Source organism: Roseivivax halotolerans, assembly GCF_900115815.1.
GTDB classification, from domain to species: Bacteria; Pseudomonadota; Alphaproteobacteria; order Rhodobacterales; family Rhodobacteraceae; genus Roseivivax; species Roseivivax halotolerans.
The window spans coordinates 55,219-109,415 of record NZ_FOXV01000003.1; the positions used below are offsets into that span (position 1 = coordinate 55,219).

59 protein-coding genes and 1 tRNA gene are annotated in these 54,197 nt (G+C 64.6%); 31 read left to right on the top strand and 29 right to left on the bottom strand.

What is annotated here, in order from left to right; all coding sequences use genetic code 11:
* Positions 1–151: 151 nt before the first annotated feature.
* Genes BM171_RS05250 through BM171_RS05260 form a run of 3 tightly spaced genes read right to left on the bottom strand, consistent with a single transcriptional unit; the run spans position 152 to position 2,075 of the window.
* Entirely contained in the window at positions 152–817 is a 666-nt protein-coding gene (locus BM171_RS05250) for an alpha/beta hydrolase (RefSeq protein WP_093009789.1), read from the bottom strand.
* Complete coding sequence (locus tag BM171_RS05255) at positions 814–1,449, bottom strand: DNA-3-methyladenine glycosylase family protein (RefSeq protein WP_093009790.1); 636 nt, start codon at positions 1,447–1,449, stop codon at positions 814–816. Before BM171_RS05255 ends, BM171_RS05250 begins: the two co-directional genes overlap by 4 nt.
* A complete protein-coding gene (locus BM171_RS05260) occupies positions 1,425–2,075 on the bottom strand; it encodes a precorrin-6A/cobalt-precorrin-6A reductase (protein ID WP_093009791.1) in 651 nt (216 codons plus the stop codon). The genes BM171_RS05255 and BM171_RS05260 overlap by 25 nt, the downstream gene beginning before the upstream one ends.
* A 75-nt stretch (positions 2,076–2,150) precedes the next feature.
* Here BM171_RS05260 and BM171_RS05265 point away from each other — a divergent pair, with 75 nt between their 5' ends.
* The gene (locus tag BM171_RS05265; protein WP_093009792.1) at positions 2,151–3,356 is read left to right on the top strand and encodes an MFS transporter; all 1,206 of its coding nucleotides are present in this window, start codon (positions 2,151–2,153) and stop codon (positions 3,354–3,356) included.
* A 1-nt stretch (position 3,357) separates the two neighbouring features.
* On the opposite strand, the gene BM171_RS05270 is transcribed toward BM171_RS05265, so the two are convergent.
* The 3 genes from BM171_RS05270 to cysS are packed head-to-tail and all read right to left on the bottom strand — an operon-like array spanning position 3,358 to position 7,218.
* The gene (locus BM171_RS05270; protein ID WP_093009793.1) at positions 3,358–4,128 is read right to left on the bottom strand and encodes a squalene/phytoene synthase family protein; all 771 of its coding nucleotides are present in this window, start codon (positions 4,126–4,128) and stop codon (positions 3,358–3,360) included.
* Between the two features lie 10 nt (positions 4,129–4,138).
* Positions 4,139–5,779: a citramalate synthase gene (gene cimA, locus BM171_RS05275; protein WP_093009794.1), complete on the bottom strand. Its 1,641-nt coding sequence runs from the start codon at positions 5,777–5,779 to the stop codon at positions 4,139–4,141.
* The gene (gene cysS, locus BM171_RS05280) at positions 5,776–7,218 is read right to left on the bottom strand and encodes a cysteine--tRNA ligase (RefSeq protein ID WP_093009795.1); all 1,443 of its coding nucleotides are present in this window, start codon (positions 7,216–7,218) and stop codon (positions 5,776–5,778) included. Before cysS ends, cimA begins: the two co-directional genes overlap by 4 nt.
* A 231-nt stretch (positions 7,219–7,449) precedes the next feature.
* Here cysS and BM171_RS05285 point away from each other — a divergent pair, with 231 nt between their 5' ends.
* From BM171_RS05285 to BM171_RS05295, 3 genes are all read left to right on the top strand, one after another.
* The gene (locus tag BM171_RS05285; RefSeq protein ID WP_093009796.1) at positions 7,450–7,794 is read left to right on the top strand and encodes a TfoX/Sxy family protein; all 345 of its coding nucleotides are present in this window, start codon (positions 7,450–7,452) and stop codon (positions 7,792–7,794) included.
* Positions 7,795–7,857: 63 nt separating this feature from the next.
* The gene (locus BM171_RS05290; RefSeq protein WP_093009797.1) at positions 7,858–8,031 is read left to right on the top strand and encodes a YqaE/Pmp3 family membrane protein; all 174 of its coding nucleotides are present in this window, start codon (positions 7,858–7,860) and stop codon (positions 8,029–8,031) included.
* Positions 8,028–8,405, top strand: coding sequence for a DUF4112 domain-containing protein (locus tag BM171_RS05295; RefSeq protein ID WP_093009798.1), 378 nt, complete (start codon positions 8,028–8,030; stop codon positions 8,403–8,405). The genes BM171_RS05290 and BM171_RS05295 overlap by 4 nt, the downstream gene beginning before the upstream one ends.
* Positions 8,406–8,482: 77 nt before the next feature.
* Here the strand turns inward: BM171_RS05295 and ndk are convergent, their stop codons facing one another.
* Complete coding sequence (ndk, locus tag BM171_RS05300) at positions 8,483–8,905, bottom strand: nucleoside-diphosphate kinase (protein WP_093009799.1); 423 nt, start codon at positions 8,903–8,905, stop codon at positions 8,483–8,485.
* A 148-nt stretch (positions 8,906–9,053) separates the two neighbouring features.
* Here ndk and BM171_RS05305 point away from each other — a divergent pair, with 148 nt between their 5' ends.
* Genes BM171_RS05305 through BM171_RS05315 form a run of 3 tightly spaced genes read left to right on the top strand, consistent with a single transcriptional unit; the run spans position 9,054 to position 12,207 of the window.
* Entirely contained in the window at positions 9,054–10,910 is a 1,857-nt protein-coding gene (locus BM171_RS05305; protein ID WP_093009800.1) for an ABC-F family ATP-binding cassette domain-containing protein, read from the top strand.
* Between the two features lie 45 nt (positions 10,911–10,955).
* Positions 10,956–11,588 (top strand): MarC family protein, encoded by a 633-nt coding sequence (locus BM171_RS05310; RefSeq protein ID WP_093009801.1) that lies wholly within the window; start codon positions 10,956–10,958, stop codon positions 11,586–11,588.
* A gap of 37 nt (positions 11,589–11,625) precedes the next feature.
* Positions 11,626–12,207 carry a retropepsin-like aspartic protease family protein gene (locus BM171_RS05315; protein ID WP_093009802.1) on the top strand — a complete coding sequence of 194 codons (582 nt, stop codon included), beginning with the start codon at positions 11,626–11,628 and terminating at the stop codon, positions 12,205–12,207.
* Positions 12,208–12,272: 65 nt separating this feature from the next.
* Here BM171_RS05315 and BM171_RS05320 read toward each other — a convergent pair whose 3' ends face one another.
* A complete protein-coding gene (locus BM171_RS05320) occupies positions 12,273–12,731 on the bottom strand; it encodes a DNA polymerase III subunit chi (RefSeq protein WP_093009803.1) in 459 nt (152 codons plus the stop codon).
* Positions 12,732–12,736: 5 nt separating this feature from the next.
* Positions 12,737–14,203: a leucyl aminopeptidase gene (locus BM171_RS05325; protein WP_093009804.1), complete on the bottom strand. Its 1,467-nt coding sequence runs from the start codon at positions 14,201–14,203 to the stop codon at positions 12,737–12,739.
* Between the two features lie 129 nt (positions 14,204–14,332).
* Here BM171_RS05325 and lptF point away from each other — a divergent pair, with 129 nt between their 5' ends.
* From lptF to rsmA, 6 genes are read left to right on the top strand one after another with little or no spacing between them, the layout of a single operon-like run.
* Positions 14,333–15,463, top strand: a complete 1,131-nt coding sequence (lptF, locus tag BM171_RS05330; RefSeq protein WP_093009805.1) for an LPS export ABC transporter permease LptF — start codon at positions 14,333–14,335, stop codon at positions 15,461–15,463.
* Positions 15,460–16,557, top strand: coding sequence for an LPS export ABC transporter permease LptG (lptG, locus tag BM171_RS05335; RefSeq protein ID WP_093009806.1), 1,098 nt, complete (start codon positions 15,460–15,462; stop codon positions 16,555–16,557). Before lptF ends, lptG begins: the two co-directional genes overlap by 4 nt.
* Positions 16,557–18,698 carry an LPS-assembly protein LptD gene (locus BM171_RS05340; protein WP_175497494.1) on the top strand — a complete coding sequence of 714 codons (2,142 nt, stop codon included), beginning with the start codon at positions 16,557–16,559 and terminating at the stop codon, positions 18,696–18,698. The genes lptG and BM171_RS05340 overlap by 1 nt, the downstream gene beginning before the upstream one ends.
* Positions 18,683–19,915 carry a peptidylprolyl isomerase gene (locus BM171_RS05345; RefSeq protein WP_093009808.1) on the top strand — a complete coding sequence of 411 codons (1,233 nt, stop codon included), beginning with the start codon at positions 18,683–18,685 and terminating at the stop codon, positions 19,913–19,915. Before BM171_RS05340 ends, BM171_RS05345 begins: the two co-directional genes overlap by 16 nt.
* Positions 19,912–20,883, top strand: coding sequence for a 4-hydroxythreonine-4-phosphate dehydrogenase PdxA (gene pdxA, locus BM171_RS05350; RefSeq protein ID WP_093009809.1), 972 nt, complete (start codon positions 19,912–19,914; stop codon positions 20,881–20,883). Before BM171_RS05345 ends, pdxA begins: the two co-directional genes overlap by 4 nt.
* On the top strand, positions 20,880–21,728 hold the full coding sequence (gene rsmA / locus BM171_RS05355; RefSeq protein ID WP_093009810.1) for a 16S rRNA (adenine(1518)-N(6)/adenine(1519)-N(6))-dimethyltransferase RsmA: 849 nt from the start codon (positions 20,880–20,882) through the stop codon (positions 21,726–21,728). Before pdxA ends, rsmA begins: the two co-directional genes overlap by 4 nt.
* 51 nt (positions 21,729–21,779) lie before the next feature.
* Here the strand turns inward: rsmA and BM171_RS05360 are convergent, their stop codons facing one another.
* From BM171_RS05360 to prfA, 3 genes are all read right to left on the bottom strand, one after another.
* Entirely contained in the window at positions 21,780–22,496 is a 717-nt protein-coding gene (locus tag BM171_RS05360; protein ID WP_093009811.1) for a DUF4167 domain-containing protein, read from the bottom strand.
* A gap of 255 nt (positions 22,497–22,751) precedes the next feature.
* Entirely contained in the window at positions 22,752–23,585 is an 834-nt protein-coding gene (prmC, locus tag BM171_RS05365) for a peptide chain release factor N(5)-glutamine methyltransferase (protein ID WP_093009812.1), read from the bottom strand.
* On the bottom strand, positions 23,582–24,631 hold the full coding sequence (gene prfA / locus BM171_RS05370) for a peptide chain release factor 1 (RefSeq protein WP_093010100.1): 1,050 nt from the start codon (positions 24,629–24,631) through the stop codon (positions 23,582–23,584). Before prfA ends, prmC begins: the two co-directional genes overlap by 4 nt.
* A 96-nt stretch (positions 24,632–24,727) precedes the next feature.
* Here prfA and BM171_RS05375 point away from each other — a divergent pair, with 96 nt between their 5' ends.
* Positions 24,728–25,054, top strand: coding sequence for a hypothetical protein (locus BM171_RS05375; protein WP_425438939.1), 327 nt, complete (start codon positions 24,728–24,730; stop codon positions 25,052–25,054).
* On the opposite strand, the gene BM171_RS05380 is transcribed toward BM171_RS05375, so the two are convergent.
* Genes BM171_RS05380 through BM171_RS05390 form a run of 3 tightly spaced genes read right to left on the bottom strand, consistent with a single transcriptional unit; the run spans position 24,989 to position 27,607 of the window.
* On the bottom strand, positions 24,989–25,399 hold the full coding sequence (locus BM171_RS05380; protein ID WP_172975059.1) for a DUF1499 domain-containing protein: 411 nt from the start codon (positions 25,397–25,399) through the stop codon (positions 24,989–24,991). The two genes, BM171_RS05375 and BM171_RS05380, sit on opposite strands and share 66 nt — an antisense overlap.
* Before the next feature lie 40 nt (positions 25,400–25,439).
* Positions 25,440–26,408 (bottom strand): agmatinase, encoded by a 969-nt coding sequence (gene speB / locus BM171_RS05385; RefSeq protein WP_093009814.1) that lies wholly within the window; start codon positions 26,406–26,408, stop codon positions 25,440–25,442.
* A 32-nt stretch (positions 26,409–26,440) separates the two neighbouring features.
* Positions 26,441–27,607 (bottom strand): M20 aminoacylase family protein, encoded by a 1,167-nt coding sequence (locus tag BM171_RS05390; protein WP_093009815.1) that lies wholly within the window; start codon positions 27,605–27,607, stop codon positions 26,441–26,443.
* A 64-nt stretch (positions 27,608–27,671) separates the two neighbouring features.
* Between BM171_RS05390 and mazG the strand changes: the two genes are divergently transcribed.
* From mazG to BM171_RS05405, 3 genes are all read left to right on the top strand, one after another.
* Positions 27,672–28,496 carry a nucleoside triphosphate pyrophosphohydrolase gene (gene mazG, locus BM171_RS05395; protein ID WP_093009816.1) on the top strand — a complete coding sequence of 275 codons (825 nt, stop codon included), beginning with the start codon at positions 27,672–27,674 and terminating at the stop codon, positions 28,494–28,496.
* A 201-nt stretch (positions 28,497–28,697) separates the two neighbouring features.
* The gene (locus tag BM171_RS05400; protein ID WP_093009817.1) at positions 28,698–29,669 is read left to right on the top strand and encodes a YihY/virulence factor BrkB family protein; all 972 of its coding nucleotides are present in this window, start codon (positions 28,698–28,700) and stop codon (positions 29,667–29,669) included.
* A 4-nt stretch (positions 29,670–29,673) separates the two neighbouring features.
* Positions 29,674–30,117, top strand: a complete 444-nt coding sequence (locus tag BM171_RS05405; RefSeq protein WP_175497495.1) for a GNAT family N-acetyltransferase — start codon at positions 29,674–29,676, stop codon at positions 30,115–30,117.
* Positions 30,118–30,183: 66 nt separating this feature from the next.
* On the opposite strand, the gene BM171_RS05410 is transcribed toward BM171_RS05405, so the two are convergent.
* The 3 genes from BM171_RS05410 to fabD form a co-directional block, all read right to left on the bottom strand.
* A complete protein-coding gene (locus BM171_RS05410; RefSeq protein WP_093009818.1) occupies positions 30,184–30,417 on the bottom strand; it encodes an acyl carrier protein in 234 nt (77 codons plus the stop codon).
* Between the two features lie 195 nt (positions 30,418–30,612).
* Positions 30,613–31,350, bottom strand: coding sequence for a 3-oxoacyl-ACP reductase FabG (gene fabG, locus BM171_RS05415; RefSeq protein WP_093009819.1), 738 nt, complete (start codon positions 31,348–31,350; stop codon positions 30,613–30,615).
* A 29-nt stretch (positions 31,351–31,379) separates the two neighbouring features.
* The gene (fabD, locus tag BM171_RS05420; protein WP_093009820.1) at positions 31,380–32,309 is read right to left on the bottom strand and encodes an ACP S-malonyltransferase; all 930 of its coding nucleotides are present in this window, start codon (positions 32,307–32,309) and stop codon (positions 31,380–31,382) included.
* Between the two features lie 182 nt (positions 32,310–32,491).
* Between fabD and BM171_RS05425 the strand changes: the two genes are divergently transcribed.
* Positions 32,492–33,697, top strand: coding sequence for a cytochrome b/b6 domain-containing protein (locus tag BM171_RS05425; protein ID WP_093009821.1), 1,206 nt, complete (start codon positions 32,492–32,494; stop codon positions 33,695–33,697).
* A 4-nt stretch (positions 33,698–33,701) separates the two neighbouring features.
* Here the strand turns inward: BM171_RS05425 and BM171_RS05430 are convergent, their stop codons facing one another.
* The 3 genes from BM171_RS05430 to BM171_RS05440 all read right to left on the bottom strand — a co-directional run bounded on the left by BM171_RS05430 (position 33,702) and on the right by BM171_RS05440 (position 35,125).
* Positions 33,702–34,064: a VOC family protein gene (locus BM171_RS05430; protein ID WP_093009822.1), complete on the bottom strand. Its 363-nt coding sequence runs from the start codon at positions 34,062–34,064 to the stop codon at positions 33,702–33,704.
* Positions 34,065–34,178: 114 nt separating this feature from the next.
* On the bottom strand, positions 34,179–34,772 hold the full coding sequence (locus BM171_RS05435; protein ID WP_093009823.1) for a YceI family protein: 594 nt from the start codon (positions 34,770–34,772) through the stop codon (positions 34,179–34,181).
* Between the two features lie 98 nt (positions 34,773–34,870).
* Positions 34,871–35,125, bottom strand: coding sequence for a hypothetical protein (locus BM171_RS05440; protein ID WP_093009824.1), 255 nt, complete (start codon positions 35,123–35,125; stop codon positions 34,871–34,873).
* Between the two features lie 245 nt (positions 35,126–35,370).
* Here BM171_RS05440 and rpsF point away from each other — a divergent pair, with 245 nt between their 5' ends.
* Genes rpsF through rplI form a run of 3 tightly spaced genes read left to right on the top strand, consistent with a single transcriptional unit; the run spans position 35,371 to position 36,652 of the window.
* On the top strand, positions 35,371–35,730 hold the full coding sequence (gene rpsF / locus BM171_RS05445) for a 30S ribosomal protein S6 (protein WP_093009825.1): 360 nt from the start codon (positions 35,371–35,373) through the stop codon (positions 35,728–35,730).
* A 25-nt stretch (positions 35,731–35,755) separates the two neighbouring features.
* The gene (gene rpsR, locus BM171_RS05450; RefSeq protein WP_093009826.1) at positions 35,756–35,983 is read left to right on the top strand and encodes a 30S ribosomal protein S18; all 228 of its coding nucleotides are present in this window, start codon (positions 35,756–35,758) and stop codon (positions 35,981–35,983) included.
* 12 nt (positions 35,984–35,995) lie between these two features.
* Positions 35,996–36,652 carry a 50S ribosomal protein L9 gene (gene rplI, locus BM171_RS05455; protein ID WP_093009827.1) on the top strand — a complete coding sequence of 219 codons (657 nt, stop codon included), beginning with the start codon at positions 35,996–35,998 and terminating at the stop codon, positions 36,650–36,652.
* Between the two features lie 67 nt (positions 36,653–36,719).
* Here the strand turns inward: rplI and BM171_RS05460 are convergent, their stop codons facing one another.
* The 3 genes from BM171_RS05460 to BM171_RS05470 form a co-directional block, all read right to left on the bottom strand.
* A complete protein-coding gene (locus BM171_RS05460; RefSeq protein WP_093009828.1) occupies positions 36,720–38,693 on the bottom strand; it encodes a bifunctional 2',3'-cyclic-nucleotide 2'-phosphodiesterase/3'-nucleotidase in 1,974 nt (657 codons plus the stop codon).
* 173 nt (positions 38,694–38,866) lie between these two features.
* Positions 38,867–40,198, bottom strand: a complete 1,332-nt coding sequence (gene tig, locus BM171_RS05465; RefSeq protein WP_093009829.1) for a trigger factor — start codon at positions 40,196–40,198, stop codon at positions 38,867–38,869.
* A gap of 24 nt (positions 40,199–40,222) precedes the next feature.
* Positions 40,223–40,307: transfer RNA gene (locus BM171_RS05470), tRNA-Leu, on the bottom strand.
* A 169-nt stretch (positions 40,308–40,476) separates the two neighbouring features.
* On the opposite strand from BM171_RS05470, the gene BM171_RS05475 reads away from it, so the two are divergent.
* Positions 40,477–40,983 carry a Hint domain-containing protein gene (locus BM171_RS05475; protein ID WP_093009830.1) on the top strand — a complete coding sequence of 169 codons (507 nt, stop codon included), beginning with the start codon at positions 40,477–40,479 and terminating at the stop codon, positions 40,981–40,983.
* Here BM171_RS05475 and BM171_RS05480 read toward each other — a convergent pair.
* Positions 40,980–42,584, bottom strand: coding sequence for an NAD(P)H-hydrate dehydratase (locus tag BM171_RS05480; RefSeq protein WP_342741986.1), 1,605 nt, complete (start codon positions 42,582–42,584; stop codon positions 40,980–40,982). The two genes, BM171_RS05475 and BM171_RS05480, sit on opposite strands and share 4 nt — an antisense overlap.
* A gap of 120 nt (positions 42,585–42,704) precedes the next feature.
* Here BM171_RS05480 and BM171_RS05485 point away from each other — a divergent pair, with 120 nt between their 5' ends.
* The 5 genes from BM171_RS05485 to BM171_RS05505 all read left to right on the top strand — a co-directional run bounded on the left by BM171_RS05485 (position 42,705) and on the right by BM171_RS05505 (position 47,465).
* On the top strand, positions 42,705–43,043 hold the full coding sequence (locus BM171_RS05485) for a P-II family nitrogen regulator (protein ID WP_093009831.1): 339 nt from the start codon (positions 42,705–42,707) through the stop codon (positions 43,041–43,043).
* 47 nt (positions 43,044–43,090) lie between these two features.
* Positions 43,091–44,497, top strand: coding sequence for a type I glutamate--ammonia ligase (gene glnA / locus BM171_RS05490; RefSeq protein WP_093009832.1), 1,407 nt, complete (start codon positions 43,091–43,093; stop codon positions 44,495–44,497).
* 310 nt (positions 44,498–44,807) lie between these two features.
* Positions 44,808–45,587 carry a hypothetical protein gene (locus tag BM171_RS05495; protein ID WP_093009833.1) on the top strand — a complete coding sequence of 260 codons (780 nt, stop codon included), beginning with the start codon at positions 44,808–44,810 and terminating at the stop codon, positions 45,585–45,587.
* Between the two features lie 85 nt (positions 45,588–45,672).
* A complete protein-coding gene (locus BM171_RS05500) occupies positions 45,673–46,494 on the top strand; it encodes a lytic murein transglycosylase (RefSeq protein WP_093009834.1) in 822 nt (273 codons plus the stop codon).
* A 137-nt stretch (positions 46,495–46,631) separates the two neighbouring features.
* Complete coding sequence (locus BM171_RS05505; protein ID WP_093009835.1) at positions 46,632–47,465, top strand: hypothetical protein; 834 nt, start codon at positions 46,632–46,634, stop codon at positions 47,463–47,465.
* Here the strand turns inward: BM171_RS05505 and BM171_RS05510 are convergent.
* The 3 genes from BM171_RS05510 to BM171_RS05520 form a co-directional block, all read right to left on the bottom strand.
* Positions 47,462–48,256 carry a heme-dependent oxidative N-demethylase family protein gene (locus tag BM171_RS05510; RefSeq protein ID WP_245760190.1) on the bottom strand — a complete coding sequence of 265 codons (795 nt, stop codon included), beginning with the start codon at positions 48,254–48,256 and terminating at the stop codon, positions 47,462–47,464. The two genes, BM171_RS05505 and BM171_RS05510, sit on opposite strands and share 4 nt — an antisense overlap.
* Before the next feature lie 11 nt (positions 48,257–48,267).
* Positions 48,268–48,873 carry a biotin transporter BioY gene (locus BM171_RS05515; protein ID WP_093009836.1) on the bottom strand — a complete coding sequence of 202 codons (606 nt, stop codon included), beginning with the start codon at positions 48,871–48,873 and terminating at the stop codon, positions 48,268–48,270.
* A 74-nt stretch (positions 48,874–48,947) separates the two neighbouring features.
* A complete protein-coding gene (locus BM171_RS05520) occupies positions 48,948–49,412 on the bottom strand; it encodes a DUF6314 family protein (protein WP_245760191.1) in 465 nt (154 codons plus the stop codon).
* 85 nt (positions 49,413–49,497) lie between these two features.
* Here BM171_RS05520 and purB point away from each other — a divergent pair, with 85 nt between their 5' ends.
* The 4 genes from purB to BM171_RS05540 all read left to right on the top strand — a co-directional run bounded on the left by purB (position 49,498) and on the right by BM171_RS05540 (position 53,270).
* Positions 49,498–50,805 carry an adenylosuccinate lyase gene (gene purB / locus BM171_RS05525; protein ID WP_093009837.1) on the top strand — a complete coding sequence of 436 codons (1,308 nt, stop codon included), beginning with the start codon at positions 49,498–49,500 and terminating at the stop codon, positions 50,803–50,805.
* Between the two features lie 72 nt (positions 50,806–50,877).
* Positions 50,878–51,030 carry an adenylosuccinate lyase gene (locus BM171_RS05530; protein ID WP_093009838.1) on the top strand — a complete coding sequence of 51 codons (153 nt, stop codon included), beginning with the start codon at positions 50,878–50,880 and terminating at the stop codon, positions 51,028–51,030.
* A gap of 144 nt (positions 51,031–51,174) precedes the next feature.
* Complete coding sequence (locus BM171_RS05535; RefSeq protein WP_342741987.1) at positions 51,175–52,245, top strand: flagellar motor switch protein FliG; 1,071 nt, start codon at positions 51,175–51,177, stop codon at positions 52,243–52,245.
* 59 nt (positions 52,246–52,304) lie between these two features.
* Positions 52,305–53,270, top strand: coding sequence for a lysophospholipid acyltransferase family protein (locus tag BM171_RS05540; RefSeq protein WP_093009839.1), 966 nt, complete (start codon positions 52,305–52,307; stop codon positions 53,268–53,270).
* Positions 53,271–53,289: 19 nt separating this feature from the next.
* On the opposite strand, the gene BM171_RS05545 is transcribed toward BM171_RS05540, so the two are convergent.
* Positions 53,290–53,910, bottom strand: a complete 621-nt coding sequence (locus BM171_RS05545; protein ID WP_245760192.1) for a DUF1223 domain-containing protein — start codon at positions 53,908–53,910, stop codon at positions 53,290–53,292.
* Positions 53,911–54,197: the final 287 nt, after the last annotated feature.

Genomic DNA, 54,197 nt, shown 5'->3' on the forward strand with positions numbered 1-54,197 from the left:
TCAAGCACCAGAGCGGGGAGCCCCGCCCCAGCCACATCATCACTATATATCGCGGGTCGCCTCTGGCAAGCCTCGCTAGATACAGTGTTACTGCGGAGAACTAAGGCGATTCCGTAACGCCTCTGTAACAGGCAAGGACCGCGCGCGCTGTTCAGAAGTTGCACTTGTCCCGCAGGAAGGCCAGCGCGACGCCGAGGCCTTCGGGGTCGATGCCATGCGCGGTGCCCTTCATGACGTGACCGTAGACCTCGCTCCAGCCTGCGCTTTGCAGCGCCTCGGCGGCTTCGGGCATGGATTGCGGCGGCACGACATCGTCCTGATCGCCGTGGACGAGCAGGACCGGCGGGCGTGAGACGGCCTCGTCGGCCAGAAGATCGGGCTCGAGCAGACGGCCCGAGAAGCCGACGATCCCGGCGACCGCGTCTTCTCGGCGCGGCGCGACCTGAAGCGCCATCATCGTGCCCTGGCTGAAGCCGAAGAGCGCGACCTGTTCGGGCATCACGTCCTCGTCGACCATCAGGGAATCGAGAAACGCATCGAGGTCTGCAGCCGCGGCGCGCATCCCGGCCTCGCTGTCTTCCTGGCTCGACCCGTCGATCCACGGGATCGGAAACCACTGGAAGCCGAACGGCGCACCGGCGCAGGCTTCGGGCGCGTCTGGCGCAAGGAACAGCGTGTCCGGCAGATGCTCGGCCAGGGGATCGGCCAAACCCAGCAGGTCCGCGCCATTTGCGCCATAGCCATGCAGGAACACGACGACCGACCGTGTTTCCCCAGAGGCTGGCTCTTTCCGTCCGGCTTGCAGAACCCGTGTCATGCGATGCCCTCTCTATCCTTTGCAACATGGTAGTAGGCCCAGAGCGCGCGGGCCGCAACCGATCGCCAGGGCGACCAGGCCTCGGCCATCTGCCGCAAGTCCTTCTCGCGCGGACGGGTCTCGAGCCCGAATAGAACGCGCGCGGCTTCCTGAAGCGCAAGATCGCCTGGCGCAAAGACATCCGCGCGCCCGAGCGAGAACATCGCGTAGATCTCGGCGGTCCAGACGCCGATCCCTTTCACTTCGGTCAGCGTCGCGACCACCTCGTCGGTGGGCGCCGTTCGGAGGGAGGCGTAGTCGATCCGCGCATCGGCCAGCGCCTTGGCATAGCGCGCCTTTTGCCGCGACAGTCCAATCGCGCGCAGGTCGTCCTCGCTTGCAGCGCGGATCCGGGCCTCATCGACGAAGCCCGCCTCCTCGACGCGGCCCCGGATCGCGCGCGCGGAGGCGACAGAGACCTGCTGACTGATGATCGCGTTCAAGAGCTGGTCGAACCCGTCCGGGTTGCGGCGAAGCGGCAATGGACCCGTGGCCTCGAGCGCCTCGGCGAAGCGCGGCTCGTTCGCGGCAAGCCAGTCCGCGCCTTCCGCGACGCAGGCGTCGGTTTCTATGATCCGGCCGATACGAGCCATGAGGCGGCCTCCTGCACTGTACGCACGCGCCTTCCCGGCGGTGCCGGAGCGCGCGCAATCAGGATGACGGGAATGTTGAGGCGGCGCGCGGCTGCGAGCTTGGGATACGACCCTTCACCACCAGCGTCGCGGGTGATGAGCAGATCGATTCCGAGCCGCCGCATCAGCGCCATCTCGGAGCCGATGGTGAACGGCCCTTCACCGGGCAGCATCACCGCGCCTTGCACCGGAGGGCGGGCGCGTCCGCTGCGCCGACGAATGAAGAGCCGCGCATGGGCGAAGCGGCTGAGCGCGGCGTAATCCTCGCCACCGGTCGTCGCCAAGACGCGCGCGCCGCGCGGAACCAATGCCGACGCCGCACGCAGATGGCGCAGGCGGATCCACCGATCTCCGGGCCGTGGCGCGTAGCCGGGCCGTTCGAGACGCAGATAGGGCAGCCCGCGCGCGTTCGCCGCCCGCCAGCTCCGCCAGTGCCCGGCACGGTCCATCGGGTGGCGTGCATCGACAAGCGCGCGGATACCATGCGGCACAGCATCCTCGGGATAAAGCCTTACCGCGTCCGGGCAGAGGCGCAGCAGCGCCGTTCCCTCGGCACTTCCGACAATGATCGCGGCAGGATCGTTCATGCCGAAGATCTATCGCGGCACGGATCGGAACGCCATGACTTGCCGCCGCTCGCACGGAGGTCTAGCAACAGGGCCATGAGTGAGACCCGCGCCAAGAGAAACGTCGCCGTCCTCGTCGCTGCACAGGCGATCCTCGGGGCGCAGATGCCGATGATCTTCATCGTCGGCGGCCTGGCGGGCCAGTCGCTCGCCTCGAATGTCTGTTTCGCGACGCTGCCGATTTCTCTCATCATCGTGGGCTCGATGGTCTCGGCCTCGCCCCTGGCAAGCTTCATGCAGGTCTTCGGCCGCCGCGCGGGCTTTTTCGTCGGCGCCGCAGGCGGCGCGCTTGGCGGGGCGATCGGAGCGCTCGGCCTCTGGCTTGCCTCCTTTCCGATCTTCCTCGCGGGCTCCTTCCTGACGGGCGTCTATTTCGCGGCGCATAACTTCTATCGTTTCGCCGCCGCCGACACGGCTTCCGAGGCGTTCCGGCCCAAGGCAATCTCCTACGTGCTCGCAGGCGGTCTGATCTCGGCTCTGATCGGCCCTCAGATCGTGAAACTGACCTCCGAAGCCTATGTCATCCCGTTCCTCGGCACCTATGCGGCGGTGATCGCGGTGAACGTGCTGGGCTCGGGATTGTTCTTCTTTCTCGATATCCCGAAACCCGCGAAACCCGCCGAGGATGCACCGGTCGGTCGGACGCGGCGCGAGCTGGTGCAAAGCCCTCGCATCGCGGTTGCGATGATCTGCGCGATGGTTTCTTACGCGCTGATGAACCTCGTGATGACGTCGACCCCGCTTGCGGTCGTGGGGTGCGGCTTCGCGCAGGCGGATGCCGCGAACATCGTCTCGGCACACGTGCTGGCCATGTACGTGCCGTCCTTCTTCACCGGCCATGTCATCGCGCGGCTCGGTGTCGAGAAGGTCATGGGCCTCGGCCTTGCAATCCTCGCGGCGGCGGGCGTCGTGGCACTCTCGGGCGTCGAGCTTGCGAATTTCTACGTGGCGCTGATCCTGCTTGGGATCGGCTGGAATTTCGGCTTCATCGGCGCAACGACGATGCTCTCGGGCGCACATCGCCCCGAAGAGCGCGGCCGCGTGCAGGGCCTCAACGACGTCGTGGTCTTCGGCGGCGTAACGGTGGCGTCGCTCGCCTCGGGCGGCTTGATGAATTGTTCGGGCGGCACGGCAGAGGCCGGATGGGCAGCGGTAAATATCGCGATGCTGCCGCTTCTGACGCTGGCCGGTGCGGCGCTCATCTGGCTCGCGCTCCGTCCGCGCCGCCAGCCCGCCGAATAGGCTAGAACCGGCCCGTTGCCTTCATCAGCGCGAGCCGCGCCGCGCTTTTCGCAGGGCCAGGCGCGAGCGTGCCGTCCTTGACGCGCTCCGGCGCGCGGGCCGCGGCTTTCAAGACGGGCTCTGCCTCCCATGTCGCGAGAAAGGCAGGCCGCGCCTCTTTCGAGATGCGGCCATGCCGTGCCTGGCGCAACCGCTCCAGCCCGCCTCTGGCCAGGGCCGCGACGGCTTCGGGGCGGCCGTCCACCATCGGCTGGCGCCCCTTCGATTCGAGTTCGGGGATCGCGCGGAAGAAGGCCGCGAGGCCCGCCGCATAACCCGCATCAAGGGCAGCGGCCTCGTCCACCGGCCCCAGACTCGATGCGGCAGCCAGCAGGAGGAGCCCACCCGTCTCCTCGATATAGCGATGGAAATGAGCGTCGTCCTCGAACGGCTCCGGGTAGAGATCCCAGCGCCGGGCACCGACGAGGCGATCGAGACGCGCCGCCATACCCGGGGCGAGCGACAGTGCCAGCGGCGTGACGACGTCGTGCCGCCGGACCATGCCGCCCTCGGCAATCTCGGCCAGCGCATCGCGCCACCATTGCAGGCGCATTTCGCCGATCATCGCCTCGGAGGTGACCCAGGGCGCGCGCGCGACCTCGAGGTTGAAGGCATAGATCGGGAACAGCACGGCACGCGCCGCCACCGGCGCGGCCATGACCGCGCGGAAACGGCCGGGATCGCCACGCTCCACCGCGGCGGCGCAGGATGTCAGATCGTCATCGAAGTCCATGAGGGCTCAGCTAGGCCCGCACGGCGCTCTGGGAAGGTGCGTCAACGACATCGCGGCAGAGCTTCCAGTTCACCGCGTCGATCAGCGCCGAAAACGAGGCATCGACGATATTGGCCGAGACGCCCACGGTCGACCAGCGCCGCCCCGCCCCGTCCTCGCTATCGATGATGACGCGGGTCACGGCCTCGGTGCCGCCTTGAGTGATCCGCACCTTGAAGTCGACGAGGCGCATATCCTCGATCATCTCCTGATACGGGCCCAGATCCTTAGCCAGCGCCTTGGCGAGCGCGTTCACCGGCCCGCGATCACCGCCGGTCTCATCCATCGACTCGCTGACCGAAAGCTTCTTCTCGCCGTCGATCTTCACGACGACCACGGCCTCCGAAAGCGAGACCATCTTGTTGTATTTGTTTTTCCGCCGCTCGACCGAGACACGGTAACGCTTGACCTCGAAGAAGTCCGGCACGAGGCCGAGCTCTTCGCGCGCCAGCATCTCGAAGGAGGCTTGCGCGGTGTCATAGGCGTATCCCTCGTCCTCCCGCGCCTTCACCGTGTCGAGGATGCGGCCAAGCGCCGGATCGTCCTCGGCGACTGCAATTCCCGCCTCGGCCAGCCGCCGCTTGAGGTTCGAGCGCCCCGCCTGGTTCGACATCGGCACGACGCGGGCATTGCCGACGCTCTCGGGCGGGACGTGTTCGTAAAGGTCGGGTGCCTTCACAACGGCGGATGCATGCAGCCCCGCCTTGTGCGCGAAGGCAGAGGCCCCGACGTAAGGAAGTTGTTTCATCGGCACGCGGTTCAGCACGTCGTCGAGCATCCGGCTCACCCGCGTCAGCCCCGCGAGCGCCTCGCGGGTGACACCGGTCTCGAAACGGCTGGCATAAGGTTCTTTCAACAGCAGCGTTGGCAGAAGCGAGACGAGATTAGCATTGCCGCAGCGCTCCCCGAGCCCGTTGAGCGTTCCTTGGATCTGCCGCGCGCCTGCATCGATGGCGGCGAGCGATCCTGCGACCGCCATCTCGGTGTCGTTGTGGGTGTGGATGCCGAGACGATCCCCCGGAAGACCGGTCGCGACGAGATCGGAGACGACCTCCCCGATCCGCACCGGCAGCGTGCCGCCATTGGTGTCGCACAGAACCGCCCAACGCGCTCCGCCTTCGAGCGCCGCCTCTAGGCAGGCCCGCGCATAACCGGGATCGGCGGCATATCCGTCGAAGAAATGCTCCGCGTCGAACAGCGCCTCGCGCCCCTCGGCCACGCAATGGGCGATGGAGGCGCGAATATTCTCGAGATTTTCCTCGCGGCTTATCCCGAGCGCGGCCTCGACATGGTAGGGATGCGACTTGCCGACAAGGCACACGGCGGGCGTGCGCGCGTTGAGGACGGCGGCGAGCACGTCGTCATTCGCCGCCGACCGCCCTGCCCGCTTGGTCATCCCGAAAGCGGTCATGGTGGCACGCTCGGTGCGCGCCGTCTCGAAGAAGGCGCTGTCCGTGGGGTTCGCACCGGGCCAGCCGCCCTCGATATAGTCGAGCCCCAGCCCGTCGAGCGCGGCGGCGATCTTGAGCTTTTCGGGGGTGGAGAATTGCACCCCTTGCGTCTGCTGCCCGTCGCGGAGCGTGGTGTCGAAAAGGGAGAGGCGTTCGGTCATTGGAGAGCCTCCAGCTTGGCCGGGTCGAAGTCGGGGCCGGGCACGAGTTCAACGCCTTCTTTCGACATGCGGACCTCGACGCCGGCGTCGATGAGCATCGCTTTCAGGCGGTCGACCTCGGAGAAATCTTTGGTTTCCTTGGCTTCGATGCGTTCTTGGACCAAACGCAATTCCCAATGATCTAAATTACTTACCACGGGTTGTGCCGCCTTCGCATTTGCCATTTTGACCAAATCAAAACCCAATGCTTGAGCGCTCGCCACGAACACTTGGCGTTCTTTAAATTGCTTCTCATAGGAAAGGCTAAGAAATTCTGGGCTATTATCCACAAAACGCGCTATTCGCTTCAAATTAGTTAATGCGAATGAGGTGTTGAGATCATCGGACAATGCTTCAAGGATTTGTTCGTCACATTTCGACTGATCTGTTTCGGAGTTCATTAACTCAGGATCAGACAATACGATATTAATCCACGCACTAGTTTCACGGTCCGCCTCGCGCCGCTTCTCCGCCGTCCAATCCATCGGCTTGCGATAATGCGTCGAGAGGAACACGAAGCGGATCACCTCGCCCGGCACGCCCTGATCGAGCAGATCCCGCACCGTGAAGAAATTGCCCAAGGACTTGGACATCTTCTTGCCCTCGACCTGCAGCATCTCGTTGTGCACCCAGAAATTCGCAAAATGGCCCTCGGGATGCGCGCAGGAGCTTTGCGCGATCTCGTTCTCGTGGTGGGGAAACATCAGATCGTTGCCGCCGCCGTGAATGTCGAAGCTTTTTCCAAGGAGCGCATCGGCCATCGCGGAGCACTCGATATGCCAGCCTGGCCGGCCCCGGCCCCAAGGGCTCTCCCATCCGGGCGTGCCCTCTTCGGCGGGCTTCCAAAGGACGAAATCCATCGGGTTCTCTTTGTAGGGCGCCACCTCGACCCGCGCGCCCGCGATCATGTCGTCGATGCTGCGGCCCGAGAGCTTTCCGTAAGCCTTGTAGCTTTCCACCTTGAACAGCACGTGCCCCTCGGCGGCGTAGGCATGACCCTTCGCGATCAGATCCTCGATCATCGCGATCATCTCGCCGATATAGCCTGTCGCGCGCGGCGCATGGGTCGGCTGGAGCGCGCCGAGTGCGCCCATATCCTCAAGGAACCAGCCGATCGTCTCTTCGGTGATCTCGCCGATCTCGCGGCCGGTCGCGGCGGCCCGCGCGTTGATCTTGTCGTCGACATCGGTGAAATTTCGCACATAGGTCACGTGCTCTTCACCGTAGACATGCCGCAAAAGCCGGTAGAGCACGTCGAACACCACGACGGGGCGCGCATTGCCCAAATGAGCACGGTCGTAAACCGTCGGCCCGCAGACATACATACGCACGTTCTCGGGGTCGATCGGCTCGAACCGCTCTTTCCGGCGCGTCTTGGTGTTGTGAAATGTCAGGTCCATGCGAGCCTCAAACCTCGGGCGTCCTCTCGGAGGCGGGCTCTAGCAGCTTCGTTTTGGAAGTCGAACGAAAGACGGCCCGCCGGTGGATCAGCGGATAATGCAACAGATGATGGTGATGCGCGCCGTGTTCATGGGGCGGGCTTAGCGCTCGCGAAGGAGTGAGGCAAGGGAATTGTCGCGGGCACTGCGCCGGGGCAAGATCATTGGACGACACGCGAGGGCAGCTGCGCCATGACCGCCATTTCCTCCATCCGCAATCTCGGCCCCGCCGTCGAGCGGGACTGCGCCCGCGCGGGCATCCATGATGCGGAAACCTTGCGGGCAATCGGGGCGCATGAAGCTTACGGCCGGATGATCGAGGCCGGGATCCGCCCGCATTTCATCGGCTACTACGTGCTTGTCATGGCGCTGCAGGGACGGCCCTGGAATGATTGCAAAGGGGCGGAGAAAGAGGCACTTCGGATAGAGTTCGACAGGCTCAAGGCCGAGCGGCGGGGCAGCGGCTCGGGACTGCCCGACGCGCTGGCAGAGGCGCTCGACCGGATCGGGGTACGGCCCGCCCGAACGCAGCGGTAGCGCGGAACTGGCACTGTGCAAGCGACGTTAATTCCCAAACGCAGCCATTATCCGGAGTTCGACATGGACCTTGTCCGCATCATTCTCGCAATCATCCTCCCGCCGCTCGGCGTCTTCCTGCAGGTGGGCCTCGGCAAGCATTTCTGGATCAATATTCTTCTGACGCTTCTGGGCTACATCCCAGGCATCGTGCACGCCGTCTGGATCATCGCACGGACGGGCCCCCGCTCCGTATGAGCCGAGAGAGTGACTTCCGCGCGCTGGAGAAGGTGGAACGTTGGGCCAACCGAATGGACCGAGCCTTCCGCATTCCCGGCACGCGCATCAGGTTCGGCTGGGATTCGATCGTCGGTCTGATCCCGGGTCTCGGCGACACAGCAGCGGTCGCGCCTGCCGCGTACATTATCTCGACTGCACACCGTGTCGGTGCGCCATCGCACCTACTCGTGCGCATGGGCGCGAATGTCGGTGTCGACTGGCTCGTCGGGCTTGTGCCGCTGGCAGGTGACATCCTCGACGTCGGCTACAAGTCCAACACCCGCAATGCGCGGCTTTTGCGCGCCCATCTTGAAGAGCGGCACGGACCTGCAGGCATGAAAACGGTCAACTGACCGGCGCAGCCACGACAAAGAGAAAGGGGCGCCCCGCAAGGCGCCCCTTTCCCATTTCCTGTCCCTCGGAAGCTTGTTCAGCCGACGATCTCGAGACCCGAGAAGAAGAAGCTGATTTCTTCTTTCGCCGTATCGGGCGCGTCCGAGCCGTGGACGGAGTTTTCACCGACGCTCTCTGCGAATTCTGCGCGGATCGTGCCGGCATCAGCGTCGGCCGGGTTGGTCGCACCCATCACTTCGCGGTTCTTCGCGATGGCATTATCGCCTTCGAGCACCTGCACCACGACCGGCGCGGAGGCCATGAATTCGCACAGCTCGTCGTAGAAGGGGCGCTCCTTGTGGACGGCATAGAAGGCACCGGCCTGCGCCTTGGAAAGCTGGATACGCTTCTGCGCGACGATGCGCAGGCCCGCTTCCTCGAACTTGGCATTGATCTTGCCGGTAAGGTTCCGCTTGGTCGCGTCGGGTTTGATGATCGACAGGGTGCGTTCGGTTGCCATCTTGGCCTCTCTTGGTTCTGTCCGGAGGGCCGCATGCCTTCCGGGATTCTGTGGTCGCGCTGCGCATACCATGCAGGGAAGTGGTTGCAAACCTCACTCGCGCGAAGCCGTCTTTCGGTGCCGCGCCCCCTCTGCTAGAGCGCAGCTCATGTTGACGATCTCGAACCTCTCCTTCTCGATGGAAGGCCGCCCGCTATTCGAAGGCGCGACCGCGACGATCCCCGCCGGGCACAAGGTGGGCCTGGTCGGTGCGAACGGCACCGGCAAGACGACCCTGTTCCGGCTGATCCGCGGCGAACTCGCGCTCGATGGCGGCGACATCGAACTGCCGCGCGGTGCCCGGATCGGCGGCGTCGCGCAGGAAGCGCCTGCGAGCGAGGCCTCGCTCATCGAGACCGTGCTTGCCGCCGATGCCGAACGCGCCTCGCTGATGGCAGAGGCCGAGACGGCAACCGACGGGACGCGCATCGCCGAGGTGCAGACGCGCCTTGCCGATATCGACGCCTGGTCCGCCGAGGCGCGGGCCGCGACGATCCTCAAGGGGCTCGGCTTCGACGAAGAGGCGCAGGCGATGCCGTGCCGGGCTTTCTCGGGCGGCTGGAGGATGCGCGTGGCGCTCGCGGGAGTTCTGTTTTCCGCGCCCGATCTTCTGCTTCTCGACGAGCCGACAAACTATCTCGACCTCGAGGGCGCGCTCTGGCTCGAGAGCTACCTTGCGCGCTATCCGCACACGGTCATCATCATCAGCCACGACCGAGGGCTGTTGAACCGCGCGGTCGGTAGCATCCTGCATCTGTCAGAGAAGACGCTCACCTTCTACCAGGGGTCCTATGACCAGTTCGCGCGCCAGCGCGCCGAGAAACGCGCGCATCTTGCCGCTGCCGCGAAAAAGCAGGAGGCGCGGCGCGCGCATCTGAAATCCTATGTGGACCGTTTCCGCTACAAGGCCGACAAGGCGCGGCAGGCGCAGTCGCGCATCAAGATGATCGAGAAAATGGAATCGATCAGCCTTCCCGAGGATGCCGAGCGGCGCGTCTTTTCCTTCCCCGAGCCCGAGGAGCTTTCCCCGCCGATCATCAACATGGAAGGCGGCTCGACCGGCTATGGCGAGACGACGATCCTGTCCCGGCTCGATCTCAGGATCGACCAGGACGACCGGATCGCGCTTCTGGGGCGGAACGGCGAGGGCAAATCGACCCTGTCGAAACTTCTGTCGGATCGCCTGCCACTTTTCAGCGGCAAGATGACCCGCGCCTCGAAGCTGCGGGTCGGCTATTTCGCGCAGCATCAGGTCGACGAGCTGCACCTCGATGAGACGCCGCTGGCGCATCTGGCGCGCGAGAGACCCGCCGAGGCCCCGGCCAAGCTGCGCGCGCGGCTTGCGGGCTTCGGTCTGCAGGCGGCGCAGGCCGACACCGAGGTCGGACGGCTGTCAGGCGGGCAGAAAGCACGGCTTTCACTCTTGCTGGCGACGCTCGATGCACCGCACATGCTGATCCTCGACGAACCGACGAACCACCTCGACATCGAGAGCCGGGAAGCGCTGATCGAGGCGCTCAACGCCTATACCGGCGCAGTGATCCTCGTGAGCCACGACATGCACCTTCTGGGTCTGGTCGCGGATCGGCTCTGGCTCGTCGGAGGCGGCACCGTGAAACCTTATGACGGCGATCTCGAGAGCTATCGCAAGATGCTTCTTGGGCAGGACAAGCCGGCCGAGAAGACGGCGGCCAAGGCAAAGCCCGTGGCTGCCAAACCTTCGCGCGACGAGATCCTGGCGCTCCGCTCCGAAGTGCGGAAATGCGAGGCGCGCGTCGAGAAGATCGAGGAGATGCGCGAGAAACTCGCCGCGAAGCTCGCCGATCCCGATCTCTACGAGAGTGCCCGCGCGGGCGAACTCGCGACGTGGAATCGCAAATACGCCGAGGTGATGGATGGCTTGAGCCGCGCCGAAGCGCTGTGGGTCGCGGCACAGGAAAAGCTCGACAGCGCGCAAAACGTCTGACGGCGCGGCCTTGCCTGACAGGCGTTGCAGGCTTATGCGGCGGGCATGGATCTCGCGCTCGCCCTCTCTGCCTTCACGACGCTGTTCGTCGTCATCGACCCGATCGGAACGACCCCCGTCTTCATCGCCGTCACGCGCGGTATGAGCCGGAAGACTCGCCGCGCGGTCGCCATTCGATCCTGCCTGATCGCCGCGTCGATCCTGTGTCTCTTCGCCTTCGCGGGCGAGGCTGTTCTGAGCTTTGTCGGCATCACCATGCCCGCCTTCCGCATCGCGGGCGGGCTGCTGCTGTTCTTGACCGCCCTCGACATGCTGTTCGAACGCCGCACCAAACGCCGCGACGCCACCGCCGAGGAAGCCGAGGACGATGTGCCCGATCCCTCGGTCTTCCCGATGGCGATCCCGCTTCTGGCCGGTCCCGGCGCGATCACTTCGGTCATCCTGCTGGTCAGCCGGGCGGGCGATACGACCGAGCTCGTCACGGTGCTTGGCGTGATGTTCGGGGTTCTCGCCATCGCGCTCGTACTGCTGTTGTTGTCGGGCGTGATCGAGCGGGCGCTCGGCAAGATCGGCATCACCGTGGTGACGCGGCTTCTCGGCCTGCTCCTTGCCGCGCTCTCCGTGCAATTCGTTGCGGACGGGCTGCTGGCCTTCGGGTTCGGAACACCGCCGGTCTGATCTTTTCGCAAGCCGGGCGAACGCCTATCTCAGCCTCATGGACTCGATGGATTACGGACAATTCGCCTATCTGGCGCTTCTCGGCGCGGTGCTCGTCTTCTGGTTTTTCGTGCAGGACCGCGCGAATCTCGGCCAGAAAGTGAAGGCGCTCGCGGCCTGGGTTTTCATTTTCCTGGGCGTCATCGCCGTGGTGGGCCTCTGGGACGACATTCGCGGCACGGTCGCGCCTCAACAGCAGGTCATGTCCGAGAGCGGGCGGATCGTCCTGCCACGGCAGGCGGACGGCCATTACCACGCTCGGCTCGACGTGAATGGCGTGCCGGTGTCCTTTCTCGTGGATACCGGAGCGACCGGCACGGTTCTGAGCCAGCGCGATGCGGAACGCGTGGGCCTGGAGGCGGCCGATCTGCAATTCACGCAGAGTGCGGAGACCGCGAACGGCACGGTACGTACGGCGCCGGTGACGCTGGACCGCGTGGCATTGGGTCCATTCGAGGATCGCGGCGTTCGGGCTTATGTGAACGAGGGGGCGCTTAACCAGTCGTTATTGGGCATGAGCTACCTTCAGCGCTTCGGCCGGATCGAGATTGCCGATGATGAGCTGGTTCTCGAAAGGTAGGTCTAGGTCCACATTCTTAATTAAGAATGTGGATTCCAAGAATATTAGTTAAAATTCGCAGCATTCTACCGCTCGGCCTTCTTTTCCCAGCGTCCCGATTCCTCGGACCAGTACTGCGCCGCACAGCCCTCGTCAGTGAGCGCTTTCCACTGCACCCGTGCCGTCTGCACCGCCGCGGGATCGTTACCGTCGAAAAGCACACATGTCCGCTCCAGCGCGGCAACTTCCTCCGCCGACACTTCAGCACCGTCGATCGTCATCACGCAGGCCGGATCGTTCGCCGCCTGCGGCCCGGTCGTGAGAAGAACCGGCTGGCGCGCATCATGTGCGCCCCCTGCCCGCCCATGCGGCAGAAACCCATCCTCGGGGCCCAGCCACAATTTCTGATCGAGCCAGTCCATGCGTGCGCTGTCCCGGCCGCGCACGGCCACGCGCCAGCCCGCCTGACGCGCCTTGCCGATCAGCATCGGCAAGGTCTCCTCCAGCGGTCGCCGGGTCAGGTGATAGAAATAGGCCGCGCCCAACGCTCTCAGCTCTCGTAGCGGTCCGCGACAAGCCGGTTGAGCGCCATCACGCCCCAACCGGTGGCACCCTTCGGTGCCAGCGTCGTCTCCGAGGACACGCGCGCGACGCCCGCGATATCGATATGGATCCAAGGCATCTCGTCCTTGACGAACACCTTGAGGAACTCCGCCGCGGTGATCGTGCCCGCGGGCCGCCCGCCGGTGTTCTTGATATCCGCAAGGGGCGTCTCGATCTGCTTGGCATACCCTGCGCCGAAGGGCAGCGGCCAGACACCCTCTCCTTCCGTCTTCGCCGCCTTCGCGAAATCCGCGCCGAACGCATCGTCGGTCGAGAAATATGCCGCGTTCTCATGGCCGAGCGCGATGATGCAGGCCCCGGTCAGCGTGGCGAGATCCACCATCGCCGCGGGGTTTTCGTGCTCCTGCGCGTACCAGAGCACATCCGCCAGCACGAGCCGGCCTTCCCCATCGGTATTGATGATCTCTATCGTGTCGCCCTTCATCGATTTCACGATGTCACCGGGGCGCGACGCGCGACCGTCGGGCATGTTCTCAACAATTCCGACGAGCCCTGTGACATTCGCCTTGGCCTTCCGTAGCGCGAGCGCCTTCATCACGCCCGCGACGACGCCGGCGCCGCCCATGTCCATCGTCATCTCCTCCATGCCCGCGGCCGGCTTGAGGGAAATGCCGCCCGTATCGAAGACGACGCCCTTCCCCACGAGAGCGAGCGGGGCGTCACCCTCGGCGCCGCCCTTCCAGCGCATGACAACAAGCTTGGCGGGGCTTTCGGAGCCCTGGCTCACGGACAGATATGCGCCCATGCCAAGCTCATGCATGCGATCTTCCTCGATGACCTCCACCTCGAGCCCGAGATCGCGCAGCGCCTCGAGCCGCGCGGCGAATTCCGTCGTCGTCAGCACGTTGGCGGGCTCGGAGACCAGATCGCGGGTGAAGACGACGCCCTCGGCCACGGCGCGCGCGGTCTCGAGGCGCGGGCGCACCTCATCCGGTTTGGAGACCATCACGGTCACGTCGCCGAACGCGTCGCCCTTGTCGGATTTGTGGTCAGTGAAGGCATAGGAGCGCAACGCAAGGCCAAGCGCGACGTCTTCCGCACGGGCGGTGCCTTCCGCCAGAAGGAGCATCCCGGTCCGGCCCGCCTTGGCAAGCCCAGCGCCTGCCTTGCGCGCATCCTCGATGGTGGGCTTGCGAGCCAGCTTGACAATATCGACGGCCTCGGCCTTGAGGCCCGCCGGCCAGGCAAGCGTCATCAGGCCCGACACCTTGACCTTCTCGAACGCCGCGCTCTCGACGGCCCGCGCGATCGCTCCCTTGGTCAGGCGATTGAGACGCCGCGCGCCCTGGCTCATCTTGCCCTCGGGGGTCACGAAAACCGTGATGCGCCCCTCCGCCTCCTTCAGTGCCTCAAGGTCGGTATCGCGTACGGTGATCTCGCGCAGATCGGTCATGCTCGGCTCCTGTCTTTCAGCTTTCGCCCAGAGGTAGCGAGCGGGGCCCGACTTGACCAGAGGCACCTTTCCCGCCCCGAACCAATCGGCTAGGGTCGCGCGAAACCAAGAGACGGTCTGGGGGGATCGGTGGCGAGATTCGACAGATACATCCTGTCTCGATTGATGGTACTGTTCGGCTTTTTCGCGCTGGTCCTGGTTTCAGTCTATTGGGTCAACCAGGCGGTCATCCTGTTCGAGCAACTCGTCTCCGAGGGCCATAGCGCCAACGTCGTTCTCGAATTCACCGCCCTCTCCCTGCCATCCACGATTGTCCGCGTTCTGCCGCTCGCCGCCTTCGTCGCGGCACTCTACCTCACACAGCGCCTGATCTCGGACTCGGAGATGACCGTCGTGCAGTCGATGGGCTATTCGCCATGGCGGCTGGCGCGGCCGGTCGCCGTCTTCGGCTGCCTCGTCGCCTTCATGATGTTGATCCTCACCCATGTCCTCGTGCCGCAGAGCCTCGAGCAGCTGCGCCTTCGCGAAGCGGAGATTTCAAACGCCGCCTCGGCGCGGCTCTTGCGGGAAGGCGTGTTCCTGAGCCCCGCCTCGGGCGTGACGTTCTACATCCGGGAGATCACCCCGGACGGAGAGCTGCGCGATGTATTCCTGTCCGACCGCCGCCAGGCAGGCCGCGAAGTGACCTATACCGCCGATCGTGCCTTCGTGATCGGCAATGGCAACGAGCCGGCCAACCTTGTCATGGTACGCGGTCTTGCACAGACGCTTGATCTTGAAACCGACACGCTGTCCACAACGACTTTCGCGGATCTGACCTATTCCGTTTCCAGCTTGATCGAGGAATCGGGGCTCGGCCGGCAGCGGCTCGAATCCACATCGTCCTGGGCGATGCTCAGCAATTTCTCAGGCGTGATGGAGCGCACGGGTGAGCGGCCCGCCGAGCTCCTTGTTGCGCTATACCAGCGCGTGCAGCAGCCGCTTCTCGCGATGGTCGGTGCCCTGCTGGGCTTCTCGGCGCTCCTGACAGGCGAGTTTTCGCGCTTCGGGGTCGCGCGGCAAATGTTCATGGCGGTCGGGCTGGTGGTCGTCGTCTATTTCTTCGAAAGCGCGGTCGCCGGAGGCGCCGAGGCGAGCGTCGGCGCTGCGACGACGATCTTCGTGCCGAGCCTCGTCGGCTTCGGGATGGTCGCATACCTTTTGCACAAAGCCTCGCGCACACGAAAACCGAGGCACAGGCGCGCGGAGGCCCCGGCATGAAGCTGCATGTCTATTTCGCGCGGCGCTTTCTCGTCACCTTCCTGTCGATCCTCGGCGGTGTCGCGGCCTTCGTATACGTGCTCGATTTCGTCGAGCAGATCCGCCGCTTCGACGACGAGGATGTCTCTTTCGGAGGGCTCGCGCATCTGACCCTCCTGAACGCGCCAGCCTCGCTCTATGAAATGCTGCCGCTTGTGATGATCCTCTCCTCGGTGGCGCTGTTCCTGGCGCTCGCCCGATCCTCGGAACTCGTTGTGACGCGCGCATCGGGGCGTTCGGGGCTCGTTGCGCTTGCCGGGCCGATCCTCGTTGCTCTCGTGGTGGGGCTCATCTCGGTCGCCGTCCTCAATCCGATCGTCGCGGCGACGTCACAGCGCTTCAGCGAGCTGCGCGAACTCTACGAGGACGGCCAGCAGAACGTGATCTCGATCGGCGCCGAGGGTCTCTGGCTCAGGCAGGGCGACGCGCGGGGCCAGACTGTCATCCGCGCGGCGCGATCCAACGCCGATGCGACCGTGCTCTATGACGTCTCCTTCCTGCGCTATCAGAACGAGGTCGGCCCGACCCGCCGACTGCTCGCGCAGGAGGCCGAACTGACCGACGGCGCATGGCATCTACGCGATATCAAGGCATGGCCGCTTGGCCGCGAGATCAATTCCGAAGCCAATTCCGAAATGCTGTCGGAGCTGGAAATCCCGTCGAGCCTCACCCGCGAGCGCATCCGCGACCGGTTCGGCCAACCCTCGGCGATCTCCATTTGGGCGCTGCCGGCCTTTATCTCCGACCTTGACCGCGCCGGGTTCTCGGCGCGCCGGCATGTCGTCTGGCTGCAGATGGAGCTCGCCCGCCCCCTCTTCCTTGTCGCCCTCGTTCTCGTGGGTGCGGCTTTCACGATGGAACATGCGCGGCTCGCGCGGACCGGTATCGCGGTGATGTCGGCGGTCCTGATCGGTTTCGGCCTCTTCTACATCCGTAATTTCGCGCAAATCCTCGGAGAGAGCGGTCAGCTTTCTCCGCTGGTCGCGGCATGGGTGCCACCAGCCGCATCGCTCATATTGGCGATGGGGCTCTTGTTGCAGCGGGAGGACGGATGATGCGCTGGCTGATAGGCATGCTGGCCTTGCTCTGGCCCGTCTCTGCGACAGCGCAGGGCGTCGACCCGGCGCTCCTTGTCGCGGACATGGTCTATGTCGAAAGCGAAGACGTGCTCGTCGCGCAAGGCAATGTCGAGGCAATCTATGACGGGCGCCGTCTGAACGCCTCCCGCGTCGTCTATGACGACGCCAATGGCACGCTGTCTATCGAAGGACCGATTCGGATCACCGAGCCCAATGGCGATGTCCTGACCGCGACGTCGGCAACGCTGGATGAAGGCTTCGAGAACGGCATCCTCGCAGGCGCGCGGATCGTGCTCGACGAACAGCTTCAGCTGGCCGCCGTGGAGGCACGCAGGCTGGGCGGGCGCTATACCCAGCTGAGCCGCGTCGTGGTGACCTCGTGCCAGGTCTGCGGGCGCAACCAGGCGCCGCTCTGGTCCATCCGCGCGGACCGCGTTGTCCACGACGAGGAGGAGCGGCAGATCTATTTCGACAATGCGGTGTTCCGCGTGCTCGACGTGCCGGTCTTCTACTTCCCGCGTCTTCGCATCCCCGATCCGACGCTCGACCGCGCGCGCGGCTTCCTGCCGCCCGAGGTCCGCACGTCCTCGCTTCTGGGGTTCGGGGCGAAACTGCCGTATTTCATTCCCATCGGAGCCCATCAGGACGTCACCGTCTCGCCGTACCTGACGACCGAGAGCCGAACGCTCGAGCTGCGCTATCGGCGGGCCTTCACCTATGGCGATATCGTGGTGAATACAGCCGTCAGCCGGGACAGCCTGATCGACGATCTGCGCAGCTATGTGTTTGTCGAAGGCTCGTTCGACCTGCCGCGCAATTTCAAGCTCGACTTCGGCTTCCAGAGCGTGAGCGACGATGCCTATCTCGACGTCTACGGCTATTCCTCCGCCGACCGCCTCAAGAACTTCGCCGAGATCAGCCGATATGACCGGAACACGGCGTTCTCCGCCTCGACCAGCGTCTACGAGACGCTGCGGGACGAAGACACGACCGAGACGCGCCCCTCGACGATCCTCGACATGACCTACGAGCAGCGCATCTTCCTGCCCCGCGTGCCGGGCGAGTTCCGGCTCAACGCCGATGCTCACGGGCATTACCGGCCCTCTGATCTCGACATCGATGGGCCCGACGAGGACAACGTCGTGGACGGACGCGATGTCGCCCAGTTCTCGGTGACCGCGTCCTGGCGCGATCGCTATACCCTTCCCGGCGGCATACGGGCCGGCCTTCTGGGTCAGGTCTCCGGCGATGCGATCCGGATCGCGCAGGACGCGACCTCGGAGCCGCAGGCTGACGTCCTGACACCCGCTGCCGCGCTCGAGTTGCGCTGGCCCTTCATCCGGCGTGGCCGGGGCGGCGCCCGAACCCTGATCGAACCTCTCGCGCAAATTGCCTGGTCCGGCGGCGAGCGTCCGACGACCGCCGCCGATGAAAGCACACGGCAGGAATTCGACGAGGGCAACCTTCTGTCGATCTCGCGCTTTCCCTCGACGGACCGGCGCGAGCGGGGCCGCGTCACCGCGCTCGGTGTGCGCTGGCATCACCAGGATCCCATCGGCTGGGATGCGGGCCTCACGCTCGGCCAGGTCTGGCGCGATGACGCCGATCCGGCCGTCACAAAGTCCTCTGGCCTGAGCGAGGCGGAATCCGATCTCTTGATCGCCACGCATTTCGCGACGGCGGGCGGCTTCCGTATCTCTGGGCGCGGGCTTCTCGATTTCGATGCCGCGGATTTCTCCAAGGCCGAAGCCCGGATCGACTGGGAGACGCGTCGGCTCGAGCTTGGGGCGTCCTATCTCCTGCTCAAAGCCGATGCCGCCGAGAACCGGGACGACCCCCAGTCCGAATGGACCCTCGATGCGGCCTACGATTTCACGCGCGCCTGGTCCGCAGATGGCTATTGGCGCTACGATCTCAGCGACAACCGGTCGGATCGCGCGGGTCTTGGCGTCACCTGGCAGAACGAATGCGTCTCGGCGGAGCTTTCGGTCTCGCGCCGCTTCGCTTCATCCACTAACCTTGAACCGTCCACAGATTTCGGCCTTGTCGTCTCGCTGAAGGGTTTCAGCACTGGCGGCAGCGCCAAGGAGTACCGTCGCACATGCTCGACCTTCTGAAGTCCGCCCTGAAACCCATGCTGGGGGCCACCCTTCTGGCCGCGACGGTCGCCTTCTCGGCGGCCCCGGCGGCGGCGCAGAACCTCTTTGCCCCGGCGATCCGGGTGAACGACGCGGTCATCACCAATTACGAGATCCAGCAACGCGCCCGGATGCTGGAGGTTCTGAACGCCCCCGGCAACACCGAGGAACAGGCGCGCGAGGCCCTGATCGACGACCGCCTGCGCTTGCAGGCCGCTGCCCGTGCCGGTGTTACCCCCTCGGAGGAGGACGTGCTCGAAGGCATGTCCGAATTTGCCGGTCGTGCCAATCTCAGCCGCGAGGAATTCATCCAGGCCCTCGCCCAGGCCGGTGTCGAGGAAGAGACTTTCCGCGACTTCGTCCGCGCGGGGCTGTCCTGGCGGATCCTCGTGCAGCAGCGCTTTGCCGGGCAGTCCAACGTGTCCGAGGACGATCTTGACCGCGCCTCATCAAGCGGCGCGGACGGATCGAACGTGCGTGTGCTCCTGTCGGAGATCATCATTCCCGCACCGCCGGGACAGGAAGAGGCCGTCCGTGCGCGCGCCGCGCGCATCGCGCAGTCGCAATCCGAAGGCGAATTCTCCTCGTTCGCGCGGCAGTTTTCCGCCACGCCCACGCGCCAGAACGGCGGCCGCCTGCCCTGGCAGAACCTCTCGGAGCTGCCGCCGCAGCTGCGCTCCATCGTGCTCGGTCTCGCGCCCGGCGAGGTGTCGGACCCGCTGCCCATCCCCAACGCCATCGCGCTCTTCCAGCTGCGCGGTATCGAGGAGACGGGCTATACCGCACCGGACTATGCCGCCGTTGAATATGCAGCCTATTACCTGCCCGGCGGCCGGACGCCGGAGAACCTGGCGCGCGCGCGGGTGATCGACGCGGAGACCGACCGCTGTGACGATCTCTACGGTATCGCAAAGGGTCAGCCCGCCTCGCGACTCCAGCGCGAGAGCCTGCCGCCGTCCGAATTGCCGACCGATATCGCCTTCGAGCTTTCCAAGCTCGACCGGGGCGAAGTGTCGACCGCGCTGACGCGCTCGGGCAACCTCATGGTGCTGATGCTCTGCGGGCGCACCCGCGCGGTGAACGAGGATAGCGACCGCGAGCAGCTCGTGCTCGGCCTTCGCAACCGCCGCCTCAACGCGCTGGCCGAAGGTTATCTCGCGCAGCTCAGGGCCGACGCCTACATCGTCCAGCAATGAGCCTGCCCCCGATTGCGCTGACCTGTGGCGAGCCCGCGGGGATCGGCCCGGAACTTGCCGTCGCAGCCTGGGAAGTCCTGGGCAGCGACGTTCCGTTCTTCCTGATCGGCGCCCCGCACCACCTTCCCGAGGGCACACCCTTCGTCGAAATCGCGCAGCCGCGGGATGCGGCCGAGGCGGCGCGGACGGGTCTGCCGGTCCTGCCACTCGACATGGACGGGCCGCGCGTGCCGGGCACGCCGCAAGCGGCACAGGCCAAGGGTGTGGTCGCCGCCATCGAACGCGGCGTCTCGCTCGTTGCCAGTGGCAAGGCCTCCGCGCTGTGCACGCTGCCGATACACAAGCAGGCTTTGTCGGATGGCGCAGGCTTCGCCTTTCCCGGTCACACGGAGTTCCTGGGCTATCTCTCGGACAGCCCGGAGGTCGTGATGATGCTCGCCTCCGACCAGCTGCGCGTCGTACCCGCGACGATCCACATTCCCCTGGCGGAGGTGCCGGCCGCTCTGACGCCAGAGCTGCTCGACACGCGTATCCGCATCACACATGCCGGTCTTGTCCGCGATTTCGGCATTTCCGCGCCGCGCCTCGCCGTCGCGGGTCTCAACCCGCATGCGGGTGAAGGCGGCAAGATGGGACGTGAGGAGATCGAGGTAATCGCCCCGGTTCTGGACCGTTTGCGCGCCGAAGGACTGGATATCGCGGGGCCGCTTTCAGCCGACACGATGTTCCACGCCGCCGCGCGCGCCCGCTATGACGCCGCAATCGCGATGTATCACGACCAGGCGCTCATCCCGATCAAGACGCTGGATTTCGACCGGGGCGTGAACGTCACCCTTGGCCTGCCCTTCGTCCGCACATCACCCGATCACGGCACCGCGCTCGACATCGCCGGAAAAGGCGTCGCCAATCCCAGCTCGACGATCGAAGCGCTGCGGCTTGCCTGGCGCATGGCGCAGGCGCGGGGATGAGCGGCATCGACGATCTGCCACCCTTGCGGGACGTGATCGCGGCGCATGATCTGCGCGCGCGCAAATCGCTCGGTCAGAACTTTCTGCTAGATCTCAACCTGACCGCCCGGATCGCGCGGGCGGCCGGCCCGCTGCCGGAGCTGGACATCCTAGAGATCGGACCCGGCCCCGGCGGTCTGACGCGCGGTCTTCTGGCAGAAGGCGCGCGCCGCGTTCTGGCCATCGAGAAGGATCGGCGCTGCATTCCGGCTCTGGAGGAGATCGCCGCCGCCTATCCCGGCCGCCTGAGTATCATCGAGGGCGATGCACTGGAGGTCGATCCGCTGGAGCATCTGACCCCGCCCGTCGCGGTCGCTGCGAATCTACCCTACAATGTCGGCACCGAGCTTCTGGTTCGCTGGCTGACGCCGCAAGCCTGGCCGCCCTTCTGGCAAAGCCTCACGCTGATGTTCCAGAAGGAAGTGGCCGAGCGGATCGTCGCCGCGCCCGGCTCCAAGACCTACGGGCGGCTGGCGATCCTGGCGCAGTGGCGCGCCGAGGCTCGGATCGTGATGACCTTGTCGCCGGGGGCCTTCACACCGCCGCCGAAAGTCTCTTCCGCCGTGGTGCACCTGACCGCCCTGCCCGAGCCGCGCTTTCCAGCGGATCCGAAGATCCTCGAAGAGGTGGTCGCGCGGGCCTTCAACCAACGGCGCAAGATGCTGCGGGCGAGCCTCAAGGGCCTGCATCCCGATATCGAGACGCTCCTGGAAGAGGCTGGAATCGCCCCGACCGACCGGGCCGAGCAGATTTCGCTCGAAGCGTTCTGCGCTCTCGCCCGCAGCGTTCAGGCGGCTCGACAATAAAAAAGACCGGGCTTTCCGAGCCCGGTCCTCCTGTCAAAGCATCCGCCGGGCTTACCCGTTGTCGGCAGTGTCCGATGCAGGTTGCTCTTCGGCGCTGACAGTATCGGCTTCAGCCGCTTTCTTGCGCGGCTTGGAGGCGCGGCGCGCCTTGGGCTTCTCGGCGCTTTCCGGCGTCTCTACGAGGTGCGAATCGTCGTTTCCTCCGCCGAAATCCACGGCTTCGGAGAACCCGTCGCTGTCGCTCGATTGCGGAGCCTGGTTGTCCTGGCCCTGATCGTTTTTCTGGTTCTGAGGCTTGCCGCGCTTCTTGCGGGGCGGGTCATTGCGCGGCTGATCGTTCTGGCCGGACTGATTGTCCTGCGCACTCTCTTCGCTCTTGCCGCGCTGGTCGCCGTCCTGCTGGTCGCTTCCGTCCTGGCCTGTATTCTGGTCGTCGCCCTCGCGCTCATTCCGCTCGCGGTCCCGCTGGGACTGGCGTTCGCGGTTCTCGCGTTCCTGCTGTTCGCGCTTCTGCTCCTGCTCGCGCTGAGCCTCGCTCAGCATCCGCTGGTAATGCTCGGCGTGCTGCTGGAAGTTCTCGAAGGCGACGCGGTCATTGCCAAGCTGCGCGTCACGCGCCAGCTGGGTGTACTTGTCGATGATCTGCTGGGGCGTGCCACGCACCTTGCCGTCGGGACCGCTCGAGTCAAAGACGCGGTTGACGACGTTCCCCATCGAGTTCCGGTTGCGATTGTTCTTCGACCGGGACCGTGATTTCGATGATCTCATAACTCAGGTCAGTCCTGTATCCGACTGTGGTTCGTGATCCTCCGGCGTCTTGGACGCCTGCCTGGCTGGATCACCTTTTTGTCTGGCTTAATCGTCGGGCGCGACGGAAATTCCGTCAAAGCCGATGCCCGACTGATGAATGAGTAAACATGTGACCTGCGCTTTAACAAGGGGAGATTGCCAAAAAATGCCGGTTCTCACCCGAAAAAGCGCCTTTCAGCCACATTCCCTTGTGGAAAACGCAGTTTCCCGCCGTCAAAGGCGCGCGGCGACGACCCGGTCGCGCCCATCGAGATCGGGCAGAACCTCTATGCCCGAGAGGCCGGCGTCGTGCAGAAGCGCGCGCACGGCATCGCCCTGCGACCAGCCGATTTCCAGAAGAAGCCGACCGCCCGGCACAAGATGCCGCGCCGCGCCGCTTGCAATCGCGCGGTAAGCCGTGAGCCCGTCGCCGTCATCGCTGAGCGCCATGCGCGGCTCGTGATCCCGCACATCCGGCGCGAGCCCCGCCATCTCGGCCGCGGAAATGTAAGGCGGGTTGGAGACGATGAGATCGAAGCGCTGATCTGCTGCAAGCGGCGCGAACCAGGAGCCTTCCAGAAAAGCGACCCGATCCGTCAGCCCCAAGGCGTTGCGGTTCCAGAACGCCACCTCGATCGCATCGAGCGAGAGATCCGTGGCGATCCCCGTCGCCTCGGGCACCTCGGCGGCAAGGCTCAGCGCAATGCAGCCCGAGCCCGTGCCGAGGTCGAGAAAGCGCGTGACCGGCCCGCCAAGCGCCGCCTCCACGAGGATTTCCGTTTCGGGGCGCGGGTCGAGCACATCGCGCGTGACAAGGAATTCCCGCCCGTAGAACATCCGCCGTCCGGTCAGTTGCGAGATCGGAACGTTTTCGCAGCGCCGCTCCACCATGACCCTGTAGATGACCGTCAGTTCGGGATCGACCGGTTCAGGCAGAAACAGCGTCAGCCGGACGGGCGGCACCTTCAGAACATGCGCCAGAAGCCGCCGCGCATCGCGGCCGGGATCGGGAATGTCCGCTGCACTGAGCGCGCGCGTCGCCTCTGCCAGAAGCTCCGCCCCGGTCATGCGCCCATCTCCGCCAGAAGCGTCGCCTGCGCGTCCTGGATGAGCGCATCCGTCACCTCGTCGAGATCTCCGGCCATGACCTGATCGAGCTTGTAGAGCGTGAGGTTGATCCGGTGGTCGGTCAGCCGTCCTTGCGGGAAATTGTAGGTGCGAATGCGTTCGGACCGATCACCCGAGCCCACCTGCGCGCGCCGCAGATCGGAACGTTCCGAGGCTGCTTTCTGCCGCTCGGCATCGAAGAGCCGCGTGCGAAGGACCTGCAAGGCGATCTCGCGGTTGCGGTGCTGGGATTTCTCGGACGAGGTCACCACGATCCCGGTCGGAATATGCGTGATCCTGACGGCGCTGTCGGTGGTGTTGACGTGCTGCCCCCCTGCCCCGGACGCGCGCATCGTGTCGATCCGGATCTCGTTCGGATCGATGGCAATATCCACGTCAGCCGCCTCGGGCAGAACCGCGACCGTGGCGGCGGAGGTATGGATCCGCCCGCCGCTCTCTGTCGCCGGCACGCGCTGCACGCGATGCACGCCGGATTCGAATTTGAGCCGCGCGAAGACATCCTGGCCTTCGATCCGGGCGACGACTTCCTTTACGCCGCCAAGCTCGGTCAATTGCTCTTCGATGGATTCGAACCGCCAGCCGCGCGCCTCGGCGTAGCGCTGATACATCCGCAAGAGATCACCGGCGAAGAGTGCCGCCTCCTCGCCTCCGGTGCCGGGCCGGATCTCGAGGATGGCGGGCCGCGCATCGGCGGCGTCCTTGGGCAGAAGCGCGATCTGCAAGGCCTCCTCGACGGCAGGCTTGCGCGCCTCGAGCTCGGTCAGCTCCGCCTCGGCGAGTTCAGCCATCTCGGCATCGTCAAGCATCGCTTGGGCTTCGGCGATCCCCGCCTCGAGCGCCCGCCATTGAGCGATGGCATCGACCACAGGCTTCAGCTCGGCATATTCACGCCCCAGCGCGGCGATGTCGCCGCCTCCCTCGGCCATGCGCGCCTCGAGATATTCGAACCGGTCGGTGATCTGTCTGAGGCGGTCTTCGGGGATCATGCTTTGCGTGTTTGCGTATCGGCTCGCCAGGGTCAAGCCCGCCTGCGCTGAGGGCAGAGGCGTGTGCCCGGCCGAGAGGCAATAAATCTTGATCGAATGGCCGAAGCGCCGCATCCTACTGGAATGATCCGCGCGGCGCTTTTTCTGGCCGCCCTCGGCGGCCCGGCTCTGGCCGATGTGACCGGACCTTCCGGGCGCACGATCCCCTGCTACTGCACGGACAGCGAAGGCGACCGGGTGGAGCTGGGCGAGGTGATCTGCCTAAGCGTGGACGGACGCGACTTCCTCGCGCAGTGCCAGATGTCGCTCAACAACCCGATGTGGCGCGAGATCAGTGAAGGGTGCCTGTCGAGCGATTTATCCCTGCGGCCCGAGTTCGTTCAGCCAGCCTTCGACGCGCGCCTTGTTGACCCCCATATCTGATTGGCCGAAGCGGAGCCGCGCATAGAGCTCGATCACGTCACCGTCTTGCTGGATCGTGGTGTAATCGGGGAAGCCCATCCACTTGGACCGCGTGATATAGGTAATCCGACCCTCCTCGACGCTGCCGGCCAGAAGCTCGGTCCGGGGCGTCGACAGGATGATCCTGTCAAGCTCGGCCATGCGCTCTTCGCCGCCCGGGATACGCCGGCGCACGCCCTGCGCCAGGTCCTGATCTGCGCTCACTTGCGGATCGACGTGCCAGACCTCGGGGTCGGACGGTGCGAACCGGATGAACACGGCCCCGCCGATTGCGGCGAGGATGAGAAGGATCAAGATATATTTCAGCACGAAAGGCCACTCCGTCTGTGTCTGGCCGGGGAACGCGCTATACGCCCCTGCGGGTCCACCCCCAGAGGCAAATGAGCTCCATCGCGACATGCGCGCCCGCGACCGCGGTTGATCCAGACGTATCGTAGGGTGGCGAGACCTCAACCACATCGCCGCCGATGACGTTCAAACCGGCAAGATCCCGCAGGCAGATCGCGGCCTGCCCGGAGCTGAGCCCGCCCCAGACAGGCGTCCCGGTGCCGGGCGCGAAAGCCGGATCGAGGCAATCGATGTCGAAGGTGACATAAGCGGGGCGGTCGCCGACCATTTCGCGGATCCGGGCAGCGGTCACTGCGGGGCCGTTCTCATGGACGAAGCGCGCATCGAGGATGTTGACGCCCATCGTGTCGGGATTGGTGGTGCGGATGCCCACGGCGACGGAATGGCCCGGATCGATCAGCCCTTCCTTGACCGCCTTGTAGACGAAAGTGCCGTGATCGATGCGATCGGGATCATCATCGACCCAACTGTCCGAATGCGCGTCGAACTGGATGAGAGAGACCGGCCCGTGCCGCGCCGCATGGGCGCGCAGGATCGGCAGCGTCACGAAATGATCGCCGCCCAGAGTGATCGCCGCGACGCCTTCGCCGAGGATACCGCCGATATGCGCCTCGATCGCGGCGGGCACGTCCTGCGTCTTGGCATAGTCGAACGGCATGTCTCCGTAATCGGCAATGGCGAACTCCGTCAGCGGATCGAACCCGTCCCAGCCATAGGGCGGATCGAAAGGCTGCAGGCTCGAGGCCTCCCGGATCGCGCGCGGACCGAAGCGGCAGCCCGGCCGGTTGGTCACCGCCTGGTCGAAAGGGATGCCAGTCACCGCGATGTCGAAGCCCGTCAGATCCTTGGAGTAGAGCCGTCGCAGGAACGAGGGCGCGCCGCCGAAGGCATTCTCGTAGGTCAGCCCGCGCGGGTCCGTCCGCGTCACCGCGTGGTCGATCTGTGTCTTTGCGTCTTCAAGGGCCATGCCGTTCTCCTCTTTGGGCGTCTCGTCCTGCGTCAGGCCGCGCGGCCGTGGCGGGCTTCAACGAGGCGCACGAAGAAGGATGCGCCCAGCGGCGCGACCGCATCGTTGAAATCGAATTTCGGGTGATGCACCCCATGCCCGATCCCCTGCCCGAGCTTCACATAGGCCCCCGGCCGCGCCTCCAGCATGTAGGAAAAATCCTCCGCGCCCATCACCGGCGCGGTATCGTCGTCGACACCCGCCCCGCCCGCGATCTCGCGTGCCACGTCCACCGCGAAGGCGACCTGGTCGGCATGATTGACCGTCGGCGGATAGGACCGGTCGTAATCGATCTCGAGCGAGAGCTCCGATCCCATCGCCGCCGCTTCGGCAAGCGTACGGATGCGCCGCTCGGCCATGTCGCGCACGGCGCTGTCGAAGGTGCGGACGGTGCCGCAGATCACCGCCTTCTCGGGGATCACGTTCATCGCCGAACCCGCATGGATCTGCGTGATCGAAACGACGATCTGAGCCATCGGATCGGTGTTGCGCGACGCGATCGTCTGCATCTGCAGACCGAGCCCCATCGCCGCCGGGATCGGATCGAGCGTGCCGTGCGGCCGCGCGGCGTGTCCGCCCTTGCCGGTCAGAGTGATCGTGAAATCGTCGACGGCCGCCATGATCGGGCCGGTCCGGGTCGAGAAACGACCCTCCGCGCTCGAGGGATCGGTATGGATCGCGTAGACCTCCTCGATGCCGAAGCGGTCCATGACGCCTTCCTCGACCATGACGCCGCCGCCACCGCCGCCCTCCTCGGCGGGCTGGAAGAGCAGGACGACACGGCCCGCGAAATTGCGTGTTTCGGCCAGATACCGGGCCGCTCCGAGAAGCATCGCCGTGTGCCCGTCATGGCCGCAGGCATGCATCTTGCCCGGCACGGTCGAGGCATGGGCGGCCCCGGTCTCTTCGGTCATGGGCAGCGCGTCCATATCGGCCCGCAGCCCCGTGACCGGCCCCGGCCCCGTCCCTTCGATCACGGCGACGACGCCCGTTTTCGCGATGCCCTCATGGATCTCGTCGACGCCGAATTCGCGCAGGCGCGCGGCGACGAAAGCGGCGGTCTCGAAGCAGTCGAAGGACAGTTCGGGATGCGCATGCAGGTGCTGCCTCCACGCGGCCATGTCGGGGGCAAATTCGGCGATACGGTTCACGGGGGGCATTGCTGGACTCCTTTGCGGGCTTCCGCCATCCAAAGGACAGAACCCCATCGCGAGGCCGAGAGCAATGGACGACCCACTGATCCGCGATCCGCACGGCGGAATGCCCCGCCTTCTGGCGATCATGCGCGCGCTGCGCGACCCCGAACATGGCTGCCCCTGGGACGTGGAGCAGACCTTCGCGACGATCGCGCCTTACACGATCGAGGAAGCCTACGAAGTGGCCGACGCCATCGAACGCGAAGCCTGGGACGAGCTGCGCGGCGAGCTGGGCGATCTGCTCTTCCAGTCGGTCTTTCACGCGCAGATCGCCTCGGAGCGCGGGTTGTTCGACTTCGACGACGTCGCCAAAGCCATCGCCGACAAGATGCTCGCGCGTCATCCCCACGTCTTCGGCTCCGAATCGAACGCCAAGAGCGCGGAGCAACAGGTGCAGGACTGGGAAGCGGTGAAAGCGGCAGAACGCGCTGAGAAAGCCGAGACCGGCGTTCTCGGCGGCGTCGCCAAGGGTCTGCCCGCGCTCACCCGCGCGGTGAAGCTTCAGAACCGCGCCGCGCGCGTGGGGTTCGACTGGCCGGCGACGGACGAGGTTATCGACAAGGTCGTGGAGGAGGCGCAGGAGCTTCGCGAGGCGACCGATCCCGCGCACCAGGCAGAGGAATTCGGCGACCTTCTTTTCGTTGTCGCCAATCTTGCCCGGCACCTTCAGATCGACCCCGAAGAGGCGCTCAGAGCGGCCAACGCGAAGTTCGAGCGGCGCTTCGGCTTTATCGAGGCAGGTCTCGAGGCGCGCGGCAAACGGCCCGAGGACAGCGATCTTGCGGAGATGGACGCGCTCTGGAACGCGGCGAAGCTTGCGGAAAAATCGGCACCCGATGAGAAAACAGATTGACCTGACAAAAATAGTCGGACATTAATCTCCACGTGGCTTCGGCCACGAGGATTTTCATTCGGCGTCTTCGGTTCCCTCCGACTCGTCGATCCCTGGGCCCCGGCGAGACGTGACGCTGGGGCCTTTTTCATTCTATCGGCGGAAACTGGCACAGCGTGGCATCGGGGCTATACTATCCAAGCAAAGACAAGAGGTTGGACTATGGCGCATCATCCCGGCAAGGATGCTGAGACCCCGATGCAAATTCCGGTGGGCGGGATCTGGCACATGCTGAAGCGCGTCTATACCGACGTGATTGACGACAATGTCCTCGTCATCGCGGCCGGTGTCGCGTTCTTCGGACTGCTCGCGATCTTTCCCGCGGTCACGGCGCTGATCCTTGTGGCAGGGTATGCCCTCAACCCGGAAGATGTCGCAGCCGAGCTCGATGAGCTCGCCGCGCTCCTGCCCGAAAACGCGGCGACGATCATCCAGGATCAGGTCGTGCAGGTCACGGGCGGCTCGGATGGCACGACGGGGCTTCTGTCGATCCTGTCGCTTCTTCTCGCGATCTACGGCGCCACGCGCGGTGTGAAGACCCTGATGGCCGGGATTAACGTCGCCTACGGAGAGAAGGAACGGCGCGGTTTCGTGCGTCTCAACCTCACCGCCTACGTTCTGACCGCCGTTCTGATCTTCGGCGTGCTCGTCTCGCTCGCGATGATGATCGGCACGCCTGCGGCGCTGGCGTTCGTCGGCGTCTCGCAGAACGTCGAATTTCTCGTCCTGGCCGCGCAGTTCATCCTCCTCGCCATCATGTCGGTTGGCGGGCTGTCGTTTCTCTACCGGTATGCGCCCTCTCGGCGCGCGGCGAAATGGCGGTGGATCCTTCCCGGCTCGGTGCTGGCAACGCTGCTCTGGATGCTGGGAACGATGGGCTTCTCGGTCTACGCGCAGAACTTCGCAACCTACAACGAAGCCTATGGGGCGTTGGGCGGCGTCATCATCCTGCTGACATGGATGTGGCTTTCGGCCTTCATCATCCTTCTCGGCGCGGAGGTGAATGCCGAGCTTGAATTCCAGACCCGCCGAGATTCCACGGCTGGCAAGGATCGACCCGAAGGGCAACGCGGTGCCGCCAAGGCCGACCGCTACCCCGAGCGCTACAGCGCCACGGTCGACCTCGGAGAATAGCGCCGTGGCGCGTCTGCGGAGCGCTCGGATCAAAGATCTGGACAGGCTCGAGAAGATCGTTCGCGCGGCCTTCGCGCCTTATGCGGAGATCATCGGCAAGCGACCCGCGCCTATGGATGCGGAATATGCCACCGCGATCCGTGCGGGACGCGTCATCCTCGCCGAGAAGGCAGAGATCACCGGCGTTGCCATCCTCGAAATACGTGGCCGCGAGATCTGGCTCGACACGCTGGCGGTCCTGCCCGGCGTGCAAGGCAGCGGCACCGGCACCCGGCTTGTCGCCGCCGCCGAGGATTGGGCGAGGCAGAACGGGGCGCGCGAGCTCAAGCTCTACACCAACGCCGCGATGACACGGAACCTGACCTATTACCCACGCCTCGGCTTCGAGGAGACGCACCGCGCGAAGATGGACGGGTTCGACCGGGTGTTCTTCACCAAGAAGCTCTGAGCGCACACAGAAAAACGGCGCCTCGATGAGACGCCGTTTTCCGAAATTCTGACGAGGCTCGCGCCGTCAGGCGGCTTCCTTGATGAACTTGACCGCATCGCCGAAGGTCTGGATCGTTTCGGCGGCGTCGTCCGGAATCTCGATGCCGAATTCTTCTTCGAAGGCCATGACCAGCTCGACCGTGTCGAGGCTGTCTGCGCCCAGATCGTCGATGAACGAGGCGTTCTCGGTTACTTTCTCTTCCTCGACGCCAAGATGCTCGACCACAATCTTGCGCACGCGATCTTCGATGTCGCTCATTGTCACTTCCTCATCGTTTTCCGGGCGACTTGGCCCAATAAGCTCGCGCGGTGTTCCGCGCGATGATTGCCCCTTGTCACGGGCGGTTCTGCGGGTCGTTCGGCCCTAGAGCCTGCCCCGGTTCCAAACTGCGTGCGCCTATAGCACAGCATACCGGCATGGCAAACGCTTTCGGCCCGGCGCGTCAAGCCTTGGCTAGAGCATGGCCATGCCGCCATTCACGTGCAGCGTCGTGCCGGTCACGTATCCAGCCTCGGGGCTCGCCAGGTACAGGACAGCCGCGGCGATCTCCTCGGGCGTGCCCATGCGGCCCATCGGGATCTGGCCCATGATCTGCGCCTTCTGATCGTCGTTCAGCTTGCCCGTCATCGCCGTCTCGATGAAGCCCGGCGCGATGGCGTTGACGGTGATCCCGCGGGTTGCGACCTCGTAGGCGAGGCTTTTGGACATGCCGACCATACCCGCTTTCGCGGCGGCATAGTTCGCCTGCCCCGGATTGCCGGTCGCGCCGACGATCGAGGAGATGTTCACGATCCGGCCCCAACGCGCCTTCATCATGCCCCGCATCAAACCTTTGCAAAGGCGGAACGTGGCGGTCAGGTTCACGTCGAGCACGTTTTGCCATTCCTCGTCCGACATCCGCATGAAGATGTTGTCGCGGGTGATGCCGGCATTGTTCACGAGGATATCGACCCCGCCCATCGCCTCGGCGGCCTGTTTCGGCAGCGCTGTCACGGCCTCGGCATCCGAAAGGTTGCAGGGCAGCACATGCGCGCGCTCGCCCAATTCCTCGGCGAGGCGCTGAAGCGGCTCTTCGCGGGTGCCGGACAGACCCACACTCGCACCCGCATTGTAGAGCGCGCGCGCGATCTCTCCGCCGATGCCGCCGGACGCGCCGGTGATGAGGGCGGTTTTTCCTGTCAGGTCGAACATGTCTCGCCTTTCCTTGATGATGTCTCGTCTCAGCCGAGCGCGGCGGCGACGTCGCCGGGCACGCCGATATTGCGGGTCTCGGCCTCCTTGGCAATGCGCCGAACCATACCGGAGAGCGCCTTGCCCGCGCCGATCTCCCAGAATTGGGTCACGCCCTGGTCGGCCATGAAGGCGACGCTTTCGCGCCAGCGGACCGCGCCGGTGACCTGCTCCACCAGAAGCGCGCGGATCTCGTCAGGATCGCTGACGGCCTCGGCGCGCACATTGGCGACGAGCGGCACGGCGGGTGCCTGCATGGGCACTTCGGCGAGCGCGTCCCGCATGACCTGAGCCGCGGGCTGCATCAGCGCCGAATGGAACGGCGCGGAGACCGGCAGCATCAGCGCGCGTTTCGCGCCCTTTTCCTTGGCCAGGGCCGCCGCGCGCTCTACCGCGGCTTTCTCGCCCGAGATCACCACCTGCGCGGGATCGTTGTCATTCGCGGCCTGGCAGACCGCACCTTCTGCCGCCTCCGCCGCGAGCGCCTGCACCGCCTCGATGTCGAGCCCGAGGATGGCGGCCATTGCGCCCTGCCCGACCGGCACGGCGTCCTGCATGGCGCGGCCCCGGATCCGCAGGAGCCGCGCGCAATCGGCGATCCCGAGCGCCCCTGCCGCCGCGAGCGCGGAATATTCCCCGAGCGAGTGACCAGCGACGAAAGCGGCGTCTGTCACCGACGCGCCCTCTGCCTCGAGCGCGCGCATCGCCGCCAGCGACGTCGCCATCAGCGCGGGCTGGGCGTTCTCGGTCAGCGTGAGCGTCTCCGCATCGCCTTCCCAGATGAGGGCGGAAAGCTTCGCCCCGAGCGCGTCATCGACCTCGTCGAACACAGCGCGGGCGGCGGGATAGGCCTCCGCCAGCTCGCGACCCATGCCGATGGCCTGGCTGCCCTGCCCTGGAAAGATGAATGCTCGGCTCATGCGCTGCGGCCTCCCCTGATTGCCCACCGGCCACTCCTCAGGGCCGGGATAAAGTATCGCGGCGGTGTAGCTGGACGAGACAGCGGGCGCAACGTCGTGCGCATCTGATGTGCGTGGAGGCGCGATTGCTGTTCGCGAAACTTCCGCTAGCTCTGCGTTCGACAGGAACAGGATCCGAGACAATGCTCGCCACAAATACCGTCGCCCGCTATGGCTCCGTCGCCAAGTCGTTTCACTGGATCGTCGCCCTAGGCATGATCGCGAATATCGCGCTCGGTCTCTGGGGTGAGCGGTTGCCGCAATCGACCGAGGCCGAGATCGCGCTCAAGTCGACCGTCTTCTCGATCCACAAGACGCTGGGGCTGACGGTGTTTGCGGTAGCGATTCTGCGGGTGATCTGGGCGCTGACGCAGCCGAAGCCCGCGCCCCTCCATCCCGAACGGCGGGCCGAGACCTTTGCCGCCGATGCCGCGCACTGGCTGCTCTATGGCTCGATCATCCTCATTCCGCTCACTGGCTGGGGCTATCACGCGGCGACGGAAGGCTTCGCGCCGATCTGGTGGCCGTTCGGACAGGATCTGCCCTTCATCCCGAACTCGCCAGAGGTCGCACGCATCTTCGGAACATTGCATTACCTCTTCAATATCGTGCTTTGGGTGACGCTGGCGCTGCACATCCTCGGCGCGCTCAAGCACCATTTCTTCGACCGCGACGCGACGCTCGCCCGCATGTTGCCCGGCAGGACCGAAGCGGCGGCTGAAGGTGAAGGTCACGGCCACGTCGCACCCGCCTTCGCGGCGCTCGCTGTCTGGGCCGTCGTTCTCGGCGGTGCCGGCGTGGCAGGCTGGTTCGCGCCCGAGGCCGAAGCGGGCGGCACCGAGCTTGAGGAGGTCGCATCGGACTGGACCGTGGAAGACGGCACACTTGCGATCGTCGTCGTGCAGAACGGCTCCGAGGTCGAAGGGCAGTTCGCCGACTGGACCGCCGACATCACCTTCGAGCAGCAGGATGAGCCGGGCATTTGGGGCGATGTGCGCGTCGAGATTGCCGTTGGCTCCCTGACGCTCGGATCGGTCACGAGCCAGGCGAAAGGATCGGACTTCCTTGCTGCCGAAGAGCATCCGCGCGCGGTCTTCGAGGCGGATCTCGTCAAGGTCTCCGACGAATACGAGGCGCAAGGCACTCTGACGATCAAGGACCAGACGGTGCCGGTGACCATGCCCTTTTCCTTGCGGATCGAGGACGATGTCGCGGACATGAGCGGGCGTCTGACGCTCGACCGGCGGAATTACGGCGTGGGTGAGAACATGCAGGACGAAGGCCAGCTTGCCTTCGACGTCGAGGTCCGCGTTCAGTTGACCGCGCGGCGCAGCCAAGAGGCGGAATAGCCGCTCACGGGCCGGCAAACGCCCTGCTGGACACCGAGACGGAATTGCCGGACGGATCCTTGATGTTGGCGAAAATGTAGCCGTCTGCCTGATGGAGGGTGCCAAACGTGTACCCTGCCTCCTTCGCCGTCGCGCAAAAGGCCGCCACATCCGCCACATCGAAGACCAGCTTGACCAAGGCCTGCCCCTCCTGCTGCCCCTTGGACAATGGATGGAGCAGCAGGGCGGCCCCGTCCTCTCCAGGTCTGAGCTCGACGATCCGATCGCCGTCGGAACGGTGCACGGAAAACCCGAACAGACGTGTATAGAAGTCGATCATCGCCTCTTCTTTACGCGTGTAGATCACGAGGCGACCGAGGGGCGGCATGCGGCATCCTTTGAATGACCTGCGTAGCGTAACATGCCGAGGTCGGGGGCGCGGCAACGAAAAAGGCCGGTCGAAGCATCGACCGGCCTTCGTCGGAAACTCGGGATCAGCGCCTTATTCGGCGGCTGCTGCGTCCTCGCCCGCCTTGGACGCCTCGAGCGAGATGAAGACCTCGACCTCATCGGAGACGTAGGGCGCGAACATGCCGACGTTAAAGTCAGAGCGCAGCAGCGTCGTCGTCGCGTTGAAGCCGACCCACGGCTCGCCTTCCATCGGGTGTTCCATCTGCTGCGTCAGCGTGGTGTCGAGCACGACTTCCTTCGTCACGCCGTTCATCGACAGATCGCCTGTGATATTCGCGGTGTTCTCGCCGGTCACTTCGATTCCGGTCGAGGTGAAGGTCACCATGTCGCCCTCTTCGGCGCCGAAGAAGTCGTCAGACATGAAATGCTCGAAACGGGCTTCCCAACCGGTCAGCATCGACCGCACAGGGAAAGACACTTCCACGGAAGAGTTCGCCGGATCCTCTTCGTCGAACATGATCGTGCCGTCGAAGCCCGAGAACATGCCGTAGGTGGTCGAAAAGCCGAGGTGGTTGTAGTTGAATACAACCTGGCTGTGGCTCGGATCGAAGGTCCATTCCTCCGGGGCCGCGAATGCTGCGAGGGGAAGCGCCGCGAGGGCGGTTGCGAATGTCAGGGTCTTCATAAGTTCGTCTCCATCTCTCTGCCGGACTGGCATAGTCACGCGTGGGAAGATGGAGGGATTGCAGCGGAGAAAAACCTTCGCGGCCTCACAGCGCCTGTTCAGAATTCAACAGGTCGTCTCCTGAGGCTGCGCGCCGCGCCGATTGACCAGCAGCCGATCAACCCAAGGAAGGTCGTAAGACCCAGTTTGAACAGGGTGGTCTCGGGCAGATCCGCGCCCGCCCTACCGATCCAGAGGAAAAAGATCGCGCCGAAGGCACCGAAGCCCAGGCATTTCAACGGCCAGCGCAGCAAGATGAGCGCGCCGTCCGGGAGCGATGAGGAAGAGTTCGGAAGTTCGGTGGCAAGGCTCATGGTCGGGCATCCGTGACTGTTCACGAATATAGGTTAATCTTGGAAGTTGGGCGTGATTTTGTCGCAAATTCGGAATTGCGAAGATGCAAGCCCCACCAGTCTGCGGGCCTTGCGTCACAGAGCGATCCGTGTATACGGGCGCTTCCTTCCGCTGGATCGTGAAACCGGCGCAGCCTCTCGTGGATGGGGGCGGAAGGATTGAGCCCCGTCCTATGAAATGCGCCCGAAAAAAGAACGGAGATCGCATGCCGCTTTACGAGCATGTTTTCATCGCGCGTCAGGATCTGTCCAACGCGCAGGCCGAAGGCCTCATCGAACACTTCTCGACCGTCCTCGGCGACAATGGCGGCAGCCTTGTCGAAAGCGAGTACTGGGGCGTGAAGACGATGGCCTACAAGATCAACAAGAACCGCAAGGGCCACTACGCCTTCCTGAAGACGGACGCGCCCGCGACCGCCGTGCAGGAAATGGAACGCCTGATGCGCCTGCATGACGACGTCATGCGCGTGATGACCATCAAGGTCGACGCGCACGAGGACGGCCCGTCCATCCAGATGCAGAAAAAAGACGAACGCGACGACCGCCGTCGCGAGCGCCGCAACTGATCGCCTGAGAAGAGGAGCATAAACCATGGCAGCAAAACCGTTTTTCCGCCGCCGCAAGGTCTGCCCGTTCTCCGGTGAGAACGCGCCCAAGATCGATTACAAGGACACCAAGCTGCTGCAGCGCTACGTGTCCGAGCGTGGCAAGATCGTGCCGTCGCGGATCACCGCCGTCAGCGCGAAGAAGCAGCGTGAACTGGCCCGCGCCATCAAGCGCGCGCGCTTCCTCGCGCTTCTGCCCTACGCCGTGAAGTAAGGAGAGCACCCCATGCAAGTCATTCTGCTGGAACGCGTGGCCAAGCTGGGCCAGATGGGCGACGTCGTCGACGTCAAGCCGGGCTTCGCGCGCAACTACCTCCTGCTTCAGGGCAAGGCCCTGACCGCAAGCCAGGAGAACATCGCCCGCTTCGAATCCGAGAAGCAGCATCTCGAAGCCAAGAACCTCGAGACCAAGAAAGAGGCCGAAGCCGTTGCCGAGAAACTCGGCGGCGAGCAGTTCGTCGTGATTCGTCAGGCATCGGACGGCGGCAACCTCTACGGCTCCGTCACCACCCGTGACGCCGCAGAGGTCTGCAAGGACGCCGGCTTCGACGTCGACCGCAAGCAGGTCATCATCCGCGAGCCGATCAAGGAGCTTGGTCTGCACGAGGTCGAACTGCACCTGCACCCCGAGGTTATCACGACGATCACGCTGAACGTCGCACGCTCGCCTGAAGAGGCCGAGCTTCAGGCCTCCGGCAAGACCATCCAGGATGCCGCGGCCGAAGAAGAGGCCCAGGCCGAGTTCGAGATTTCCGAGCTTTTCGAAGACCTCGGCGCGGCCGAGCTCGACGAGCTGGAAACCCGCGACGAGCAAGCCTCCGACGAGCCTGCCGTTCAGGAAAAGGAAGAGCTCGACGAAAAACTCGAGGACGACGACAAGTAAGCTGCTTCGACCCTCGAAGATCGAAGGCCGCGGGAGAGATCCCGCGGCCTTTTTACACTAAGTCCCTTCAAAGCGAGATGCGGAAGCGCTGGAAGCCGTCGATCATGTCGCTCGTCTCCTCGATCTCGACGCCTTTCACATCCGCGACGTATTGCGCGGCGTTCGGGCCCGTGTCGAAAAGAACGGTCGTGTTTTCCATCGGCGCGAAAGTCCAGTTGGCGTCGGCCGCAGGCGAAATCGTGCCCTGGTCGACGATGTAGCGCACGATCACGTCACGGTTGGTGTCGGGCGCCTCGAAGACGGTTGTCTCGGGGGTCGCGCCAGGGAAGTTGCCGCCCCCGCCCGCGCGGTAATTGTTTGTCGCGACGATAAACTCTTGCGCGGGGTCGATCGGCGCGCCCTCGAACTCGAGATCCACGATCCGGTTTGCATCCGCGTTTACCACGTTCCCGTCATTGTCGAATCTGGGAGGCTGCGACAGGTCGATCCGATAGGTCACCCCGTCGATCACGTCGAAATTGTAGGACGGGAAGTCGGGGTTCAGCAGAGTCGCATCCGTCGCCCCCGGCTCGATCTGGTTGAACATGCCCGCGGAGCGTTCGAGCCAGTCCTTCACCTGCGCCCCGGTCACCCTCACCGCGCGAACCGTGTTGGGATAGAGATAGAGATCCGCGACATTCTTGATCGCGATATCGCCTGCAGGCACGTCGGTGTAATAGTCCGGCCCGCCGCGACCGCCCGCTTTGAACGGGGCCGCTGCGGACAGGATCGGCAGGCCCTCATGCTCCGTCCCGGCCAACATCTGCTCGATATACCAGCGCTGCGCGTTGGAAACGATCTGCACCGAGGGATCGTCGGCCACGAGCGCGAAATAGGAATAGAGCGGCGCTTCGGTCTGGCCGACCGCGCGTCGCACGTAGGCAAGCGTCGCCTCGTGTTCTTCGGCCACGCTTTCGAGAACCGTATCGACGCTCTCGACCGTTGGCGTCACCGAGCGGTCCTCGCCGCGCTCGTAGATCGGACGGGTCGTGCTTTCGGTGGAGACGACGCGCCAGCTCGACCCGTCACGCTCGAGCATGAGGTCGATCACGCCGAGATGGCTGCCCCAGAAGCCACCCATGACCGCCGGTTTTCCTTCGATCGTGCCCGCGGAGATATCGGTGCCCGCGAACCCTTCGTAATCGGGCGATGGGAAGACAAGATGCGAATGCCCGGTCATCAGCCCGTCGACGCCGCCGACGCGCGCCAGTGGCACCGAGGCATTCTCCATGCCCTCGTCATGCTCCTGCGCGCCGATCCCGGAATGGCTGAGTGCGATGACGATATCGGCCCCCTCCTCGCGCATCTGCGGCACGTAGGCCTCCGCCGCCTCGACGATGTCGCGCGTCTGGACGTTGCCCTCGAGGTGCTGGCGGTCCCAGTTCATGATCTGCGGTGGCACGAAGCCGATAATACCGACGCGGATCGGGTGCGTTTCCCCGGCGCCGTCCGTTACCTCGCGGTCGAGGATCACGTAGGGCTGCACGAGCGTCGTGTCGGCAGTGGGACTTCCGCCCATCTCCTTGACCACGTTCGCCGAAACCACGGGGAAATCCGCCCCGGCAAGCGACTTCATCAGGAAGTCGAGCCCGTAGTTGAATTCGTGATTGCCGAGCGTCGAGGCATCGAAGTTGAGCGTGTTCATCGCGGTGATGACCGGATGGGCATCGCCCTCCTTCATGCCGCGCTCATAGGCGATGTAATCCCCCATCGGATTGCCCTGCAGGAAATCGCCGTTATCGAGAAGAAGGCTGTTGGTCGCCTCGGCCCGGATCGCCTGCACGTGCGCGGCCGTGCGGGCAAGGCCCACAGTGTCGACCTCCCGATCACCGTAATAATCGTAGGGGTAGACATGAACGTGCAGGTCTGTCGTCTCCATCAGCCGCAGATGCACCTGTCCGGCCTGAGCGCGCGCGGAATAGGGATGCAGGAGGGTCAGCGCGGCGGCGGACGTGCCGGTGGCAAGGAAAGCGCGGCGGCTGAGGGCAAGGCGCGAAAGCATGGAAGGACTCCCTGTCTGTTCTGTGTCTTTCAAGAAGCATGACAAACAGAGAGCGATGACGACAGGGTGACGATGCGCCGCCATCATCACGATTGGCCAAGATCCGCCAATCTGCACGAAAAATGCCGCGCACCCGGGGACGCGCGGCATCTGAAATCAGATCGAAGGTGGGATTACTCCTCGTCGAGCTTCTCGACTTCCTTCTGGAGCTCCTCCTTGGAGATCTCCTTCTCGGTCACGTCGGCCTGCTCGGCGATGTGATCGATGACCTTGTCCTCGAAGATCGGCGCGCGCATCTGCTGCTGCATCTGCTGGTTCTGACGCACGAAGTCGAAGAAGGCGCGCTCCTGACCGGGATATTGCCGCGCCTGGTTCATGATCGCCTGCGTCATCTCCGCATCGGTCACGGTCACTTCGGCCTTCTGGCCGATCTCGGCAAGTAGGAGCCCAAGGCGCACGCGGCGCTCGGCGAGCTTCATCTGCTCGTCGGTCGGCTCGATCTCTTCGTGGTCGTGGCCCTGAACCTCGGGATTCTCTTCGTGCCAGATCTGGTGGGCGATCTGCTTGGCCTCGGCGTCGACCAGGCTCGGCGGCAGGTCGAACTTGACCTTCTCGTCGAGCGCGTCGAGCACCTGGCGCTTCATCACCTGGCGCGCGGCACCCTGATACTCGGCCTCGAGCCGCTCACGGATCTGGCCTTTCAGAGCCTCGAGATCCTCGGCACCGTATTTCTGCGCCAGCTCGTCGTTGATCTCGGCAGGCACGGGTTTTTTGACGGCCTTGACTGTCACGTCGAAGACGGCGGCCTTACCGGCGAGGTTCTCTGCGCCGTACTCCTCGGGGAAGGAGACCTCGACGGCCTTCTCTTCACCTTCCTTCACGCCGACGAGCTGCTCTTCGAAGCCGGGAATGAAGGAGTTCGAGCCGAGCACCAGCGGGTAATCCTCCGCAGAACCACCGTCGAAGGCTTCGCCGTCGACCTTGCCGACGAAGTCGATCACGACCTGATCGCCGTCTTTGGCCTTGGTGCCCTTCTTGCGGTCCTCGAAGTTCTGCGCGTTCTCGGCGAGGTTGCTCAGCGCCTCGTCCACATCCGCGTCAGAGGCCTTCGCCACCAGCTTCTCGATCTTGATGTCCGACAGGTCCGCCTCGGGGATGTCGGGCAGCTTCTCGTATTTCATCTCGACCTGGACGTCGTCACCCTCTTTCCAGTCCTCGTTGGTCATCTTGACCTCGGGCTGCATCGCGGGACGGTCGCCGGTCTCCTCGAAATGCTGGTTCATCGCGCCGTCGATGGCTTCCTGCATCGACTCGCCCAGGATCCGCTGGCCGAACTGCTTCTTCAGCAGCGCCATCGGGACCTTGCCCTTGCGGAAGCCCTTCATCTCGATCTCGGGCTGCGCCTCGGAGAGCTTCTCATTGACCTTAGCGTCGAGCTCGTCAGCCGTCACGGTAATCGCGTATTCGCGCTTCAGGCCTTCGTTCAGGGTCTCGGTGACCTGCATTTCGGTGTCCTTTTCCTCATCCTCTGGTGCGGGTGGAGGGACTTGAACCCCCACGCCTTGCGGCGCCAGAACCTAAATCTGGTGCGTCTACCAATTTCGCCACACCCGCAATACGAACATCGGGGCCGAGCAAGCGCAGGCCCCTGGTCGCGCGATCCTCTAGCAAAGGCGCAAAACGGATGCGAGAGGAAAAATCCGTCCAGAAAATGCGCGACATTAACGTCTTCTTGCCGTAATCTTCCGAACAATAAGAGGCAGTGAACAGCAGGATAGCGCCTATGGAACCGAAAACGGTCCGGCGCGCAGACGGGGGCTTTGCCCCTCCGCGCCCCAATTCCATCCATAATCTGGGCCACAATGCGCTCGTGGCCGGCACCAGCGTGCTGACGCTCGACGGCGATTTGCCGGTGGAGATGCTCTCTCCCGGCGACCGTATCATCACGCGGGATCGCGGTTTGGTCGTTCTCGACGATCTGCGTATTTTTCGCGGCGAGGCGCGCCTCGTGTCGGTCCGCGCCGGCACGCTGGGGCATTTACGCCCCGATACGGACATTCTTCTCCCGGCAACGCAAGAAGTGCTGATCCGCGACTGGCGGGCCGCAGCGCTTTATGGGCGTCCGCAGGCAATGGTCGCGGCGGAACGGCTCGTCGACGGGGAATTCGTCCGCGATCTGGGCGCGCGCGAGGTGACGCTCGCCGCGCTGATCTTCGAAGAGCCGCACGTGATCTATGCGGACGGGCTGGAACTCGCCTCGGCTGTGCGCGACCCGGCGCGGGTCGGCTAGAGGCCGATCTCACGAAAAAGCTTCGGCAATTCTTCGGGCAGGTCCTCGGCGATAAGTCCGGGGCCGAAACTGCGCGCGGCTTCCACATGCAGCCAAGCCGCCGCTTCCGCCGCGAGGTGCGGCGCGATGCGACCCGACGCCAAGAGGCCGCCGATCATCCCGGCCAGCACGTCGCCCGCCCCCGCTGTCCCCAGCCAGGGCGCGGCGCGCTCATAAAGCGCGGCGTTGAGCGACACGGCACCTGCCGGACTCGCGATCACCGTATCCGGCCCCTTGAGGAGTATCGTCGCGCCTGCCCGTTCTGCCGCGAGCGCAGCCGCCTCGACCTTCGAGACGTCCCGTTTGCCGTGCGCGAGATCGGGAAAGAGCCGCGCGAATTCGCCTTCATGCGGGGTCAGCACAGCCTGATCATGCAGCGTCGCGAATAGCGCGTCGGGATCGTCTTGGAACGACGACAGGGCGTCTGCGTCGAGGACACTGCGCCGGTTTGCGCCAAGCGCGGTGCGCACGATCTGCCGCGTCTCTTCGCCCAAGCCAAGGCCCGGACCGAGGACAATCGCGGAGAGGCGCCCGTCTTCGAGCATCTCGGCGAGGCCCTCCGCCCCGCGCAGCGGTTTCAGCATGATCGCGTCGAGCCGCGCCGCGTTCTCCTGCACAGCTGCGGGCGGCACACCGAGCGTCACGAGGCCCGCGCCGATCCGGAGGGCCGCCCGCGCCGCCATGCGCGCCGCCCCACCCTTGCCCGGCCCGCCGCCGAGAACGAGCGTGTGACCACGATCGTATTTATGGTGACCAGGGGCGACGGGCAAAATGTCTTCAAGCCAGCGCCGCGCTTCGACACGCCCTGGGTCCAGGAGCCGCAAATACCCCGGTCTTGGCATCGCGGTCAGCGAGGCGGGATGCGCCTCAAGACCGATATCCACCACCTTGAGCGCCGCGCTTGGCGGCGTCTTGAGGAAATGCCCGCGCTTCGCGGCGTGATAGGTGACGGTCAAGTCGGCCGAGAGCGCATCGGCACCCTCCGGCACGAGCATCTGCCCATTATCGCAATCGAGGCCCGAGACGCAGTCGAGCGCGAGGCATCGCACCTGTCCGGTCACACCTGCCCGCGTTCGGACCGCATGCCATGCTGTCACGGCCTCCTGCGGGATTGAACGAGAAAGCCCCGTTCCAAAGAGAGCATCCACCAGCAGATCTGGTCGGTCGCCCTGCCCTGCCTCCCGAAGATCCTGAACGGGTCCGGCCGCTTCCCAAAGCGCCCGCATTCGCCGCGCGTCGGGCGATGCCTTGGCAGCATCGCCCAACCCGAAGACTTCGACCCGCCAGCCAGCATCCAAAAGACGCCGCGCGACGACGTAGCCGTCCCCGCCATTATTGCCCGGCCCGCAAAGAACGACCGCGTGGTGCGGCCCCTCGGCAAGATCGGGCCAATGCGACAAGGCTGCATCGACCGATCCGCGCCCTGCCCGCTCCATCAATTGCAGTCCGCTGACCTTCCCGGCCGACATCGCGGCCTCCTCGGCGGCACGCATCTGGGCGGCGGTCAGAAGCTCCATCGCCAGCCCCGATTCAGTTTCGCTGATTTCTGTGGCGTGATGCACAATAATTAATCACTCCTCACTGCAACCTTTCCGGCTTGCCGCTTTTCTCGGCACTTGCAATTGTCCCTCTTCGGGGGACGTGGTCTGCAGCGTTCCAAACGGCATGTGAGGAGGCAAGGCATGAAAAAGATCGAGGCGATCATTAAGCCTTTCAAGCTCGACGAGGTGAAGGAAGCGCTCCAGGAAGCTGGCGTGCAGGGCCTTTCGGTCGTCGAGGTGAAGGGTTTCGGACGCCAGAAGGGCCATACGGAACTCTATCGCGGCGCTGAATATGTCGTCGACTTCCTGCCGAAGGTGAAAATCGAAGTTGTGCTCGACGACGACCAGGTCGACGGCGCGATCGAGGCGATCGTCGCGGCGGCCAAGACCGACAAGATCGGCGACGGCAAGATCTTCGTCAGCCCCGTCGAGCAGGCCATCCGTATTCGGACCGGAGAGACCGGCGCTGACGCGCTGTAATCCGTAACAGTCAAGACCAGACCCAGATCAGAAAGGGACATTCGGGAATGAGCAAAGACAGCGTTCTCAAGACGATGAAGGATGAGGATGTCGAGTACGTCGATATCCGCTTCACCGATCCGCGCGGCAAGCTGCAGCACGTCACAATCATGGCCGACCAGGTCGATGAGGACTTCCTCGAGGAAGGCTTCATGTTCGACGGCTCGTCCATCGCCGGCTGGAAGTCGATCGAAGCGTCCGACATGAAACTGATGCCCGATACCGCATCGGCCTATATCGATCCGTTCTACGCCGAAAAGACCCTGTGCATGCACTGCACCGTGGTCGAGCCCGACACCGGCGAGCCTTACGACCGCGATCCGCGCGGCACCGCCGAGAAGGCCGAAGCCTACCTGAAGTCTTCCGGCATCGGCGATGTTTCCTACTGGGGCCCCGAGGCTGAATTCTTCATCTTCGACAACGTCCGCTACTCCAACTCGATCAACAAGGTGTCCTACGAGGTCGACGCGCTCGACGCGTCCTGGAACACCGACAGCGAATACGAGATGGGCAACATGGGCCACCGCCCCGGCGTCAAGGGCGGCTACTTCCCGGTGAACCCGATCGACCACGGCCAGGACATCCGCTCCGAGATGCTCTCGACCATGAAGCGCATGGGCATGAAGGTCGACAAGCACCACCACGAAGTGGCGTCCTGCCAGCACGAGCTCGGCCTCATCTTCGGCACGCTCACCGAGCAGGCCGACCACCTGCAGAAATACAAGTACGTCATCCACAACGTGGCGGACGCGTATGGCAAGTCGGCGACCTTCATGCCGAAGCCGATCTATGGCGACAACGGCACGGGCATGCACTGCAACATGTCGATCTGGAAGGACGGCAAGCCGCTCTTCGCAGGCGACAAATATGCAGACCTGTCGCAGGAAGCGCTCTGGTTCATCGGCGGCATCCTGAAGCACGCCAAGACGCTGAACGCCTTCACCAACCCGTCCACGAACTCCTACAAGCGCCTGATCCCCGGCTTCGAAGCCCCGGTCCTGCGCGCCTATTCGGCCCGCAACCGTTCGGGCTGCGTGCGGATCCCGTGGACGGAAAGCCCGAAGGCCAAGCGCGTCGAGGCCCGCTTCCCCGATCCGTCGGCAAACCCCTACCTGTGCTTTGCCGCACTCCTGATGGCCGGTCTCGACGGCATCAAGAACAAGATCGATCCGGGCGAGGCGATGGACAAGAACCTCTACGATCTGCCGGCCGAGGAGCTCGAGGGCATTCCGACTGTCTGCGGCAGCCTCCGCGAGGCGCTCGACTGCCTGAAGGCCGATCACGAGTTCCTGCTCGCAGGCGACGTGTTCACCAAAGACCAGATCGAAGGCTATATCGACCTGAAGATGGAAGAGCTCGAACTCTACGAGCACACCCCGCACCCGGTCGAATTCCAGCTCTACTACAGCTGCTGATCCGGCACAGCCGAACGATTGCGAAAGGGGCGCCTTCACGGCGCCCCTTTTCTTTTGGATCGCGAGTCGTCCGCCGCCTCAGGATCACCGCAATCTGAAAGTAGGCATGGCCGTGAGAACACCCTGTCGGTCCGTATTTCAGACCGGATTGCGGCAGGCTGATCGACTGTGACGCGATCTTGGCGCGTCTGCTGCAGGCTTGCCGCAAATCGCCGAATGTGCCTTGAAAAGACCCGATAAGAACCAGATTTGGACCGCGATTGGCCCGTGGCTTTTGAGGAAAGAAAAAAGCCCACCTCGGAGTTAAGCCATGCTGTCCCGGTCCAAAATCGTCTACGCTCCTTCCGCCGCGCCATCGCTCGAGACGCTCGAAACCGTTTTGTCGATATTCGCAGCACAACAGGGGCTTGCGATGACGGGGGTCGAGCGCGACTCCGATGGACTGACCTGCCAGGCCGGGAATTATACACTCTCGGTGAAGGTTCTGCGGACCGCAAACGAGACGCTTGTCGCGCTGAGCGCCGAGCGGGGCACCAAGGCGGCCAGACCCGTCCAGAAGCGTCTTGCGGCACTGACCGCGATCCTGCTGCACAACACGCACGCCGACGCCGTCATCTGGCTCGATACGGAGCTGCGGCTGCCCTGCGATGCGTTTCTCGACGCCGTTGCGCCTGCAACCCCAGCCCCGTCAGAATTCGCACCTCGACGCGTGGCGGCGCGGCGCCTCGCGACGCGGCCCCGCCCAAGCGCTTGCAACGCGGTGGACGCACCGGGCGTCACGCGCCTCGACGCGCATGTGCACGCATACGAGGCACATCTGCGGGCGCATCTGCGCGCCGATCCCACGAAGGAGGAGATGGAAGAACTCCGCGTTGCGCGCCGTGCCGGCTCCACCGGAATGCGCGTGTCGACCTGGGCCATGTCCCTCGCCGTTGCCACGGTATCACTACCGGTCGCGGCGCCGCTTATCGTCAGCAATGTCGTCCGCGGAGAAGATTTCCGCACGGCCTCCCTTGCGATGGGTCTGGCCGGTTTCTTTGTCGCCCTCGATACGACCGGCACGATGACGGAGATCGTGACCAACCTGTAATGCCGTCAAAAGGTAACTTTGCCCCCCGCCCTTTTCCCGCTACCGTCGCGCTTATGACCAAATCATTTCGAGCACGGGGGTTCTGATGCCGCGACGTTTTTCAACTTATATTCTGGCTTTGTCGCTGGGCCTGGCAGCAACGGCTGGTTCGGCTGCAAGCTGCATCACCAGCCAGGGCCAGTTCGGCGCGTACAAGCAGGGCCTCGGCCAACAAGCGTCGGCGCAGGGCGTGGGGCAACGCGGCATGCAGGCGCTGCAATCGGCGCAGCTCTCGGGCATCACATGGCGCTTCGAGTCCAATCCGAGCAGCCAGAGCGGCGTCTCTTACGGCGATCCTGCGGAATTTCTCGCCAAGCGCTCGGGAAGCTCCGCGCAGGCTTTCATCAACAGCGTTCAGAACCGCGTTGCGCGCAATGCCAACCTCTTCGCCTCGATCGAGCGCAGCTACGGCGTGCCGGGCAGCGTTCTCGCGACGATCTGGGGCCTTGAGACCAGCTTCGGCGGCTATCTCGGTGGAACCTCGATCGTAGACGGCGCGGTGACCCTTGCCTCCTATTGCCGACGCCATCCCCGCTTCGAGGACGATGCCATCGCGGCGCTTCAACTCGTTGATCGCGGCGTCATCACCTCCGGCACGCAAGGCGGACCGTCGGGCGAACTCGGCCATATGCAATTCCTGGCCGGCAACTGGATGCGCTATGGCGTCGATGCCAATGGCGACGGTCGCGCGGATCCCTACAACGCGACCGACGCGCTGGCCTCCGCGGCGAACATGCTGCGCCAGAATGGCTGGCAGCCAGGCCAGCCCTTTGGTCAGGGCACGCGCAATTTCAGCGTCCTCTCGGCCTGGAACGACAGTGGTAATTACCAGCGCGCCATCGCCTATGCCGCCGAGCGTGTGAACTAAACCGCAAGGCACGCGGGTGGGCGCTGGCGCGGCCACCCTGCTCCAAAAAAGCCCAAAACTGCACGGGTCTCGCCCTAGTTTGACCCAACTGGCTTCGTACCCTTCGGGACATTCAGAAACACGAAGCTGGTCCGAGAATGAGCCTCCCCGTTCGTCCCTACGCCGCCCTGGCCCTTGCCCGCACGAATTCGCTCGAGGTCGAGCGGTTCCTGCGCGTCGTGGCCCAGAGCCTCAGCCGGTTCGATGCCGATGGCGGCGCCAAGCCGCGCGCGTCGATCAAGCACGGCGCGGTGGCGGGCGAGACGATTATCGTGAAGGTCACGACCGACGTGACGCCCAAGGAAGGCACGCGGGTCGTCTTCCGGATCGCGCCGAGGCCGAACACCAAGAAGATGTCGCTCGACCGGAACATCGAGGTGCTGTCCGACATCGTCATGCGCGCGCTGCAGCGGGTCGATGCGCGTCACGTCGAATGGCTGGACGAGCGTACCAAGCTCTCGCCCGAGGAATTCCAGGTCTCCTGCTCCTACGTCTCGCCCAAACGTGCTCGCCGCGAGATGGTGGAAGCGCCGATCACCGAACGCTCGGTCGAGGCGATCGAAGAGAGCCTGGCCAAGATGTTCAACGACATCCCCCCTGTGGCCGAGCCGGGCCACGGAAAGGAGCGGGCCGAGCGGGTCGCCAGGGCCCGCGCAGAGGCGCAGAAGACGCTCGCCGACCGCGTGCCGAAGGCTTACGCCGACTGGCAGAACGACGACGAGGATACAGGCACGGCATCGCGCACGGAGACCGCCGGGCAAGAGCCGGACGCCGCGACCGAACCGCCGTCCCGGCAAGCTGGTCTGGGCCGCCTCGTCCGCGCGTTGATGCCGCGCCGGACCACCGCACATGTCATCGCCTTGGGGGGCGTGGCGCTGGTCTTCTGGAAGCACGGCCTGTTCGATCCACTCCTGAGGATCGTCGGCAGCTAGGCACCGCGCGGCACGTCGGCCTCGCTCAGAACGTAGGTGTGGATCGAGAAGATGACCGCACGCGTCTCGGGCAAGCGCCGCATGACCTGCCTCTCGGTTCGAAAGTAAGGCGCACCCTCGGCCTCCCATTTTGGCCGTCTATCGGGCACGAAAGGCTGGTGCAGCCGCGGATCATGGTGCCAGAGCGTGTTGAAACGCCAGATGGGCCGCTCGACCTGCAATCCGTCGAAAAGGCGCTGCACCCGGCGCGCAACGTCGCCGTCGTATTCAGGCACAGGCTCATGGATCGCGATGAGCGGACGGAGGAACTTGTCGGCCAGCCGCCAGCGCGCCGGGAAACAGAGGCTCGCAGCCGACAACACATGCTCCTCTCCCGATTTCTCAAGGATACAGAGGTCTTCCTGCACAAGCCGGCAAAGCGTGCCCATCGGATCGTGCGCCTCCACCCGGACGGCCACGCCATCGGGGCGCGTCACCACGTCCTCGGTGACGTCGAACTCTTCCGGCAATTCAGCGAGGACCGTGTTCAGCAGCTCTTCGGCGGCCGGGCGCGCGGTCTCATCCATCGCGATGACCGTATCGCGCCATTCGGAGGCAAGCCGGTCGCGAAGGGCCATCTGCGCGCCGTAAGCCTCATCCGCGATAAGCCAGGGCGCATCGCCGAGGGGCCTTGTGCCCGGCAGTCGGTGCCCTGCCCCGGGATCGTAGGGCAGCCTGCACTGAAGGATCGGGCCATCTTCCTCCATGAAAAACGGCGCACGGGTCTCCCCGCGCGCCGCGCCGTCGTTCATCGGTGTATCGCTCACCCGCGCGCGCGGCCGACCGCTTTCCACGCGAGCGGAAGGACCACGGCCGCCAGTGCCAGCTTCAGGCCATCGCCGAGGAGGAACGGCCAGAGACCCCATGCGAGGATCGGCTCGTTCCAGCCATAGAGCACGCCGAGCCAGAGCAGGCCGGGGACGTAGATGATGACGTTGCCGAGCAACATCGCTCCGGCCATCTTGGGCGCGGTGCGGTCCCACCCGGCGCGGGCTGCGGCGCCCAGGAGAAGCGTCGCCAGAACGTAGCCGACCAGATAGCCGCCGGTGCTGCCGGTCATGTAGGCAAGCCCGTTGAGTTCGGCGGTCGAGCTCTGGAACACGTCGAAACCGAGCGCGCCGATCAGCATGTAGCCCATGATGGTCGTCAGCCCGAGACGCGGGCCGTAGGCGGCAGCGATCGAGAGAACCGCGAACGTGCCCATGTTGATCGCGACCGGCGATCCTGGCACGGGCACCTTGACCTTGGCGAGGATGGCGAAGGCGAGGATGCCGACAACGACTAGTGCCGCCTGCTTGACGCGCAGTGCTGCGCCCTCGGTGGCTCCGAACGTCTCGACCAGCACATTGCGGCTCAGCGTCTCATTCATCGGGGATCTCCCTTGTCCAGCGTATCTTTGAAAACTTCATGCCGTCTGCGCCGCTTGCGTGCAAGGGCTTAGCGTCACTCGCTCCCTTTCGCCCGCACGAAGAGCGTGTCCATCCGGTAATCCTTGCGCGGTCCCCGCACCTCCCAGACCGCGCCCCAGACGGGCCAATCGGCAAGGTCGTAGATCACTTGGTAACGGTCGGGCGCGCAATCGTGCAGATCCGACGGCTGCGGCTCGGACAGGTCCATCAGGTGAAACGGACGGCCGTCGTCGAAGAAAATCTCAACGCCGCGCGGATGCGCGGTCCAGAGATAGCGCCGTGTGCCCGTGATCGGCTTCTGACCTGGCAAAGACAGCGTGATTTCCTCATCATAGATCAGTCCCTCGCCATCTCGCACGAGGTTGACGCTGCCCTGCCCTTGGGAAAGCTGTCCCAGCGTGCGGTCGAGGATCTTGCGGCGGAACCGCCAGCATCCCTCGAAATCGAAGAGGTGTCGAGGCGGCCCGGCCGAAGGCCGAGGCGACGGGTTGGCGCGCAAACGGGCTCCCTTCCCTTGTCGATGCTGCACCTGCAGTCTATGACCGCTCGCGAGCCCGTTACAAGTCAGGAAAGGCTGACCTCCCATGATCCCTCGCTATTCCCGCCCCGACATGGTCGCGATTTGGGCACCCGAGACGAAATTCCGCATCTGGTACGAGATCGAGGCCCATGCCTGCGATGCCCAGGCGGAGCTCGGCGTGATCCCCAAGGCCAATGCCGAGGCGGTCTGGAAGGCGGATGGCGTGGCGTTCGACGTCGCCCGGATCGACGAGATCGAAGCGGTCACCAAGCATGACGTCATCGCGTTTCTGACGCACCTGTCGGAGATCGTTGGCGCCGACGAGGCACGCTTCGTGCACCAGGGCATGACCTCCTCGGACGTGCTGGATACCACGTTCAACATTCAGCTGGTTCGGGCCGCCGACATCCTCATTGCGGATCTCGAGAAGCTGCTCGCCGCGCTCAAGACACGCGCCTTCGAGCACAAGGACACCGTCCGCATCGGCCGCTCCCACGGCATCCATGCGGAGCCGACCACGATGGGCCTCACCTTCGCACGGTTCTACGCCGAGATGGACCGCAACCTCGCCCGCATGAAGACCGCTCGCGAAGAGGTCGCCACGGGCGCGATCTCGGGCGCGGTCGGCACGTTCGCCAATATCGATCCCGCGGTTGAGGTGCATGTCTGCGAGAAACTGGGCCTCAAGCCCGAGCCGATCTCGACGCAGGTCATCCCGCGCGACCGCCACGCCGCCTTCTTCGCGGCGATGGGCGTTGTGGCCAGCTCCATCGAGAACGTCGCGACCGAAATCCGCCACATGCAGCGCACCGAGGTGCTGGAAGCCGAAGAATTCTTCTCCAAGGGGCAGAAAGGCTCCTCGGCGATGCCGCACAAGCGCAACCCGGTCCTGACCGAGAACCTCACCGGCCTCGCGCGGCTGGTGCGGATGGCTGTGATCCCCGCGATGGAGAACGTGGCGCTCTGGCACGAGCGCGACATTTCGCATTCCTCGGTGGAGCGGAATATCGGCCCCGATACGACCGTCACGCTTGATTTCGCGCTGGCCCGTCTGACCTCGGTTGTTGAAAATTTGGTCGTCTACCCAGAAACGATGCTCAGGAACCTGCACAAGTTCAAAGGGCTCGTCATGTCCCAGCGGGTGCTTCTGGCCTTGACCCAAGCCGGCGTCAGCCGCGAGGATTCCTATCGCCTCGTGCAGCGCAATGCCATGAAGGTATGGGAAGAAGGCGCTGATTTCAAAGAGGAACTCCTCAAGGACGACGAGGTGCGGGCGGCGCTGAGCGAGGCCGAGATCGAAGAGAAATTCGACCTTGGCTATCACACCAAGCATGTCGACACGATCTTCACCCGCGTCTTCGGCGAGGCCTGACCCCGCGCGCCTGTGACTTTGACGCAAGGTAAAGCCGTGCTAGCCTTCCTTCATCCAAAAGGAGGTTTGACGATGATCAAGACTGCTCTTGCCGCCGCGTTTCTCACGGTTGCGTCGACGCTTTCCGCTTTCGCGGCCTGCGGCTATAGCGATGCCCGCATGACCTGCGCTGACGGGATGATCTACGACTCCGAGACGGGCAGCTGTCAGGTCGTGACAGGCTGATCCCGATCCAGCGATAGACATATGGGGGCGGCCCGTCAGGGGCCGCCTTTTTTCTATTCAGGTCCGGGCGTTGGTCAGCCTTCCTTAACCGAGCGCGCGATAGTGAGGGTGGCACCGATATCCGCAAAGGATCCGCCTGCCCCGATGTCCCAGATCGCGCCCTTCACGCCTCAATCTGCGTTCGACGCTCCCGATCCCGGTGCCGCGCGGATGCCGGCGCGGCTCAGCCGGAAGGCCAAGGCCGCGATCATCGTGCAGTTCATCCTGAACGAAGGGACGGACATTCCGCTCTCCTCGCTGCCCGAAACGCTGCAATCGGAACTCACGCTGCAACTCGGCGCGATGCGCTACATCGATCGCACCACGCTCGATTCGGTCATCGCCGAATTCGCGGACGAGCTGGACGCGGTCGGCATGTCCTTTCCGGGAAACATGAGCCGTGCGCTGACTGCTCTCGACGGCCGCATTTCGTCCCGGACCGCCGCGCGCTTACGCAAGGAAAGCGGCGTGCGCCGTACCGGCGATCCGTGGGAGATCATCAGCGCGGAGAAAGCCGAGACGCTTGCCGAACTCGTCGAAACCGAAAGTATCGAGGTGGCGGCAGTGATGCTCAGCCGAATCGAGGTCGCCCGCGCCGCGGAGGTGCTGGCGCTCATTCCGGGTGCCCGCGCCCGCCGAATCACACATGCGGTGTCCAAGACAGCGGGCGTGACGCCCGACACGGTGGATCGGATCGGCCTCAGCCTCGCCGCGCAACTCGACGCCCGCCCGCCGCACGCCTTCGACCGCAAACCCGAGGAGCGGCTGGGCAGCATCCTGAACTTCTCGCGCGCCGAAACCCGCAACGAAGTGCTGACAAATCTCGAGGAGGCGGACCAGGACTTTGCCGAACAGGTACGCCGCAAGATCTTCACGTTCGAGAACATCGCCGAACGTCTTGCCCCGGAGGATGCCCCCAAGATTACCCGCGATGTCGAAAACGACGTGCTTGCGCGCGCTTTCGGTGGCGCGATGGGCGAGGCGGAGAACCGGACGGTGGATTTCGTGCTCGCGAACCTCTCGACGCGCATGGCCGCCACGCTGCGCGAGGAAGCGGCCGAGGTTGCCTCCACGCCCCGCAGCGAGGTCGAGGCCGCCCAGAACGCCGTGGTCGCCGCCATCCGGGAAATGGAGGCGTCGGGCGAGATCCGGCTTCGCGCACCCGGTCCGGGCTGACCTTGCCGCGCCGCCCCCGCGCCCCTAAGACGGGCGCGGAGAGGCAGACAGGCGGATGGATGACGCGCAAAGAAGAGCCAAACTCGACCGAGGCCGAAGCCGAGGAGCTTGCGGGAAGCCGGATCGACTGGGTGACCGATATCGTCCTGCGCGCGCTGATCCGCCTCGCATTGACGCTTCCGCTACGGATGCGTCTGTCGCTCATGGGCGGACTCATCTCTCGCGTGGTCGCGCCTTTGGCCGGATACCGAGCCCGCGCCGAGGCCAATCTTGCCTATACATGGCCCGACATGACCGAGGATCGACGCCGCGCCATTGCCCGCGCGGTCTCGGACAATGCCGGGCGCACGATGATCGAGAATTACGACGTTCTCGGCCTTCGCGACAGGATGGCCGGCAGCCCGCTTCTGGGTGAGGGCGTCACGGAATTGGAGGCGGCCCGCCAAGAGGGCCGACCGGTCCTGTTCGTCACCGGCCACTTCGGCAATTTCGAAGCCCCGCGCGCCGCGCTTGTCGCGCGGGGCTACCAGATCGGCGGGCTCTATCGTCCGATGTCGAATCCGTTCTTCAACGCGCATTACGCACAGAACATGCATGCGCTATCGGGGCCGGTCTTCGAACAGGGCCGGCGTGGCACGATGGGCCTTGTGAAGCACATCCGCCAAGGCGGCATGGGCGTCCTGCTCTTCGATGTCTACGACAGCTCCGGCGCGAAGATCGATTTCCTGGGAAAGCCCGCGCCGACCCTGACTTCGGCGGCGGAAATCGCGCTTCGGACCAATGCGCTGCTCATGCCGTTCTTCGGCATTCGCCGCAACGACGGCGTGAGCTTCGATTGCATCTTCGAGCCGTCTATTCCGCACGGCGATCCGGTTGAGATGACCCGTGAGATGACGCGCCGCCTCGAGGCGCGGATCGAGAATGATCCGGCGCAATGGTTCTGGATCCATCGCCGCTGGAAGCCAAGACGTCAGGAGAAGAAAGCCCGAAAGCGCGCTCGCGAGGCGTCTCAGAAAGCCGAGTGAGCCGCGCCGCCACGGACGTCTATTTCAGGCGCGCCGCTGACAGGATCGGACCGTAATCGGGCTCTTGGGCGAGGACAACGATCGGCAGATCGCCCGACACCGGAACCTCGGTCGTCAGGGGTGAATCGCCGTCCCACCGAGCAACCACGTCCCAATCGGTCACGATGTGCGAATAGTCGAGATCACGCCCGGCATTCTCACCGCGTTCGACCGAAACCGTGTCGCCGGCGCGGTAGCGCACGACATGGATATCGACAGGCCCGACCGGCGCGTCCGACGAGAGCGCGATGCTGAGTGCGTCGCCGCTCCGAGCGAGGCGGATCGAGACCGGCGTCTCGATCCCCGCCTCCCGCGCCACGATGGCGGTCACGTCCTTGGCGCGATTGCCGACCACGTCGTGCGTGCCGTCGATGATCATCTGCGGCGTGTAGATCGATCGGCGCCCGGCGGCCTCGGCGTATCCCTTCTGGCGCGCGGTGAAGGCGGGATTGGCGAAGCTGTCCTTCCAGCCGATGTAATCCCAGTAATCGACATGCAGCGCGAGCGCGATGACGTTCTCATCCAGCGCCAGCTTGTTCAGCAGCGCATCCGCCGGCGGACAGGAGGAACAGCCCTGCGAGGTATAGAGTTCTATCACCACGGGAGCATCCTCCGCGTGAGCCGCTCCGGCCCAGAGGCACGCTCCGGCAAGGGCAGACGCCCGAATGAGACCTGAAACAGCCATGGAACCCCGCTTGTCCAAACCTCGAAAGATGTAGCCGCCCGCCCCTGAAATGAACAATCAACGAATTGCGAGAGGCTGCGAGAGCGCGTCACCGATGTCACGGCGGAAATTTGTGCACCATTGTATACATAAAACCGTGTGACACTCTTGATCGGCTCGGCGTGTTGATGCAGATACCACCCAAGCCCTCTTCTTTCACGTCA

Coding starts and splice junctions, on each gene's coding strand:
- BM171_RS05290 (WP_093009797.1), top strand. CDS start 7,858: ATGGACCTTGTCCGCATCATTCTCGCAATCATCCTCCCGCCGCTCGGC.
- BM171_RS05440 (WP_093009824.1), bottom strand. CDS start 35,125: ATGAGCCTTGCCACCGAACTTCCGAACTCTTCCTCATCGCTCCCGGAC.
- BM171_RS05500 (WP_093009834.1), top strand. CDS start 45,673: ATGCCGCGACGTTTTTCAACTTATATTCTGGCTTTGTCGCTGGGCCTG.
- lptG (WP_093009806.1), top strand. CDS start 15,460: ATGAAGCTGCATGTCTATTTCGCGCGGCGCTTTCTCGTCACCTTCCTG.
- BM171_RS05345 (WP_093009808.1), top strand. CDS start 18,683: ATGCTCGACCTTCTGAAGTCCGCCCTGAAACCCATGCTGGGGGCCACC.
- glnA (WP_093009832.1), top strand. CDS start 43,091: ATGAGCAAAGACAGCGTTCTCAAGACGATGAAGGATGAGGATGTCGAG.
- rsmA (WP_093009810.1), top strand. CDS start 20,880: ATGAGCGGCATCGACGATCTGCCACCCTTGCGGGACGTGATCGCGGCG.
- rplI (WP_093009827.1), top strand. CDS start 35,996: ATGCAAGTCATTCTGCTGGAACGCGTGGCCAAGCTGGGCCAGATGGGC.
- prfA (WP_093010100.1), bottom strand. CDS start 24,631: ATGATCCCCGAAGACCGCCTCAGACAGATCACCGACCGGTTCGAATAT.
- rpsF (WP_093009825.1), top strand. CDS start 35,371: ATGCCGCTTTACGAGCATGTTTTCATCGCGCGTCAGGATCTGTCCAAC.
- pdxA (WP_093009809.1), top strand. CDS start 19,912: ATGAGCCTGCCCCCGATTGCGCTGACCTGTGGCGAGCCCGCGGGGATC.
- BM171_RS05540 (WP_093009839.1), top strand. CDS start 52,305: ATGACGCGCAAAGAAGAGCCAAACTCGACCGAGGCCGAAGCCGAGGAG.
- BM171_RS05425 (WP_093009821.1), top strand. CDS start 32,492: ATGCTCGCCACAAATACCGTCGCCCGCTATGGCTCCGTCGCCAAGTCG.
- BM171_RS05535 (WP_342741987.1), top strand. CDS start 51,175: ATGTCCCAGATCGCGCCCTTCACGCCTCAATCTGCGTTCGACGCTCCC.
- BM171_RS05315 (WP_093009802.1), top strand. CDS start 11,626: ATGGACTCGATGGATTACGGACAATTCGCCTATCTGGCGCTTCTCGGC.
- BM171_RS05390 (WP_093009815.1), bottom strand. CDS start 27,607: ATGCCCCCCGTGAACCGTATCGCCGAATTTGCCCCCGACATGGCCGCG.
- prmC (WP_093009812.1), bottom strand. CDS start 23,585: ATGACCGGGGCGGAGCTTCTGGCAGAGGCGACGCGCGCGCTCAGTGCA.
- BM171_RS05475 (WP_093009830.1), top strand. CDS start 40,477: ATGGAACCGAAAACGGTCCGGCGCGCAGACGGGGGCTTTGCCCCTCCG.
- cysS (WP_093009795.1), bottom strand. CDS start 7,218: ATGGACCTGACATTTCACAACACCAAGACGCGCCGGAAAGAGCGGTTC.
- BM171_RS05305 (WP_093009800.1), top strand. CDS start 9,054: ATGTTGACGATCTCGAACCTCTCCTTCTCGATGGAAGGCCGCCCGCTA.
- BM171_RS05255 (WP_093009790.1), bottom strand. CDS start 1,449: ATGGCTCGTATCGGCCGGATCATAGAAACCGACGCCTGCGTCGCGGAA.
- BM171_RS05285 (WP_093009796.1), top strand. CDS start 7,450: ATGACCGCCATTTCCTCCATCCGCAATCTCGGCCCCGCCGTCGAGCGG.
- BM171_RS05530 (WP_093009838.1), top strand. CDS start 50,878: ATGATCAAGACTGCTCTTGCCGCCGCGTTTCTCACGGTTGCGTCGACG.
- BM171_RS05515 (WP_093009836.1), bottom strand. CDS start 48,873: ATGAATGAGACGCTGAGCCGCAATGTGCTGGTCGAGACGTTCGGAGCC.
- ndk (WP_093009799.1), bottom strand. CDS start 8,905: ATGGCAACCGAACGCACCCTGTCGATCATCAAACCCGACGCGACCAAG.
- BM171_RS05460 (WP_093009828.1), bottom strand. CDS start 38,693: ATGCTTTCGCGCCTTGCCCTCAGCCGCCGCGCTTTCCTTGCCACCGGC.
- BM171_RS05310 (WP_093009801.1), top strand. CDS start 10,956: ATGGATCTCGCGCTCGCCCTCTCTGCCTTCACGACGCTGTTCGTCGTC.
- BM171_RS05410 (WP_093009818.1), bottom strand. CDS start 30,417: ATGAGCGACATCGAAGATCGCGTGCGCAAGATTGTGGTCGAGCATCTT.
- BM171_RS05295 (WP_093009798.1), top strand. CDS start 8,028: ATGAGCCGAGAGAGTGACTTCCGCGCGCTGGAGAAGGTGGAACGTTGG.
- fabD (WP_093009820.1), bottom strand. CDS start 32,309: ATGAGCCGAGCATTCATCTTTCCAGGGCAGGGCAGCCAGGCCATCGGC.
- BM171_RS05270 (WP_093009793.1), bottom strand. CDS start 4,128: ATGGACTTCGATGACGATCTGACATCCTGCGCCGCCGCGGTGGAGCGT.
- BM171_RS05435 (WP_093009823.1), bottom strand. CDS start 34,772: ATGAAGACCCTGACATTCGCAACCGCCCTCGCGGCGCTTCCCCTCGCA.
- BM171_RS05400 (WP_093009817.1), top strand. CDS start 28,698: ATGGCGCATCATCCCGGCAAGGATGCTGAGACCCCGATGCAAATTCCG.
- BM171_RS05340 (WP_175497494.1), top strand. CDS start 16,557: ATGCGCTGGCTGATAGGCATGCTGGCCTTGCTCTGGCCCGTCTCTGCG.
- fabG (WP_093009819.1), bottom strand. CDS start 31,350: ATGTTCGACCTGACAGGAAAAACCGCCCTCATCACCGGCGCGTCCGGC.
- BM171_RS05375 (WP_425438939.1), top strand. CDS start 24,728: ATGGCCGAAGCGCCGCATCCTACTGGAATGATCCGCGCGGCGCTTTTT.
- BM171_RS05260 (WP_093009791.1), bottom strand. CDS start 2,075: ATGAACGATCCTGCCGCGATCATTGTCGGAAGTGCCGAGGGAACGGCG.
- mazG (WP_093009816.1), top strand. CDS start 27,672: ATGGACGACCCACTGATCCGCGATCCGCACGGCGGAATGCCCCGCCTT.
- BM171_RS05265 (WP_093009792.1), top strand. CDS start 2,151: ATGAGTGAGACCCGCGCCAAGAGAAACGTCGCCGTCCTCGTCGCTGCA.
- purB (WP_093009837.1), top strand. CDS start 49,498: ATGATCCCTCGCTATTCCCGCCCCGACATGGTCGCGATTTGGGCACCC.
- BM171_RS05510 (WP_245760190.1), bottom strand. CDS start 48,256: ATGAACGACGGCGCGGCGCGCGGGGAGACCCGTGCGCCGTTTTTCATG.
- BM171_RS05360 (WP_093009811.1), bottom strand. CDS start 22,496: ATGAGATCATCGAAATCACGGTCCCGGTCGAAGAACAATCGCAACCGG.
- BM171_RS05325 (WP_093009804.1), bottom strand. CDS start 14,203: ATGACCGATCTGCGCGAGATCACCGTACGCGATACCGACCTTGAGGCA.
- cimA (WP_093009794.1), bottom strand. CDS start 5,779: ATGACCGAACGCCTCTCCCTTTTCGACACCACGCTCCGCGACGGGCAG.
- BM171_RS05430 (WP_093009822.1), bottom strand. CDS start 34,064: ATGCCGCCCCTCGGTCGCCTCGTGATCTACACGCGTAAAGAAGAGGCG.
- BM171_RS05495 (WP_093009833.1), top strand. CDS start 44,808: ATGCTGTCCCGGTCCAAAATCGTCTACGCTCCTTCCGCCGCGCCATCG.
- rpsR (WP_093009826.1), top strand. CDS start 35,756: ATGGCAGCAAAACCGTTTTTCCGCCGCCGCAAGGTCTGCCCGTTCTCC.
- BM171_RS05485 (WP_093009831.1), top strand. CDS start 42,705: ATGAAAAAGATCGAGGCGATCATTAAGCCTTTCAAGCTCGACGAGGTG.
- BM171_RS05505 (WP_093009835.1), top strand. CDS start 46,632: ATGAGCCTCCCCGTTCGTCCCTACGCCGCCCTGGCCCTTGCCCGCACG.
- speB (WP_093009814.1), bottom strand. CDS start 26,408: ATGGCCCTTGAAGACGCAAAGACACAGATCGACCACGCGGTGACGCGG.
- tig (WP_093009829.1), bottom strand. CDS start 40,198: ATGCAGGTCACCGAGACCCTGAACGAAGGCCTGAAGCGCGAATACGCG.
- BM171_RS05250 (WP_093009789.1), bottom strand. CDS start 817: ATGACACGGGTTCTGCAAGCCGGACGGAAAGAGCCAGCCTCTGGGGAA.